The following is a 57,671-nucleotide window of genomic DNA, read 5'->3' as shown; positions in this document are numbered from 1 at the left end:
GAAACTGGGCGGGAACTGCCAGAGGATCGGGCCGAGCTTTTCCTTGAGCTCCAGCACCCCGGAGGCGAAAAAATTGGCCAGCGGCTTGTGGATATCTTTCAGGCGTCTGATATGGGTGATGTAGCGCGGCGCTTTCACGCTGAAGACGAAGTCGGCGGGCGTCTCGCTGTACCACTGGGCATAGCGTTCGGGACGTTGCAGGGCGTAGAACGAACCATTGATCTCAATGCTGTTGACCGCCCGCGAAGCGAATTGCAATTCGCGCTTTTGCACCAGCCCCTTGGGGTAAAAGCCCCCGCGCCAAGGGGTATAACGCCAGCCGGAAATACCGATATGAATCACCGCCATGCCTCCTCCCCGTCGAAAGACCCTCTTGCCGCCCGTGTCTTTTGCTGACTGTGGGGCGGTCAAGAAAGTTTCGATGGGGCTACAGACGGCACATTCTGTTAGAAACACCACAAATCAAATGTGGGGTTAGGTTAGTGTCCGGCGACGACGCGGTTCGAGCTGTTGGCATACACCGGCCCCAACCGGTCCAGCCGCCCACTCCACGCCGTCAGCGCCAGCGCCACCAGCACCACCAGGCCACCGATCCACGCGGTATGGATCAGCCCCATGTGCGCAACGATCAAGCCGCCACCCCACGCGCCACCGGCAATGCCGAGGTTGAAGGCCGCGATGTTCAGACCCGAGGCCACGTCCACCGCATTCGGCGTGTGATGCTCAGCCTGACGCACCACATACACCTGCAATCCCGGCACGTTGCCGAACGCGACCGCACCCCAGACCAGCACGGTGGCAAGGGCCAACCATGGATTGCCGGCGGTGAAGGTCAACACGAACAACACGGCGGCGAGCAGGGCGAAGATAATTTTCAGGGCACTGATCGGGCCGCGTTTGTCCGCCAGTTTGCCGCCCCAGATATTGCCGACGGCCACAGACACACCGTACACCAGCAGCACCAGGCTGACGGTGCCGGCGCTGAAGCCGGAAATGTCCTGAAGGATCGGCGCAAGGAAGGTGAAGGCAATGAACGAGCCGCCGTAACCGACCGCCGTCATCGCATACACCAGCAGCAGACGCGGCTGCTTGAGCACCTGCAATTGCTGCAACAGCGACGCCGGTTTGCTGTGGGCAATGTTCTTCGGCACGTAGAGCAGGCTGCCGATGAACGCAATCACGCCCAGGGCCGACACGGCGAGGAACGTCTCGCGCCAGCCGAAATGCTGGCCGATAAATGTGCCCAACGGCACGCCGGTCACCAATGCCACGGTGAGGCCGGTGAACATGATCGCAATCGCGCTGGCGGCTTTTTCCTTCGGCACCAGGCTGGTGGCGATGGTCGAGCCAATCGAGAAAAACACCCCGTGGGCCAGGCCGGTGACGATCCGCGCCAGCACCAGCGATTCGTAGCTCGGCGCTTTCCAGGCCAGCAGGTTGCCGAGGGTGAACAGCACCATCAGTGACAACAGCAGCAATTTGCGCGGGACTTTGCCGGTCAGGGCGGTCAACACCGGGGCGCCAATGGCGACGCCCAGTGCATAAAGGCTGACCAGCAGCCCGGCGGACGGCAGGCTGACGCCAAGGTCGGCGCCGATGGTGGGTAACAGGCCAACGATGACGAACTCGGTCGTCCCGATGGCAAAGGCGCTGAGGGTCAGCGCCAGCAAGGCAATGGGCATGGCTGCAACTCCGGGTGAGTGATTGATGGAGCGCAGTGTCGGGGTTTGACCGGGGCGGAAAAATACAGGGGTGGGCATTTGATATTTGCGTGCAGGGCAAATATCGACGAAGGAACACACAAACCCAATGTGGGGGCGAGCCTGCTCGCGAAAGCGTTGCTTCAGACACATCAGTGCCGGATGTGCCGCCATTTTCGCGAACAAGTTCGCTTCCACAGGGATCTACCCGTGTCGGTTATCTCAAGGTCAAAAGCGAACTTGCCCGCCATTTGCCGATCAGTTCCTTACAGACCCTGTTGAAGGAGATCGGCGTTTTGCTCAAGTTCAAGACCGCGATACTGCTGGGGGCGCTGCTGATAATGGGCAGCACCGTGTTGCAAGCCGCCACGCTGCCGGGCATTCCCGCAGCGGCCACCGCCCAGGCGCCGGCCAAGCCCGAGCCGCTGGTGCAGGGCGGCCTGCTCGGGGCCATCAGCTCCAGCATCGACGACGTCCAGGACAAGCTGGACCTCAACGACAACCTGGTCGACGCCTGGCGCCTGCGGGCCGACCGGGCCGCCGACGAAGTCGATAAACTGGTCAATCAACCCTCGGCCCGCTCCGGCTGGAGCGTGACCGGCGACTTCCTGATGCTGTCTGGCGTCTGGCTTGGCACCTTCGCCTTGCTCACCGTGCTGGGTGGTCTTGCCGCCGGTCGCCTGATCCAGGGCCGTTGGCTGCGAACCCGCCAGCGCAGCCAGGACCTGCTTGGCTACCTGATGCCGTACGCGCTGCCGGCATTGGCTTCGCTGCCACTGACGCTTTACGTCAGCCACTTTCTCGAAGCCTCGGCGGGCCGCGCACTGGCGCTGTGTTTTGCCTACGCCACCAGCAGCGGCATTTTCTCGACCTCGATGCTGCTGTGCGTGATCGTCATGTTCAACACCGGGCACAAGCGCCCGGCGGTGAAGATCATCCGCGACTACTGCCCAAAACCGCTGTTCCTGATCGGCTTTCTCGCTGCCCTCAGCGATGCCCTGACCAGCCCGCAGATCGCCCGCCAACTGGGCGGCAACATCACCAGTAGCGTGGCGGTGTTCACCGGTCTGTTCGCCTCGATCATTTTCGGTCTGCTGGTGATTCGCCTGCGGCGCCCGGTGGCGCACCTGATCCGCAACCGGCCTTTGGCCCAGCGCCTGAAACAGCCGTCGTTGCAGGAATCGCTGCGGATTTTTTCCGGGCTCTGGTATTGGCCGATCCTGTTGATGGTGATGGTGTCGGCGATCAACCTGATCGGCGTCGGCGAGGACAATCAAAAGGCCCTGCGCTGCGCTTTGCTCACCACCGTGCTACTGATCGCCACGGTGTTTCTCAGCACGATTTTCCAGCACCTGTTCAAGTCCCGCAAAGCCGAAGCGATCCAGCGCAGCAGTGCTTACAAAGAGCGCTTCCTGAGTTTGCTGCATGCGCTGTTGCGGATCGTCATGGCCGTGGCGTTCATCGAAATTCTCGGGCGGATCTGGGGTGTGTCGCTGCTCGAATTCGCCGAGCAAAACTCCATCGGCCGGGCGATCAGTGATTCGCTGAGCCGCATCGGTTTGATCTTCCTGGTGACCTGGCTGTTCTGGGTGGTGCTCGACACCGCTATTCAGGAAGCGCTGAAGCCGCCGGTCAGCAAACGCTCGGCGCGCCAGCCCAGCACCCGGATAAAAACCATCCTGCCACTGCTGCGCAACGCGATCAAAATCATCCTGGTGGTGATCTGCGCAATCACCACCATGGCCAATCTGGGAATCAACGTTGCGCCGCTGCTGGCCGGTGCCGGGGTGGTCGGCCTGGCCATCGGTTTCGGCTCACAGCAATTGGTGCAGGACGTGATTACCGGGCTGTTCATCATCATCGAAGACACCCTGTCGATTGGCGATTGGGTGGTGCTCGATTCCGGCCATGCGGGCACGGTCGAAGGCCTGACCATCCGCACCCTGCGCCTGCGCGACGGCAAGGGTTTTGTGCATTCGGTACCGTTTGGCCAGATCAAGGCGGTGACCAACCAATCGCGGCAATTTGCCTATGCGTTCTTCTCGGTGCAGTTCACCTACGACACCGATGTCGACAAGGCCATCGAACTGATTCGCGAAGCCGGGGATTCGATCCGCGATGACGTTTTCCTCAAGTACAACCTGCAAGGGCCGCTGGATGTGTTTGGGGTGGACAAGATGGACCTTAACGGCGTGACGCTGACGGCGCAGTTCCGCACCGTGTCCGGTGGGCAATATGCGGTGAGCCGGGCGTTCAACCAGCGGCTGAAAAAGCTTGTGGATAACAGCCCATGGGTGCATTTCGCGCAGACTTATCCACAGCAGGTTTTGTTGCCCAAGCGGCAGGTGGATGAGGTGGATGAGGTGGACGATGATGGGCCGGTGCCGGAGCATGGGTCGGTGTTGTTGCCGGATCAGCCGAGAACCCAATGATGAGTGTTGATGCTGATGGCTTCTTCGCGAGCAAGCTCGCTCTCACATTTGATCTCCAGTGTTCACAAATCACTGTGGGAGCGAGCCTGCTCGCGAAGGGGCTGATCCAGACACCATCAATGCCTGATCAGTTTGCTGTGCAATTCAGCACTGGCCAGTTGATCCAACTCCCCCCAAAAAACCTGCTTGCCCGCAATCTCCGCCGCCGCCGGCACGCCATCGCGATACACCAAGCGATTCCCTGCCAGCGCCGGCACTTTCGCCCCGGGCAACAATGTCCCGGCCAGGTTCAGTGGATCCACCCCGCACACCGCCACCAGACTCCCGTCATGCGGCCGCCGTCGCACTTCGCGCAGCAACGGAATCGCCTCGGGCAAGGCAAATTGCTCACCCGCCAAACCACTGACAAACCGCCCGCCACGAATCTCGCCCCGTGCTTCCAGGCGGTGGAACGTGCGCAGCAACTCGCGCCAGCTCGGCAGCCAGTCCGCTTCGCGCTCCAGCAAACGCCAGAACACCACGCCGTAGCGGCGCAGCAAGGTCAGGGCGATGTGTTCCAGGGTGTCGCTCGGTGTCGCTGCCGGGCGCTTGTTTTCCACCACCGCCACCGGTGCGCCACGGCGCAGCAAGGCCCAGCGCCCGGCATCGTCCATGCCGCCGACAAACGCCCCGCGCCCGCGTCGGCTGCTGCGTTGCTGGCGTTTGCTGGCCGGGGTGATCAGTGCACGCAGGCCGGCGAAGCTGTCGGCGTTCACCAGCCCCGCGCCCACCAGTTCCTGCAAGGCGATTTCCAGTTCGGCGCGCAGCAGATGGGCTTCATGGGTCAATTCGTCGAAAAACAACGCCCCGTGTTCGATGAGCGCGGCGTGGACTTTTTGCGTCTTGGGCGACAGCTCGCTGACCGGGGTCTGTTCGCTAAGGCTGCTCCACAACCGGACCTGACTGCGGGGCAACAATAGAATCGGCGTGCTGCCTGTGGCGGCGCCTTTATTGCCGGTGCTCTGGCGCGTCCACACCAGTTTGCCGCTGCGGCACAGCTCATCCAGCCAACTCGCCGAATAGCCCTTGAGCCGCGTCGGCAGCAGGTCGCTGTCCCAGGCCGAAGCGGCGGCGGGGTAGCCTTCGAACTGGGCGACGATGGCCGGCAACACGGCGCTGCCCTGACCCTGAGTGGCTGTGGACAAATGCTGCCAGTCGAACAGAAAGCGCATGAAATCCTGCAACGCGACCGGTTCGATTTCCCGCCGCAGACGCTTGACCGTGTAGCGATGAATCCGCGCCAGCAGGTGCCGTTCGCACCATTCCTCAACGCTGGCACCGGGCGTGAACTGGCCGCGCAGCACATAGCCCTCGCGCTCCAGATGCGCCAATGCCTGAGTGACATCGGCTACCGGCAGACCCAGCGGTTCGGCAATCGCGTTGAGCGGCAGCGGCCCAAACGCGCTGAGCCGCGCACGAATCACCTCCAGCCCGGCTTCATCCGGTACCCAGGCTTCATCGAAGCCGGGCAGCGCTTGCAGCGCTGGCAGCAACGTCGCCTGTGGATAAAGGGCGCGCAGGCAGGTCAGCCGTTCCAGCGCCAGCCACAGCGATTGTTCGGCATTGATCTGCAAACGGCTGGCGCGGCCGCCGTCGGCCAAAGCATGGAGCCAGTCGAGCCAGTGCGGATTGGCCTGGGCTTCTGCATCAGTGATGCACGCCAGGCTCATCAGCGCCTCGTGCATTTCATCGACGCTGGTCGGCGCTGGCCAGGCTTCGTCGCGTACCGCGTGAATGGCTTCGGCATCCAGCGCGCCGAGGTCGTCGGTGGACTGCGGGTCGCTCCAACGGCGATTGAGCACCGCCTGGGTACGGCGTTCTTCCAGCGGCGCGTCATCGAGAAAGGTGTAGGGCCGGGCGCTGAGAATTTCTGCCGCCAAGGGCGAGGGCGCCGGCAGGTCGCGGCTGATCAGGCGCACCTCGCCATTTTCCATGCGCCGTAACAGCGCCAGCCAGCCCTCGGCGTCCATGGCTTCGTGCAGACAGTCGTCGAGGGTCTGTTCCACCAGCGGATGCTCGGGCACTTCCCGTTCGCCGGCGAGGTTTTCCACGCAGGCGATCTGATCAGGAAACACGCTGGCAATCAGGTCTTCGCTTTTCATGCGCTGGATCTGCGGCGCGACTTTACGGCCCCCGGTATAACGCGGCAACGCCAGCGCCACCCCGGCATTCCAGCGCCAGCGCACGCCAAACAGAGGCGCCTCGAGCACCGCCTGAATCAGCATGTGCTCGGCGCTGTTGCTGTGCAGGTAGCGCCAGACCTCGTCCAGTTCGAAGCTGTGGCTGGTGGACAGCGACAACACGATCGCGTCTTCGCTGGCGGCCGCCTGCAATTCGAAATTGAAGGTGCGACAGAAGCGCTTGCGCAGGGCCAAACCCCAGGCACGGTTGATGCGGCTGCCGAACGGTGTGTGGATGATCAGTTGCGTGCCGCCGGACTCGTCGAAAAACCGCTCCATCAGCAGCGTGTCTTGCGACGGCAGGGCGCCCAGGGTCAGGCGGGCACGGGCCAGGTAATCCACCAGTTGCTCGGCGCTGGCCAGGTTCAGGCCGAGGGTGGCGGTCAGCCAGTCGAGGCTGGGCTGCAAGTTGCCGGGCGTGGCGCCGAGCAGGTCGTCGAGTTGTGCTTGCAGCCGCGCCACGGCAAACGACAACTCGGCGCTGCGCCCCGGTGCTTCGCCGAGCCAGAACGGGATGGTCGGCGGCTGGCCCTGAGCGTCCTCGACCCGCACCTTGCCGCTGTCGACCCGCAGGATGCGGTACGAGGTATTGCCCAGTTGGAACACGTCCCCGGCGATGCTTTCCACGGCGAAGTCTTCGTTGACGCTGCCGATGTTCAGCCCTTGCGGCTCCAGCAATACGCTGTAGTCGGCGTTGTCCGGGATCGTGCCGCCGCTGGTCACGGCGGTCAGTTTGCTGCCTCGGCGCCCACGCAGGGTGCGGGTCACGGCGTCGCGGTGCAGGTAGGCGCTACGGATGCCCTGGCGACCGTTATAGCCCTCGGCGAGCATCTGCAGCAGCGCCTGATAGTGTTTTTCGTCGAGTGCGGCGTAGGGTGAGGCTCGGCGAAATATCTCCAGCAGCGCCTGCTCCTGCCATTCCTGGCAGCTGACTTCGGCAATGATCTGCTGCGCCAGCACGTCCAGCGGCGCTACGGGGATCAGCAAGGTGTCGAGTTCCCCCCGGCGCACGCAGTCGAGCAGGGCGGCGCATTCGATCAGGTCATCACGGGTGGTGGCGAACAGGCGGCCCTTGGGCGTGCCGCCGACCTGGTGCCCGGAGCGGCCGACCCGTTGCAGAAAGCCGGCAATCGAGCGTGGCGAGGCAATCTGGCACACCAGGTCGACATCGCCGATATCGATCCCCAGCTCCAGCGAGGCGGTAGCAATCAGCACCTGCAACTCGCCGCGCTTGAGCCGCTGTTCGGCGTCCAGGCGAAACTCCTTGGCCAGGCTGCCGTGGTGCGCGGCCACCGCGTCCTTGCCCAGGCGTTCGCTCAGGTGCCGGCTCAGGCGTTCGGCCAGACGGCGGGTGTTGACGAAAATCAGCGTGGTGCGGTGTTCACGGGCGAGGGCGGCGAGGCGGTCGTAGACCAATTCCCAGACATCGTTGGCCATCACCGCCGACAACGGCACCGGCGGCACTTCGATGCCCAGGTCCCGTGGCCGGGCGTGGCCGATGTCGATGATCTCGCAGGGGCGGTCGCGGCCCACCAGAAAACGCGACACTGCTTCGATGGGTTTTTGCGTGGCGGACAGGCCGATGCGCATCAGCGGTTCTGCGCACAACGCCTGCAACCGCTCCAGGCTCAGGGCCAGGTGGCTGCCGCGCTTGCTGGCGGCGATGGCGTGGATTTCGTCGACGATCACCGTGCGCGTGGTCTTGAGCATCTGCCGCCCGGAATCGGAGCCGAGCAGCACGTATAGGGATTCCGGGGTGGTCACCAGAATATGCGGCGCCGTCTTGCGCATCGCCGAGCGGTCTTTTTGCGGGGTATCGCCGGTGCGCACGGCGGTGCTGATCTGCAATTCGGGCAGGCCCATGAGGCGCAACTGTTCGGTGATGCCGGCCAGCGGGTTTTGCAGGTTGATCTGGATGTCGTTGGACAGCGCCTTGAGCGGCGAGACGTAGACCACCAGCGTTTCGTTCGGTAGATGGCCGCCATTGTCCAGGCCACGGTGGACCAGATCGTCGATCACGGCGAGGAATGCGGTCAGGGTTTTGCCGGAGCCAGTGGGCGCGGCGATCAGGGTCGACCGATGCTGGCGGATCAACGGCCACGCCCGGGCTTGGGCGGCGGTGACCGTCGGGAAGGTGTTGCTGAACCAGGCGCTGACGGCAGGGTGGAAGCCAGCCAGGGCAGCGTCCATGGGGATGGGCAGATTCATGGAGTAATTTATGCGGGCGGGGTGGGGAAGATGCAAGTACCGCTTGGGAGCTGCGTCGATCCTTATGGCCCTATCGCGAGCAAGCTCGCTCCCACATTGGATTTGTGTATGCCGCAGATCCCTTATGGGAGCGGGCTTGCTCGCGAAGAGGCCGGTACAGACAATGCAAGTCTCTGGTATTCCCCCATTGGACGTGAGCACGCCGCAGATCCCTTGTGGGAGCGAGCCTGCTCGCGAAGAGGCCAGTAGCAGCAACACAAATCCCCGGTATCTACACTTTACGGATGACGGTTGCGCACTAAACCCGCAAAATGCAACGATTCCGGCATCTATCGACGACATCGCCAGTGTGCGCTGTCGATACAGCCATCGTTCCAATCAGACTGGGCCTGCTGACTCTATGCGAATGCGCCTTATGTTACTGGGCGGCGGAAATGCCCTTGGGCAGGCGCTGATTCGCCTCGGTGCGGAGGAAGACATCGGCTTCCTCGCCCCCCGCCCGCCGCAAGACGGCTGGGACGCCGCGAGCCTGACGCAACTGCTCGACGACACCCGCCCGGACGCGCTGATCAACCTTGCCTACTATTTCGACTGGTTTCAGGCGGAGACGGTCAGCGAGTCGCGCCTGGCAAGCCAGGAGCGCGCGGTCGAGCGTCTGGCCGAACTGTGCCAGCATCACAACATCGTCCTGCTGCAGCCTTCCAGCTACCGCGTGTTCGATGGCTCGCGGGCCACCGCCTACAGCGAAAAAGACGAGCCGGTGCCGCTGGGTCTACGCGGTCAGGCCTTGTGGCGGATCGAGCAAAGCGTGCGCGCCACTTGTCCGCAGCATGTGTTGTTGCGCTTCGGCTGGTTGCTCGATGACAGCCCCGACGGCACGCTTGGGCGTTTCCTTGCCCGCGCCGAAACGCCTGAAGAACTGCTGATGGCTGATGATCGACGCGGCAACCCGACGCCGGTGGACGACGCGGCGCGGGTGATCATTTCGGTGCTCAAGCAACTCGATTGCGCGGCGCCGCTGTGGGGCACTTATCACTATGCCGGGCACGAGGCGACCACGCCGCTGGCTCTCGGGCAGGCGATTCTCACCGAGGCACGCAATCTGCACGAGCTGGCCATCGAAGCGCCGACCGCCCAGGCGCACGCCGCGCGGCCCGACGCTGGCGAAGAGCCGCAACACGCGGTGCTGGCCTGCAAGAAAATTCTGCACACTTTCGGGATCAAGCCCCGCGCCTGGCGCGCCGCGCTCCCGGGCTTACTGGATAGGTTTTATCGTCATGGCTGAAGGCCCTGTTTTCATCACCGGCGGTGCCGGTTTCATTGGCTCGCACCTGACGGATGCGTTGCTTGCCGCGGGCCACTCGGTGCGCATTCTTGATGATCTGTCCACCGGCAAACGCAGCAACCTGCCGCTGGACAACCCCAAGGTCGAACTGATTGTCGGCGACGTCGCCGATGCCGCGCTGGTAGCCCGTTCGATGATCGGTTGCAGCGCCGTGGCGCATATGGCCGCCGTGGCCTCGGTGCAGGCGTCGGTGGACGACCCGGTCAAGACGCACCAAAGCAACTTCATCGGTTCGCTGAATGTCTGCGAAGCCATGCGCCAGGCCGGCGTGAAGCGCGTGTTGTTCGCCTCCAGCGCCGCGGTGTATGGCAACAATGGCGAAGGCGAGTCCATCGACGAAGACACGCCCAAGGCACCATTGACGCCCTATGCGTCGGACAAACTGGCTGGCGAGTACTACTTTGATTTCTACCGCCGCCAGCATGGGCTGGAGCCGGTGGTTTTCCGCTTTTTCAACATCTTCGGCCCGCGCCAGGATCCGTCCTCGCCGTACTCCGGGGTCATCAGTATTTTCAGCGAGCGCGCACAAAATGGCCTGCCGATCACCGTGTTTGGTGACGGCGAGCAGACCCGCGATTTTGTCTACGTTGAAGATCTGGTCGACTTGCTGGTGCAAGCCATCGAGAAACCCGAGGTGGAAGTCGGCGCGGTGAATGTCGGCTGGAATCAGGCCACGACGCTCAAGCAAATGCTCGAAGCGTTGGGCGAAGTGGTCGGCGAGTTGCCGCCCGTGAGTTATGGTCCGGCGCGCTCCGGCGACATTCGCCATTCACGGGCCAACAACCGGCGTTTGCTGGAGCGCTTCACCTACCCGGCGCAGACGCCGATGCGGGTCGGCCTGGCGCGGTTGCTGGGTCGCTGAGTTTTTCGCAGCTACAAGAAAGGCGCCTGTTGCGGCGCCTTTTTTGTGGCTGGCATTCTAGCGTTGGCCGACCCGGTCCCCTGTGGCAAGGGAGCTTGCTCCCGCTCGACTGCGCAGCAGTCGCAACCCAGTCAAAGTGGTGTGCCAGATGAATCGCGGTGGCAGGTTTTGGGTCTGCTTCGCAGCCCAGCGGGAGCAAGCTCCCTTGCCACACATGCCAGTCAGGTTTTTCTTAGAACTTGTAACCCAGACCCACCATGTACACGAATGGATCCACGCCCACATCCACCTTGGCCCGGGTGCCCGGTGCCACGGCATCGTTTTCCACGGTGGCGCGAGTGTCGATGTCGATGTAGCGCATCTGGGCGTTGAGCATGATGTTGTCGGTCAGCATGTAGTCTGCACCGACCTGGAAGGCCAGCCCCCAGGAATTTTTCGCCTTGAAGTTGCTGAACCCGGCGGATTTGGCTTCGCTGCTGAGGTTCTCGTCGTAGATCCAGGTGTAGTTGATACCGGCACCGACATACGGCTGGAACGGGGATTTGTTGTCGAGCGGGTAGTACACGACGCTCAGGGTCGGCGGCAGGTGCTTCAAGGTGCCGAGCTTGCCGTTGGCCGCGCCCAGGCCGGTGCCTTTGAGGTTCACGTCATGCTCGAACGGCGAGGCCGCCAGCAACTCGATCCCGATGTTGTTGGTGAGCATGTAGGCGAAGTTCAGGCCCAGCTGTGTGTCGTTGTCCATGGTGGCCTTGCCACCCAGGTTGGTGCCGGCCAACGGGCCTTGATCAACCTTGACACTGGAGCTGCTGGCTTTCGGGGCGACGGTGATCGCACCGGCACGAACAATGATGTCGCCGGCGTCGAAGGCATGGGCGAGCGGGGCTGCGAGCGCGAGGGCAAACAACGAAGCGCTGAGCAAGGACTTGTGCATGGGGGCTCCAAAAGGACATTAAAAATAGTTGATGTCCTAATGGTAAGTAGCCAACTGATACGGTCTTTTGATTCAGCTCAATGAAACAGTGATGGTCCTTGTTTTTGTGGAACTTTGGTGGCCCTTCGCGAGCAGGCTCGCTCCCACAGGGGAGTTGTGTTGAGGCACAGATCCAGTGTGGGAGCGAGCCTGCTCGCGAAGGCAATCAATCAGACGACACAGCATTCCCGGTTTCACTCCGGCAATTCATACACATAAATCTTGTCGGCATTCATCTGATACCCGGCATCCGCCAGCTCGCTGGTGGACGCCTTGACCTGCATCGCGCCCTCGATCCAGTACGGCTGATACAGCTCGTCCAGCTTCACCCCGACCTTGCTTTTGACGTACACGATCTGGTTCGACGGCGGTGGCGGCACATGGATGCAGGCGCCGAAATACGGCACCAGCAGAAACTCCGTGGTCCGGCCTTCCTCGCTCACTTCCAGTGGCACGATGTAACCCGGCAGGCGGATATGGCGCCCATCGAGGCTCTTCACCACCGGCGCATTGGGCAGATCCTGTTTGGCTGCCGGCGCGGATTCCATCACGCTGCCCATCTGCGACAAGTCGTGCAGCGGCTTCATGTTCGGCACTTCCGGCGGGGCGTTTGGCGGAATCATTTCCTGCCAGGTCAATTCCGCAGGCTCGGCGGCCCACAGCGGCAGGGCGACCAGCATCAACAGCGCAAGCAGGGCGCGGGGCATGTTCAAGGTCCTCATAGTCGGATCGACAGGCCATCGGCCAGCGACTGACGATACGCGCGCCAGGCCGGCACGCTGCCCATCAACAGGGCGGCGATCAGGATGCCACCGAGCAGCGTCCATTCATACTCGCTGGGCCAGGCCAGCGGCAGGTACAGGCCGTAATTGGCTTGCACATACCCTTGGGCTGCGGCGATGCACACGTACAGCAGCGCCACGCCGGCAATCACCCCGGACAGCGCCAGGGCAAACGCCTCCAGCACCAGCAGGCTTGCGATGTGCCAAGGTCGGGCGCCCACCGAACGCAGGATCGCCATCTCCCGGCGCCGTTCGTTGAGGCTGGTGAGAATCGCCGTGAGCATGCCGATCAACCCGGTCAGCACCACGAACAGCGACACCACGAACAAGGCTTTTTCCGCCGTGCTCATCAAGCTCCACAGCTCTTGCAATGCCACGCCGGGCAGGATCGCCAGCATCGGTTCGCCACGGAATTCGTTGATTTCACGTTGCAGCGCAAAGGTCGAAATCTTGCTGTTGAGGCCCAGCATGAACGCGGTGATCGCTTGCGGCGTCAGGTCCATGTTGCGTGCCTGATCGGCGCTGATCCGTGCGTTGCCTTGCGCGGGCACGCCGTTGTGCCAGTCGATGTGAATCGCTTCCATGCCGCCCAGGCTGATGTGCAGCGTGCGGTCCACCGGGGTGCCGGTACGTTTGAGAATGCCGACTACGGTGAACGGTTTGTCGTCGTGCTTGACCAGGCTGATCACCGCCACGCCGTGGGCCAGCACCAGTTTGTCGCCGAGTTTGTAATGCAGTGCATCCGCCACTTCAGCGCCGAGCACCACTTCAAACGGGTCGGTGGCAAACGGCCGGCCATACGCCAGTTCCAGGTGTTTCTGGTGGCCGTACTGGTAATGCTCGAAATACGCCTCGGTGGTGCCCATGACGCGGTAGCCGCGATGGGAGTCGCCAAGGGACATCGGGATCGCCCACTTCACTTTCGGGTTGTTGGCGAAGTGTTCGAAGCTGTCCCAACGGATATTGTTGGTGGCGTTGCCGATGCGGAACACCGAGTACAGCAGCAGGTTTACCGAACCGGAACGGGCGCCGACGATCAGGTCGGTGCCGCTGATGGTGCTGGCGAAACTGGCCTTGGCTTCGGTGCGCACGCGCTCGACGGCCAGCAGCAGGCAGACCGACAGGGCAATGGCGAAAGCGGTGAGGATTGCGGTGAAGCGGCGGTTTGCCAGGCTGGCCATGGCTAGACGAAACAAATACATCTCAGACCTCGGACAGGGTGGCGGCGCGATTGAGTTCGGCCAGCGACAAGTGGCGATCGAACAGCGGCGCCAGGCTCTGGTCGTGGCTGACGAACAGCAGGCTCGACCCGGCTTCGCGGCATTCGGCGAACAACAGGCGAATGAAGTTTTCTCGAGCGTCGTAATCCAGTGCCGAGGTCGGTTCGTCGGCGATCACCAGTTCCGGCTGACCGATCAACGCCCGAGCGGCAGCAACCCGTTGCTGTTGGCCAATGGACAGCGAATCGGCGCGGCGGCCGAGAATGCTTTCATCCTTCAAACCGAGGTGGGCGAGCAGGGTGGCGGCGGCCTGGTCGACGCTGCCGTGGCGCTGTTTCGCCCGCTCGGCGCGCAACGTGGAGAAGTGGCAAGGCAACTCGACGTTCTCGCGTACCGAGAGAAACGGCAGCAAGTTGAACTGCTGAAAAATGTAGCCAGTGTGATCGACGCGAAACCGATCCCGTGCCCCGGCGCCGAGTTCGGTCAGCTCCTGGCCGAGCAGGCGAATGCTGCCGTGATCGGGCTTCTGCACACCGCCCAGCAGGCCGAGCAGGGTGGTCTTGCCGCTGCCGCTGGGGCCTTTGAGGAACAGGGTTTCACCCGGTTCCAGCCGAAACGCCGGGATGTCCAGCAACAAGGGATGACCGGGCCAGCTGAAGCCCAGGTCGGACAGTTCGATGAGTGCTTGGGTCATGGCGCCGATTTCATTGGTTTATCTCAATTTCACATCCAACACATTTCTCCTGTGGGAGCGGGCTTGCCCGCGATGGCGATCGAACAGACAACAAGTTTATTGAATGTGCCGGCCTCATCGCGGGCAAGCCCGCTCCCACACTGGGGATTTGTGGTGGAATCAGAACTTCAGTGAAGCAGCCTTGGCCGTCACTTCAACCCCTTGCTGGCCGCTTGGGCCGATCAGTTGTACCTGAATTTTCTGGGTCGCCGGGAACGTATTGAAGATGTTCGCCAGGTCCAGGGTCTTCAGCGCGCCCGGTGCGGCGCAGGTGAACTGGTAGTGGGCGTTGATTTCACTGTGTTCGTGGTGGTGCTCGTGGCCGTCGGCATCTTTGACGTCTTCGTCGTGGTCTTCGTCTTCATCGACGTCAACCGGCGGTTGGTCACCGAACAACGGGCTTTCCAGTTCCTGGGCCGCCACCACGCATCCGGCGGCTTTTGGCAGGTTGAACAGCACCAGCGGGTTTTCAAGCTGGGTGCGGGCGGTGACGATTTTGGCCTTGTCGGCATCAGTGCTGGCGACGTGTTCGAAACCCACCAGGTTCATCGCCGGGCTGTCGAGTTCCAGCTCCAGCGTCTGCCCATCCAGCGCTGCGTTCAAGCGGCCAACGCCATGCTCGTGGGCACCGAGGCTGGCGTGTTCATGTTCTTCGGCGGCGTGAGCAACGGCCAGCGGCAACAGGGCAAACGGCAGAGCGAGCAGCAGACGGCGCATGGCGGGTCTCCGGAAGTAAAGTGAATAATTTGTTATGTAATCTTATAACGAAAGTGCGCTGAGTTTGACCGCCCGCTTGGCGTTGCACAAGCCCCCGTGGGAGCATGCAAGTCAGAAATGTGCAGGAGCAGACTCATGTTGCGAATACGCGGAAGCATCGGCGACTGGCCGGTGGATTTGACCCTGGAGATGGACGACGGTGATTGGGCGCGGCTGGGCGCGCAATTGCAGGTCAGCAAGGCCGAAGAAGTCAGTGCCGCACCGGCCAAACCGGTGAATCAGGACGATGCGCTGTGGCAGATCGCCAAAGACTTGCTGCGCAAGGCCGGGCAATTGAGCGGCCCGGATTTGCTGGAGCAACTGGAAGGACTGACCGGCAGCGCGGCGTCCGGCAAGCACTTGTTGGTGCGCTTGCGCCATTGTGCGCAGGTGAAGGTGTTGAGCGGTGGCGATACACCGCTCTACAACTGGATAGAAAAACCTTAGTACAGCGCGGCAAACAACTTGCGGCGGTACGTGGTCACCAGCGGGTGGTCGTTGCCCAGCAGTTCGAACACTTGCAGCAAGGTCTTGTGCGGCAGGCCTTCGCTGTAGCTGCGGTTGCGGATGAACAGTTTGAGCAGGGCATCGAGTGCTGCGTCGTATTGCTGGCGGGCCAGTTGCTGGATTGCCAGTTGGTAGACGGCTTCATCGTCCTGCGGGTTTTTTGCCAGACGCGCTTTCAGGTCGGCTGCGTCAGGTAAGTCCTTGGCCTGGCCGAGGAACTGGATCTGCGCCTTGGCACCGGCCAACGCGGCCTTGTGTTCATCGCTTTTCACCGCGTCGAGTACGGTCTGTGCTTCAGCCAGCTCGCCACGTTCGGTGAGGCAGCGGGCATAGAGGATCAGTGCGCCGGCGTTGGTATTGTCCTCGCCCAACAGCACTTTGAGCACGGCTTCGGCATCGGCGAAGCGGCTGTCATCGAACAGCGCCTGGGCTTGCTCGAACGGATCGGCTGCGGCCGGTGGCGGCATTTGTACGTGTGGCTCCAGCATCGCCCGTACGGCCGATTCCGGTTGTGCACCGGCAAAGCCGTCTACCGGTTGGCCGTCCTTGAACAGCACCACGGTCGGCAGGCTGCGAATGCCGAAACGGGCGACGATGTCCGGTTCCAGATCGCAATTGACCTTGGCCAGCAGCAACTCGCCCTGATAGCCCTCGGCAATGGTTTGCAGCATTGGCATCAGCACTTTGCAGGGCGCACACCATTCGGCCCAGAAATCCACCAGCACCGGTTTGTGGAAAGAGTTCTCGATCACCGACTGGTCGAAATCGGCAGTCGTGGCGTCGAAGATGTACGGCGTTTCCTGACTCATGGGGGATCTCGTAAAAGCGTGAATAAGGCAACTATACGGCTTGGTGGGGGCTGGCCGGAAGCGGGGTGGTTGTTGGAGAGGTATTGACTGACAGGACGCTATCGCGAGCAAGCTCGATCCCACAGTGGAATTGTGGCGAACGAGGATTTTGTGATCGACACAAAACAACTGTGAGAGCGAGCCTGCTCGCGAAGCTTTTAGCCACGTCGCGCATGGTAAAGGCTCACATGCCGAAACTCTTCGGGCTCGGCCAGATCGGGCAAGGTCATCGCCTCCAGCACCTCGAGGCGCCGATACAGCGGATGACGGAAATCACGCACCCGCGAATCCGCCACCAAGGCTTCCCGGCCACGGCTGAGAAACGCGTCGAGCAGCGGCAGATTCGCCCGGTCATACAACACGTCCGCCACCAGGATCAGATCAAAGCGATCCGCCTCGGCGAAAAAGTCCGTCGAGTAGCTGAGCTGCACATCATTGAGTTCGGCATTCGCCCGACACGCCGCAATCGCCAACGGGTCCAGATCGCAGGCCACCACTTCCAGCGCGCCGGCCTTCACGGCGGCAATCCCGGCAACCCCGGAGCCGGCGCCGAAATCCAGCACGCGCTTGCCCTTGACCCACTCGGGGAACTCGGCCAGATAGCGTGCCACCGCCAGGCCGCTGGCCCAGCAGAAACTCCAGTAGGGCGGTTCATGCAGGATTCGCCGGGTTTCTTCCGGGCTGAAAGCGCGGTCCATGTTGTCGCCGTCGATCAGCCACAGCTTCAACTCGGTGTCCGGCAGGGCGACGGCAACCAGTTGCGCGTCGCCCAGCAACTCACTCAAGGCCTGTTGCAGGTCGAGCGGTGCAGTCATGGGGCGGTGACGAATTGCAGCTGGCCCAGTGCCTGGGTGGTGCCTTGGCTGATGCGTTGCGATGGCAGGTGCAGAATCAGTTGCCCGGACTGTGTGACGCGGCCACGCAGTTCAACACGGGCGCCAGCGGGGAACGCATCGGGGTTGAAGCGCAGACGGAACGGCAACACCTGGTTGGTGCCGATCAGCGTGGAACTGGCCAGCAGCTGTTGCGGACGGGATTTTTCGTCGATCACCAGCAGCGCCAGTTCGATTTCAGCACCGGCGGGGGCACCTTGCAGGCTGCCGCTCAGCTCACGCTGGTAAGCCGGCAGCGGGCCGAGGTCGGCGGATTCGCGGGCTTTTTTCTGGGCTTCCTGCGGCGCCGGGCCGGGTGTTGGCGGCTGGGGCTTGGGCACATTGCTGCCACAGGCCACCAGCAGGCTGAAAATACTGAGCAACACGAGTGGTTTCAGGGACATTTGCGGCTCCAGCAAGGTGAAATCCATGTAGTGCGTCTGTATACCCTAAACCCTATGGCTTGTCTTGCCACCGGGATGCGCTACCATGGCCCTCCCTTTTTTTGTTGCCTGCCACCATGCACTGTCCCTTCTGCGGTGCCAACGACACCAAGGTCATCGACTCGCGTCTGGTCGCCGAGGGCGAACAGGTGCGCCGCCGGCGTGAATGCCTGGCCTGCGGCGAGCGTTTCACGACGTTCGAGACGGCTGAACTGGTGTTGCCGCGCCTGATCAAAACCGACGGCAGCCGTCAGCCGTTCGACGAAGAAAAACTGCGTGCCGGCATGCAGCGCGCGCTGGAGAAGCGCCCGGTGAGTGTCGAGCGCCTGGAATCGTCGCTGGTCCACATCAAACACAAGCTGCGCGCCACCGGCGAGCGCGAGGTCAAGTCCCTCGTGGTCGGCGAACTGGTGATGGCCGAGCTGCAAAAGCTCGACGAAGTCGCCTACATCCGTTTCGCATCGGTGTATCGCCGCTTCCAGGACCTCAATGAGTTCCGCGAAGAGATCGACCGCCTGGCCCGTGAACCGGTGAAAGAATGACCACCTCCCCGGAACACGCCATCCTCGACGCCCATTACATGGCCCGCGCCCTCGAACTGGCGCGCAAGGGCCATTACACGACGCACCCCAACCCACGGGTCGGCTGTGTGATCGTGCGCGACGGGCAGATTGTCGGCGAAGGCTGGCATGTGCGCGCCGGCGAACCCCACGCCGAAGTTCATGCCCTGCGCGCAGCCGGGGAGCTGGCCCGGGGCGCCACGGCTTATGTGACCCTCGAACCTTGCAGCCACCATGGCCGCACACCGCCCTGCGCCGACGCGCTGGTCAATGCCGGTGTGGCGCGGGTGGTTGCAGCCATGCAGGACCCGAACCCGGAAGTTGCCGGTCGTGGTCTGCAGCGCCTGGCCCAGGCAGGCATCGCCACCGACAGCGGTGTGCTGGAAGGCGAGGCGCGCAAACTCAATGAAGGCTTCTTGAAGCGCATGGAACACGGCTTGCCGTTCGTGCGGGTCAAGTTGGCCATGAGCCTCGATGGCCGCACGGCGATGGAAAACGGCGAAAGCCAGTGGATCACTGGCCCTGCGGCGCGTTCGGCGGTCCAACGCCTGCGGGCCCAGGCCAGTGTGGTGCTGACCGGCGCCGACACGGTGCTGGCCGATGGCGCCCGATTGACCGTGCGTGCCGCCGAACTGGGGCTGGATGCCGAGCAAACGGCGCTGGCCATGAGCCGTCCACCGCTTCGCGTGTTGATTGATGGCCGTCTGCGCGTGCCATTGAATGCGCCATTCTTCAAGGCCGGCCCGGCGCTGGTTGCCACCTGCATGGCCATCGAAGAGCAATACGCCAACGGCCCGGAATGCCTGATCGTCGCGGGAGAGGATGGCCTGGTCGATCTGCACAAACTGCTGGTCGAACTCGCTGCGCGCGGGGTCAATGAAGTGTTGGTCGAGGCCGGTCCGCGGCTGGCCGGCGCCTTCGCTCAGCAAGGGCTGGTGGATGAGTTCCAGATTTTCATTGCCGGCAAGTTTCTGGGCTCTTCGGCCCGCCCATTACTGGACTGGCCATTGGCGCACATGAAAGACGCGCCCGAGCTGAAAATCACCGAAATTCGCGCCGTGGGCGATGACTGGCGAGTCATTGCCATCCCTGTCCCGGCAGCGAGCGTATAATTCCCGGCCTGAGCCAAGACGGCCTGTTCTCGAGGAGGACTCCATGTTTACCGGCATTATCGAATCCATCGGCAGTATTCGTGCATTGACCCCAAAAGGCGGAGATGTGCGGGTCTACGTAGAAACCGGCAAGCTCGATCTGAGCGACGTCAAACTGGGCGACAGCATCGCGGTCAACGGCGTCTGCCTGACGGCGGTCGAGCTGCCAGGCAATGGCTTTGCAGCGGACGTCAGTCGTGAAACCCTCGACTGCACCGCCATGAATGACCTGAAAAGCGGCAGCCCGGTCAATCTGGAAAAAGCCCTGACCCCGACCACTCGCCTGGGCGGGCACCTGGTCAGCGGTCACGTCGATGGCGTCGGCGAAGTGGTTGCCCGCACCGAGAACGCCCGTGCGGTGGAATTTCGCATCCGCGCACCAAAAGAACTGGCCAAATACATCGCCCACAAAGGCTCGATCACCGTCGACGGCACCAGCCTGACCGTGAACGCAGTCGATGGCGCCGAGTTCATGCTGACCATCATTCCGCACACGCTGAGCGAAACCATCATGGCGTCGTACCAGCCAGGTCGGCGGGTGAATCTGGAAGTCGACTTGCTTGCCCGTTACCTGGAACGCCTGCTGCTGGGCGACAAGGCCGCAGAGCCCTCAAAGTCCGGGAACATCACTGAAAGCTTTCTGGCCGCCAACGGCTACCTAAAATCCTGACTCAAGGGGGTGCCTTGTGGCGCTCAATAGCATCGAAGAACTGGTTGAAGACATCCGCCAAGGCAAGATGGTCATCCTCATGGATGACGAAGACCGCGAGAACGAAGGCGACCTGATCATGGCCGCCGAGTGCTGCCAGGCCGAGCACATCAACTTCATGGCCAAGCACGCCCGTGGCCTGATCTGCATGCCGATGAGCCGCGAGCGCTGCGAACTGCTGAAGCTGCCACTGATGGCGCCACGCAACGGTTCCGGTTTCGGCACCAAGTTCACCGTGTCCATCGAAGCCGCTACCGGCGTGACCACCGGTATCTCCGCCGCCGACCGTGCGCGCACCGTGCAGGCAGCTGCCGCGAAAGACGCCAAGGCCGAAGACATCGTCAGCCCTGGCCACATTTTCCCGCTGATGGCTCAGGCCGGTGGCACCCTGGCGCGCGCCGGCCACACTGAAGCCGCCTGCGACCTGGCGCGCATGGCCGGTTTCGAGCCCAGCGGCGTGATCTGCGAAGTGATGAACGACGACGGCACCATGTCCCGTCGCGCGGAACTTGAAGCTTTCGCTGCCGAACACAACATCAAGATCGGCACCATCGCCGACCTGATTCACTACCGGATGATCCACGAACGTACCGTTCAGCGGATTGCCGAGCAGCCGCTGGACAGCGAACTGGGCCAATTCAACCTGGTGACCTATCGTGATTCGGTGGAAGGCGACGTGCACATGGCACTGACCCTGGGCACCGTGTGCGCCGACGAACCGACCCTGGTTCGCGTGCACAACATGGACCCGCTGCGCGACCTGCTGATGGTCAAGCAACCGGGCCGCTGGAGCCTGCGCGCCGCCATGGCCGCGGTCGCAGAGGCCGGCAGCGGCGTGGTGCTGTTGCTCGGTCACCCGCTCGATGGCGACGTGTTGCTGGCGCACATCCGCGAAACCGCCGACCACACTGCCGTGAAAAAACCGACCACCTACAGCATTGTCGGTGCCGGTTCGCAGATCCTTCGCGACCTGGGCGTACGCAAAATGCGCCTGATGAGTGCGCCAATGAAATTTAATGCGATATCCGGTTTCGATCTGGAAGTTGTAGAATACGTGCCCTCCGAATAATGACCGGCTGTTTGCGGCCCTGAATTCGCGGCTAACAAATCACTGAGGGACGCGTACTGAACGCGTCCCGGCTCTTTAAGAGATCTAACGAATGACCCTGAAGACCATCGAAGGTACCTTCATCGCCCCCAAAGGCCGCTACGCTCTGGTAGTGGGCCGTTTCAACAGCTTCGTTGTTGAAAGTCTGGTCAGCGGTGCAGTTGATGCCCTGGTTCGCCACGGTGTGAGCGAAAGCGACATCACCATCATCCGTGCCCCTGGCGCCTTCGAAATCCCGCTGGTTGCGCAGAAAGTCGCTCAGAAGGGCGAGTACGCGGCAATCATCGCCCTGGGCGCGGTCATTCGTGGCGGTACTCCGCACTTCGAATACGTGGCTGGCGAATGCACCAAGGGCCTGGCCCAGGTGTCCATGGAGTTCGGCGTACCGGTCGCTTTCGGCGTCCTGACCGTTGATTCCATCGAGCAAGCCATCGAACGTTCCGGCACCAAGGCCGGTAACAAAGGTGCTGAAGCTGCCCTGTCCGCTCTGGAAATGGTCAGCCTGCTGGCGCAGTTGGAGGCCAAGTGATTAGCGACGAAAGTGATCGTTTCAACCCGCGCGATCCAAAGCCTGCGGATGCCGGCAAGCCATCGAAAAGCGTCAAGCGTCGCGAAGCCCGTCAGCTCGCGACTCAGGCGCTGTACCAATGGCACATGGCCAAGCAATCGCTGAACGAAATCGAAGCGCAGTTCCGGGTCGATAACGATTTCAGTGATGTCGATGCCGCGTACTTCCACGACATCCTGCACGGCGTTCCGGCGCACCGCACCGAGATCGATACGGCCCTGGCTCCCTGCCTGGACATCACGATCGAAGAGCTGGACCCGGTTGAACTGGCCGTTCTGCGCCTGTCGACCTGGGAGCTGATCAAGCGTGTCGACGTGCCGTACCGCGTTGTGATCAACGAAGGTATCGAGCTGGCGAAAGTCTTCGGTTCCACCGACGGCCACAAGTTCGTCAACGGTGTCCTCGACAAGCTGGCCCCACGCCTGCGTGAAGCTGAAGTGAAGGCGTTCAAGCGCTGATCCCTTGATCAGTGCTTGCAAGTGCCATGGGCGAGTTTGAGCTGATCCGCCATTTCTTCGCCGCCGCGCCTTGTGCGCAGGGCGGCGAGGGCGTTGCCCTTGGGATCGGTGATGACTGTGCCTTGCTGACTGTTCCCCCCGGGGAGCAGCTGGCGATTTCCACCGATACGCTGGTGGCCGGTGTGCATTTCGCCGACCCCTGCGATCCGTTTCTGCTCGGTCAGCGCTCGCTGGCCGTGGCGGTCAGCGATCTGGCTGCCATGGGCGCCACGCCCATTGCCTTTACCCTTGCCCTGACCTTGCCGACGGTGACCGCCGATTGGCTGGATGCCTATGCCCGTGGTTTGAACGTCATGGCGCAGCGCTGTGGCGTGGTGCTGGTGGGCGGCGACACGACTCGTGGGCCGCTGAGCCTGACCATGACCGTGTTTGGTCGTGTCCCGGCCGGTCAGGCACTGACTCGCGGCGGCGCACGGCCCGGTGACTTGTTGTGTGTGGGCGGCGAGCTGGGCAATGCCGCGGGCGCCTTGCCGCTGGTGCTGGGTCAGCGCACCGCTGAAGCAATCATCGCCGATCCGCTGCTGGCCCATTACTGGTCGCCGCAACCACAGCTGGCCTTGGGCCTGGCATTACGCGGCAGGGCCACCTCGGCGCTGGACATCTCCGATGGCCTGCTCGCCGACTGCGGGCACATTGCGCTCGCATCGAAGGTCGGCATTCAGGTAGAGCGGAGTAAGCTACCGATATCGACGGCGTTGCTCGCGTTCCTTGGCCAGTCTGGCGCTGAAGAGGCGGCCCTGAGCGGTGGCGACGATTACGTGCTGGCCTTCACCTTGCCGCCCGTCGAATTGCCGCCGCTGCTGGCTGACGGTTGGCCGATCCACGTAGTGGGGCAGGTCGTGGCGGGGCAGGGCGTTGTGCTGCTGGATGCGAACGGACAAGACATCACCCCGCAAACCCGGGGTTATCAACATTTTCGGGAGACACCGTGACAGATCATCCCAAACAGGTCCCGGCGGAATTCGTACCGCCGTCGGTCTGGCGCAATCCGTGGCATTTCCTGGCGTTCGGCTTTGGCTCGGGCACCTTGCCAAAGGCACCGGGCACCTGGGGTTCGTTAGTTGCGCTACCCTTTATCCCGTTGTGGCAGATGTTGCCCGACTGGGGCTACTGGCTGATGCTGGGCATCACCATGCTGTTCGGCTTCTGGCTGTGCGGCAAAGTGGCCGACGATTTGCGGGTGCACGATCACGAAGGCATCGTCTGGGACGAGATGGTCGGGATGTGGATCACGCTGTGGCTGGTGCCGGAAGGCTGGTACTGGCTGCTGATCGGGTTCCTGATGTTCCGCTTCTTCGACATTCTCAAGCCCTGGCCGATCCGCTGGATTGACCGGCACGTCCATGGCGGCGTCGGCATCATGCTCGACGATGTATTGGCAGGCGTGTTCGCGTGGCTGGCGATGCAGGGGCTGGTGCACTTTTTCGCCTGACGGATCAAAGGGGAATCAGGGATGAAGCGCTACTGGCTGGTCATGGTGTTTGCACTGTTCTGCTCGCTTGCCCGCGCGCAGGACGCGGCGACGCTGCCGTCGGTGATTCACCTGGCCAGCGAAGAGTGGGAAGACTATACCGCCGCCGATGGCCATGGCCTGGCCTGGGACCTGCTGCGCGAAATCTTCGAGCCGGCGGGCGTCACACTCGACATCCGCACCGTGCCGTACACCCGGTCTGTCGGGCTGGTGCAGTTGCAGGAAGTCGATGCATTGGTCGGCTCCTATCGCGACGAAGCCGACAAGGTGCTGTACCCGCACTGGAATTTCGACTCCGATCATATCTACGCACTGGGCCTGGCCAGCAATCCGGCGCCGACCCTGGCGACCCTGGGCAAATACCGCCTGGCCTGGGTGCGCGGTTATCGCTACGAAAACTACTTGCCCAACATTCATCGCTTCAACCAGATCGAGCGCCGCACCGGCATCCTGTCAATGCTCAAGCAGGGGCGTGCGGACTTCTACATCGATGCGTTGACGGAAATCGACGAGGTACTCAAGAACGCCACGGATCAAACGCAGTACAGAAGTACGCACCTGGCGGAGTTGCCGCTGTTCCTGGGGTTTGCTGATACGCCGGATGCTCGCTTGCTGATGGCCCTGTACGACCAGCGCATGGAGGTGCTGGTCAAGAGCGGAAAGTTGAAGCCGATCTTCGAGCGTTGGAAACAGCCTTATCCGTTTGATGCCAATTGAACACGAATTTCTGACTGAAACTGAGCCCCTGTGGGAGCGAGCCTGCTCGCGAAAGCGGTGTGTCATTCAATATATCTGTAACTGACAGTCCGCCTTCGCGAGCAAGCTCGCTCCCACAGGGGGGGCACCGGTGGCAAGGTGTGATCAAACTTTTTGATCGTTATGCCCCATAATTCAGCCTAAGCGTCTGTCGGAACCTGCTGTTACAATGCCGCCTCTGCGAATCTCCAGCACATATTGATCAGGAGCACACCGGTGCCTGTCGTTTTTGTCGCCGCTTCCAAGCTGCCAACGCCTTTTGCGCAATTCACCATGCACGGCTTTCTCGATGAAGAAAACGGGCGCGAGCACGTGGTGCTGAGCCTGGGCGAGTTCGACGACGGAGCCCCGGTGCTCGGCCGGCTGCACTCCGAATGCCTGACCGGCGATGCCTTGTTCAGCCAACGCTGCGACTGTGGCTCGCAACTCGAAGCCGCCTTGAAGGCCATTGCCCGTGAAGGCCGTGGCGTATTGCTGTACTTGCGTCAGGAAGGCCGTGGCATTGGCCTGCTGAACAAGATCCGTGCCTATGAATTGCAGGACGGCGGCGCCGACACCGTTGAAGCCAACGAGCGTCTGGGCTTTGCCGCCGATCAGCGCGACTACGCCATGTGCCTGCCGATGCTTGAGCATCTGGGCGTGAAATCCCTGCGCCTGATGACCAACAACCCGCGCAAGGTCAAGGCCCTGACCGACATGGGCATCGTGGTCGCCGAGCGCGTGCCGCTGCACACCGGCCACAACCCGCACAACAAACTCTACCTGGCCACCAAGGCCAGCAAGCTCGACCACATGATGGGCAACGAGCATCAAGGCGAGGCAGACCGGGCGTGACGCGCGGTCAGGTGCGGCGGCGACTGTCCGTCAACTGGTGGCAATACCTGGCGCTGGCCCTGCTGCCGCTGTTCGTGATCAACGGTGTATTTGGCCAGAGCGAGGCGATCCTGCCGGTGCTGGCGATGCCGTTGTTCATTGCCGGTGTGGCGTCGATGTTTGTCAGTCTGAAGTTTTTCGGTGGCTACAAACACGCGCTGATTGCCACCCAGAAAGCCCTCGACACCCCTGAAGAGCCTGCCGCCTGGGTCACTCTGGCGGCCAAGCGTCGCACCGCTTTCCTGGCTGCCGGTTTGCCAGCGTGGATCGGCGCACTGGCGGTATTCGTCGGCCTCGAAGCGGTGCCGCTGGTATTGCTGGCATTGTCCACCGCGGTGCTGTTCTACCTCTATCGTATTCCGCGTCAACTCGGCTGATGCTGCGTAACGGGCTGGCGATCGTGCTGCTGGCCGTCTGTGGCTCCGCGCTCGCAGCCCCCGCGCGGGTCGTCAGCCTCGCGCCATCCCTCTCTGAAATTGTCGTTGAACTGGACTCCGCCGACTTGCTGGTGGGTGTGCTGGACGCCGGTGAGCGCCCGGCGCCAATCAAGGACGTTGCGTCCGTTGGCAGTTACGGCCAACTGGACATGGAGCGGTTGCTCAGCCTCAAACCCGATTTGCTGTTGCTCTGGCCCGGCAGTGTAGGGCCGGCGCAGCGTGAACAGCTCAAGCGCTTGAACATCCCGACCTACGTCGCCGAACCCCATGACCTGCGGCAACTCACCACGCAGGTTGAAGCCATTGCCACGCAGCTCGGGCGACCGCAGCGGGGCGTGAAGCTGGCGGCGGATCTGCGGCAGAAACTTGATGCCTTGCGCGAGCGCTATCGGCGGGAGACGCCGTTGCGGGTGTTTTATCAGGTCTGGGATCGGCCGCTGTACACCGTTGGTGGCGGCCAGATCATCAGCGATGCGCTGCAGGTGTGCGGGGCGCGCAATGTGTTTGCCGACCTGACGTTGCCGGCGCCGCAGGTCAGCGTCGAGGCGGTGTTGCAGCGTGATCCCGAGGTGATACTGGCCGCTGATCAGGCGCAGCTAGATGCGTGGAAAGCGTGGCCGCAGGTGGCGGCGGTTGCTCACAAGCAGTTGCTGATGGTGACGGATAAAGGACTGGAGCGGCCGAGTGGGCAGATGATTGAGGCGACTGCCAAACTCTGCCAGGTGATTGCTCCAGAGCGTTGAGATTGAGGTGCGGCCTTCGCGAGCAAGCTCGCTCCCACACTGGCTGTGTGAACGACACAAACCCCATGTGGGAGCGAGCCTGCTCGCGAAGAGGCCAGTCCAGACACTACGCATTCAGGCTCAGAGCTCCGGCGTCCAGGTCACCCCAAACATCCACGCCCGACCCTCCTCGCGATACCCATACTGACCCCCGTCATAACTGTACAACGCCCGGCTATAGCCCTTGTCCAGCAGGTTATCGACTTTGAGTTCCAGCTTCACCTCCCGAGTCATCGCCCAACTGCTGCGCAGCCCCAGCAACGCATAACCGCCCAACGGCTGACGATTATCTTCATCGTCATAACTGCTGCTGACCGCCTGCCAACTGGCACCCAGGCCCAACCGGTCAAACTGACGATCCAGATCCAGACTCAACGTCCGCCGCGCCCGACGCGCCAGGGTATGGCCCGTGTCGCGATCTCGCGGGTCGATGATCGCCACGCCAAGATTGCTCTGCCAGCCAAACAATTCCTGCTTCAGTGCCGCTTCGAAACCATTAATCCGCGCCGAGGCGACGTTCTGCGGGCGATTGTTGCTGCCGAAGATGATCGCGTCTTTGAGGTCGGTGCGGTACAGCGAGGTTTCGAGGCGACTGCTGTCGGTCAGCTGACTGCGCCATTGCAGCTCATAGCTTTTCGACGTCTCGGGTTTCAGGTCCGGGTTACTGAAGTCCGGGTAGTACAAATCGTTGAACGTCGGTGCGCGAAAGCCCTCGCTGTAGGTCAGCAGCACGTCGTTGTCCGGGTTCAGCGGCACAGTGAAGGTGCCGCTCCAGCTGTTCTGGGCGCCGAATTGCTGATTCTGGTCGCGGCGCAGGCCCAGCTCCGTGGAGAAACTGTCTGCCTGATAACGATGCTGAATGAACGCGGCGCGGTTCCAGCGGCTGTCCTCGTCGTACGCGGTGCTGCTGTTGACCCGGTCCTCGTACCAGTCGCCGCCGAGGATCAGGCTGTTGCGCTCGTCGAGTTTCAGGTCGTTCTGCCAGTTCACCGAATCGCGGTATGTGTTGAAAACACTGCGCTCATCACTGAGCGTGTCGAGGGTCTTCTCGCGGTTTTCGCTGTGGCCGAATTCGACGCGGGTTTTCCAGGCGTCGTTGACCCGTGCATCGACGTAGCTGCTGACACTGCTGACGTCGAAATCGCTGTAGGGCTGCTGCTGGAGCGATTTGAAGGTGGTCGTGTCGAAGCGGCCGAATGGATTATCGAACTCGCTCTTGCCACGGTTATCCAGCACGTTGGCGCCGATTTCGATGTCATCGGTCAGCGCGTGGCTCAGGCTCAGGCTGAACGACTGATTACGGTATTCATCGTGATCGCCGTCGCTGGGGTACGACTCGTGGGTGCGATTGATCCCGGCGGTTTCATCGAGGCTGGCGCCGAGGTTGAATCGGGTTTTTTCATCACCACCGGACAGGCCGAGGCTGCGCTCCCAGGTCTGGTTGCTGCCAAAACCCACGTGCAGTCGCGGTTGCAGGCCTTGTTCATTGCCGCGACGGGTGAATATCTGAATCACCCCGCCAATCGCATCGCTGCCATAAATCACCGAACGGGAGCCGCGCAGCACTTCCACGCGCTCAACCTGTTCAATGTTGATGTGTTGCAGATTGCTGTCACCGGAAGTCGAACTGCCGATGCGCTGGCCGTCCACCAGTACCAGGGTCTGGGCCGACTTGGTGCCGCGTATGTAAATCCCCGGCGAACTGCCGCGCCCTCCGGTTTGCGAGACTTGCACGCCAGGAACGCGGCGCAGCAGGTCGGTGACGCTGTCCGGTTGCAGGCGGTCGATGTCTTCGCGGGTGAACACAGTGTTGGCGGCGCTGCTGTCGTTACGCGCTTCGACCTGGCGGTTGGCGCTGATCAGTATGTCCGGGAGCTTGAGGGCTTGATCGCGTTCGAAGGTGTCGGCCAAGAGCTGGCCTGCCGGCAGGAGCGTCAGCGTTAGAGCGAGGCGGGTGAGGTTCATGGGGCAGTCCATTGGCGCGTTGCAGCAAACAAGATTTTGCCGGGTTCAGAGACCAATGTGGGAGCGAGCTTGCTCGCAATGGCGGTGGGTCAGTCAACATTTAGGTCGACTGGCAGACCGCCATCGCGAGCAAGCTCGCTCCCACAGGGTTATGTGTACACCCAAAGATTTAGAGGTTCAGCAATTGCAGGCGCTCACGCACCGCCGCCTCAATCCCCGTCTCATCCAGCCCACACTCGGCCAGCATCTGTGCAGGCTTGGCGTGCTCGACATAGCTGTCTGGCAAGCCCAGGTGCAGCATCGATTTGAGGATGTTTTCCCGAGCCAGGAACTCGCTGACCGCGCCACCGGCGCCGCCCATGATCGCGTTCTCTTCGACGGTCACCAACAATTCATGGCTACTGGCGATTTCGCGGACCAGTGCTTCGTCCAGCGGTTTGACGAAACGCATGTCGACCACCGTCGCATCCAGCTTCTCGGCGACTTTCAGTGCTTCGGCCAGTTGCACGCCGAACACCAGCAGGGCGACTTTGCTGCCTTGACGACGGACCACGCCTTTGCCGATTTCAATCGGTTGCAGGTCTTTCTCGATGGTCGCATTAGGGCCGTTGCCACGCGGATAGCGCACTGCCGCCGGGCCGTTGTACAGATGGCCGGTGGTGAGCATTTTGCGCAGTTCGTTTTCGTCGCTCGGGGTCATCACCAGCATGCCGGGGATGCAGCGCAGGAACGACAGGTCGAAACTGCCAGCGTGGGTCGGGCCGTCTTCGCCTACCAGGCCAGCGCGGTCGATGGCGAACAGCACGTCGAGGTTCTGCACCGCGACGTCATGCACCAACTGATCGTAGCCGCGTTGCAGGAAGGTCGAATAAATCGCCACCACCGGCTTCGCGCCTTCGCAGGCCATGCCGGCCGCGAATGTCACCGCGTGCTGCTCGGCAATTGCCACGTCGAAATAGCGCAGCGGGAAGCGCTCGCTGAACGCCACCAGGTCCGAGCCTTCTTTCATCGCCGGGGTGATGCCGACCAGGCGCGGGTCAGCGGCGGCCATGTCGCACAGCCACTCGCCAAACACGCCGGAGTATTTCGGTCCGCTGGCCTTTTTCGGCGCAGCAGCCGGGGCGTCCAGGGGGTCGAGCTTGGTGATGGCGTGGTAACCGATCGGATCGACTTCCGCCGGGGCGAAGCCTTTGCCTTTTTTGGTGACAATGTGCAGGAACTGCGGGCCTTTGAGATCGCGCATGTTGCGCAGCGTGGCGATCAGGGTCGGCAAGTCATGCCCGTCGATAGGGCCGATGTAGTTCCAGCCCAGCTCTTCGAACAGAGTGCCCGGGACCAGCATGCCTTTTGCGTATTCTTCGGTACGACGGGCGATTTCCCAGGCGCCGGGCAGGCGCGACAGTACTTTTTTGCTGCCTTCACGCATGCTCGCGTAAGTGCGGCTGGAAAGGATTTTCGCCAGGTAGTTCGACAACCCGCCGACGTTGCGCGAGATCGACATGTCGTTGTCGTTGAGGATCACCAGCATGTTGGCGTTCACTTCCGGCGCGTGGTTCAACGCCTCGAACGCCATGCCGGCAGTCAACGCGCCGTCGCCGATCACCGCAATGGCCTTGCGGTCACTGTTTTGCAGACGGGCGGCAATCGCCATGCCCAGCGCTGCACTGATCGAGGTGCTGGAGTGACCGACGCCGAAGGTGTCGTACTCGCTCTCGGAGCGACGCGGGAAGGCGGCAATGCCGTCCTTCTGGCGCAGGGTGCTCATGCGCTCGCGACGGCCGGTGAGGATTTTATGCGGATACGCCTGATGACCCACGTCCCACACCAGCCGGTCGTCCGGGGTGTCGAAGACGTAATGCAGCGCGATGGTCAGCTCGATGACGCCCAGGCCAGCCCCGAAATGCCCGCCGGTCTGACCGACCGTGTAGAGCAATTCCAGGCGCAACTCATCGGCCAGGGTTTCCAGCTCGGCTTCGCCTAACCGGCGCAGCCCGTCCGGCGTGTTGGCACGGTCGAGCAGGGGCGTGGTCGGGCGCTTGCGGGGAATCTCATGAAACGTCGTGGGCATCAGGCGAATCGTTATAGGTATAGAAGAGGCGGCAGTTTACCTGATGCATCGGTCCCTGCCCACGCGTTGGTCTTTTTTGACCCTACGCTGTCAGTGGCGGCGCTCGACGATATAGCGGGCCAGGTCGCGTAACGGCTCGGCGGCCGCGTCAAACGGTCGCAGCGCGTGCAGCGCCTGATCGCGCAGTTCCAGGGCATAGGCCTTGGCCGCGTCGAGGCCGAGCAGGGCCGGGTAGGTCGGCTTGTCGCGTGCGATATCGGCGCCCTGGCGTTTGCCCAGGGTTTCGGTGTCACTTTCGACGTCGAGAATGTCGTCCTGCACCTGAAATGCGAGGCCGATGGCCTGTGCATAAGTCTGCAGGGCCATGAGTTCGTCCTTCTCGGCACGGCCGCTGGCCAGGGCGCCAAGCTTGACGCTGACCTCGATCAACGCGCCGGTCTTGTGCCGGTGCATGGTTTCGAGGGCTTTCTGATCGAGTTTCAGACCCACCGAGCCAAGATCGATGGCCTGACCTCCCACCATACCCGCCGGGCCTGCAGCCAGTGCCAGAGCGCTGACCATCTGCAGGCGGATTTCGGCGTCTGAAGCAGTCAGGCGCGGGTCGAGCAGGGCGCTGAAGGCCAGGCTCTGCAAGCCATCGCCGGCAAGAATCGCGCAGGCTTCGTCGAATTTCTTGTGGGTGGTCGGCTGGCCACGACGCAGGTCGTCGTCGTCCATGGCCGGCAAATCGTCGTGCACCAGCGAATAGGCGTGAATCAGCTCTACGGCACAGGCCGCGCCGTTGGCATCTTCGGCCTTGCCGCCCAGCGCTTCGCACGCGGCATAGGCCAGCAACGGGCGCACGCGTTTGCCGCCGTTCATCACGCTGTAGCGCATGGCTTCGTACAGCCGCGCCAGCTCAGGGCTCGGTGCGTTGAACAGGGTTTCCAGCGCCGCGTTGACGCGGGCCTGGCTGGTTGCCGAATACGCGCCAATCATTCTGGCTGATCCGCGTCAAAGGGTTCCTCGGCCAGCTCGCCATCACGTTCGAGCAGCACTTGAACCTTCTGTTCGGCCTGAGCCAGCGCCGCCTGGCAATCGCGGGTCAGACCGATGCCTTGCTCGAAAGCGGTCAGCGAGTCTTCCAGCGACAGTTCGCCGTTCTCCAGTCGCTCCACCAGCGTTTGCAGGTCGGCGAGGGATTGTTCGAAATCCAGTGCAGCTTTTTTGCGGGCCATGGCGGCGATTTCCGGTTGACGTTAAACCGGCGCGACACTAGCAGACATGGGGGTTATGGGCAAATGAGCGGGGCTTTCGGCCGGTCATTTGGGGGCTGAGTGCAGCCTTTGTGGGGCGAGACTTATCTGTGGCGAGGGGCTTGCCCCCGTCAGGTTGCGAAGCGACCCCAAATCCAGACGCCGCGTTTCTTCTGATTTACCGCTTTCAGCGATTTGCGACTGTTGAGCAGCCGAATGCGGGGCAAGCTCCCTAGCCACTTAAAAATGCCGATTTGTAAGGCCGGGGGATTATTCGGCTCATTCCGTGAGCCGAATACGCCTCTTATTCGGCTCACACCCCAAAAACACCGTGATTCCTGCCGCAAATCCAGATGTAACTGATTGTGAAAAATCAGCCGAATCGCTAATCTTCGCGCCTTCTACGACCCGCCAGTCACGGGTCTTTTCTGACGAAACGCAGTTTTTTGATCTGTCACGCGCCGAGGATCGGGCGCAAGGTTTCGTTGTGCATGGCAGGAGGCGTTACATGCGTTGTTTTCTTTCACTGCTGATGATGCTGGTTGGCGCTCAGATGGCCTGGGCCGAGCCCACGGCCGAGTTGTCGGAACCGGTGGGTGGCTGGCGTTATAACGGCCTGCTCGATCGCAGTGAAAACCCCCAAGTCGCCTACCCGACACCGCCCATCGACCGGGGCGTACAGCGCAATCGCACGATGATCCAGGGCCAGCTCAAGGCCATCGGCACCCAGCGTGGGCCGCACACACTGGCCGTCAACGGCAATCCGCTGAATCTTTACACCGACGACGAAGGGCGTTTCGCCCGGCCTTATGCCTTCGGCGCCGGGTCCAACAGCGTCGAAGTGCGCAGCGCCGAGGGCAAATCCCTCAAGCGCGTTCAATTCTATGAAGCCAATAACCTGCGCACCCCGGCGCGGATTCGCATCGTGCTCGGTTGGGACGATCCCAAGGCCGAACTCGACCTGCACATCATTACCCCGGACGGCCAACACGCGTTCTTCGCCCACACGGCGCTGACCAATGGCGGCGGTCTGGACCCGGACGGCGTCGATGGGCCTGGGCCGGAAATGTTCACCATGACCGCGCCGTTGCATGGCACCTATCTGGTTTATGTGAACTATTGGGGCAACTTCGGCAGCGAAGGCTATAACTTCGATGAGACCAGCAACCAGAACGAGGTGATTACCTCGCAAATCAACCTGGTGCTCAACGAAAACACCGTCGACGAAAAACGCGAGACGTTCATCGTACCCCTGCGGGCCATCGGTGATCTGTTGCTGGTCAAGACTTTCAACTATTAAGCATCCCGCACCACGGATGAACTGGGTTTTGTGAACATGAGCGATAGCACTATTTTACCGGCCGTATCCCCGCCGCCTGCTGAAGCACCGGCTGCCAAACCTTCCCGACGCTGGCCGGCGGTGCTGATCGGGCTGTGCCTGGTGGCCGGCGTGGCGGGCGGGCTGGGCTGGTTCATGCACAAACCCAAGGTGCCGATGGCCGCATTGGCCAGTGACAAACTGGGCATGAGTCGCCCGGACGGTCTGCTGGAAACCAGTTCCCTGAGCCAGTTGCCCAAGGATTTGCTGGCGGTGCCGTTCCTCAAGGAAACCCTGACCGAAGATTTCGTCTTCTATTACGAAACCCACGTCGACCGCCTCGGCCTGATCGGCAGTCTGCGGCGGATCGTCTACGAACATGACCTGAAATTGCAGGACAGCCTGATCGAACAGCTCTTCGATCAACCGGCCGACGTGGCGCTGTGGCGTGGGGCGGACGGTCGTCTGAAAGACTTCTTGCTGGTGATGGATCGCGGCGGCCTGGCCAAGGTGCTGGAGCCACTGGCGAAAGTGGCGCTGGATGACTCGCAGCTGACCCAGGTCGGCTCGGTGAAAGTCGGTGCCGATGAGGTGGCGCTTTATCAACTGACCTACAACGCCACCAAGGCGCTGCTGTTCGCCTCCCATGGCGACAAACTCGTCGTGCTGTCCAACCCGGCCAAACTCTACGATCCGGACAATGGCGGCGCCGAAGAGTCAGGCAGTGTCTCGACCAAGGCCATCGCCGCGTTGCTCAACGGCGACAAACTGTTCCCCGAAGCCTTCGGCCTGCAACCGCGAGCGCCTGAGGTCAAACAACGCCTGTCAGTCAATTCCAGCGTATTGGCCATGGGCTATCAGCGCTTCATCCCGAATTTCGCCGGGCTGCGTTTCGACATGGACGACAAGGGCTGGCACAGCTACCTGGCCATGGACGAACTGGATAACCAGCCGGACTTCGATTTCAAGCCGATCTGGCAAGCCATGCCCATGGGGGCCAGTGCCTGCGTGGCCCTGCCGCTGGCCGCCGAACAGCAGCAACCGTTGCTGGTAAAACTCGGTGCCGACGAGGCCGTGGCCAAAGCCCTGACCGAGCACGTGGCCGGCGCGGCGGGCCTGTGCTGGTACGCCGATTCGCGGCTGTACACGCCGCTGCTGGTGGCCAGCCTGAACGACAAGGACAGCGCCAAACTTGACGGTGACCTGGGCAATCTGTTCGGCTCGATGGTTGGCGCCTATGAAGGCAATGTCGCAGAGCACGCGTTCCCGGTGGTCGAGAAGCAGGAAGGGCAGACTCACCAGTGGCAGCGTCAGGTCAGCTCCAACTTCGGCCCGTACAAGGCCAAGGATGCCGAGAATCCGGATGCGATCACCGGCAAGGCGTTCATGAAAGTCAGCCTGGCACGGCACGGTTCGACGCTGCTGTTTTCCCTCGACGACAAGCTGGTGGATAAAGCCCTCGGCACCCTCGATAAACGCTTCCCGCCACTGGCTGATGTACTGCCCAAAGACTTGCTGATGCCGGTCTATTTCGGCCCGGATTCAATGGCGCAACTGATGCAACAGGAAACCCTCGACAGCCTGCCGCAGGACATGGAACCGGTGTTCTACAACGCCGCGCAAACCTATCTGATCCCCAAACTGCGCACGCTCGGCGGCTACGGCAAATACGCCCTGACCTTGCCCAAAGGCAGTGAGCCCGATGGCCACTGGCAGTGGCTGCCGCTGGAATGGAAAGCCCTGTGACCGCACTTATCCGAGGCCTCGGTCTGCTGGCGATGCTGCTCGCCAGCCGGGTGTTCGCCAGCGAGACGCCGCCGCTGGATGTGCAGCAATCCCAAGTGTTTCGCGCCTGGTTCGTGCGCATCGCTCAGGAACAACTGAGCCAGGGCCCGAGCCCGCGCTGGTATCAGCAGGACTGCGCCGGGCTGGTGCGCTTTGCCGCCAATGAAGCGCTGAAAGTCCATGACGACAAATGGCTGCGCAGCAATGGCCTGTCCAACCGCTACCTGCCGCCGGAGCTGCAACTGAGCGATGCCCAGCGCGGCCTCGCCCAGCAATGGCAGCAGGGCGGCGGCAAGGTCGGGCCATACGTCAATGCGATCAAGCTGATCCAGTTCAACAGCCACCTGATTGGCCGCGATCTGGCGCAGGCGCGGCCCGGCGACCTGATGTTTTTCGATCAGGGCGACGACCAGCACCTGATGATCTGGATGGGCCGCTACATCGCCTATCACACCGGCACCACCACCCCCACTGATAACGGCATGCGTTCGGCAAGCCTGCAGCAACTCATGACATGGAAGGACACCCGATGGATACCCGACGCAGCCAACCCCAACTTCATCGGCGTCTATCGACTGAACTTTCTCTCCCAATGATCGGTGCCCGCATGTTGCGTATCTGTTCAAAACTGCCGTTATTGCTGGCATTGGTCCTGCCGTTGACCACGGTCAACGCCGAAGACAGCGTCGAGCCAAGCGGCTACACGCCGGTGGCCGGCGAAAGCTTTTTCCTGCTGGCGGACAGCAGCTTTGCCAGCGACGAACAGGCAATGGTGCGCCTCGAAGCGCCTGGCCGTGACTATCGCCGGTTTCGCATGGAGCCCTATGGCGGCGCCGACATTCGCGTGTATCGCATCGACAAGCCGCTGGATTTCCTCAAGCGTCAGAAGAACCTGCACCGCGTGGTCAGCGACGGCCAGTTCAAGGGCGAAGGCCTGTCCAACACCCTGGCGTACTTGTGGGACAACTGGTATCGCAAATCCCGTCGGGTGATGCAGCGCGCGTTCTCCTTCGAGTCGCGGCAACAGGTCACCGAAGAGGTGCCGGAACTGAAGATGGGCACCGCGATTGCCGCGCCGACGCCTTATGACGCGCAGCCGCAATTCGCCCTGATCCCGGGCCTGCCGGTGGTCAGCCAGTTCCGTTATCCGTTGTGGCAAGCCAAACCGATCCAGCCGCCTGCGGGCGTGAACCTGGCCGGTTCCTCCAGTGAATTCATCAGCGTTGCACCGGGCAACGTCTACATCCCGTTGGGCAACCTGAAGCCGGGTCTGTACCTGGTCGAAGCGCTGATCGGCAAGTACCGCGCCACCACCATGGTCTTTGTGTCCAACACCGTGGCCGTGAGCAAGATTGCCGGCGACGAGCTGGTGGTGTGGGCCGCTCGCAAACACGAAGGCAGCTCGGTGCCCAAGGTCAATGTGCTGTGGACCGATGGCCTGGGCGTGATGAGCAGCGGCGCCACCGATACCGACGGCTTGCTGCGTTTGAAACACGTCAGCCCCGAGCGTTCGTTCGTGATCGGCGAGGATGAAGAGGGCGGGGTTTTCGTCTCGGAAAACTTCTATTACGACAGCGAAATCTATGACACCAAACTCTACGCCTTCACCGACCGGCCGCTGTACCGGCCGGGGGATTGGGTGTCGCTGAAAATCGTCGGGCGCGAGTTCAGGAACGCCCGCGATTCCGTGGCGCCGAGCGCTGCCGACGTCAACGTGACGGTGCTCGATGCCACCGGCACCGCGCTGCAATCGCTGGACCTGAAACTGGATTCCAAAGCCGGCACTCAGGGCCGCTTCCAGTTGCCGGACAACGCGGTTGCGGGCGGCTATGAGTTGCGTTTCACGTATAAGGATCAGGCCTACAGCAGCGCCTTCCGCGTCGCTGAGTACATCAAGCCGCACTTCGAAATCTCGCTGAACCTGGCCAAGCAGGATTACCGCACGGGCGAGCCGGTAAAAGGCAGCCTGGTGCTGCTGTACCCGGACGGCAAACCGGTGGCCAACGCCAAGTTGACCCTCAGCCTGCGCGCCCAGCAACTGTCGATGGTCGATAACGAGCTGCAATACCTGGGGCAATTCCCGGTCGAGCTGACCAGCACCGAACTGACCACCGACGCCAAGGGCAACGCGGCGCTCGACCTGCCGGCCGCCGACAAGCCGAGCCGCTACATGCTCACCGTGTTCGCCAGCGATGGCGCGGCGTACCGGGTCAAGACCACCAAGGAAATCCTGATCGACCGTGGCGCCGCCAGCTTCCGCTTGGGCGCACCGCAGCGTTTCAGTGCGGTGGGCGACAAAGTGCTGTTCAGCTACGCCAACGAAGGCGGCAGTGAGCAGAACAAAGCGGTCACTCCTGCCAGCTACAGCTGGGTGCGTCTGGAAGACCAGACCACCGGCGAAGGCAAACTCTCCGCCAAGGATAAAAACTTCACCCTGGCGTTCGACCGTCCAGGCACTTACAACGTGTCGCTCAAGGATGACCATGGCCGCGTGGTCGGCGCCACCGGCCATTCGGTGACCGGTGATGGTGTCAAAGCGGTGCCGGGCACCGTGGAAATCGTCCTCGACAAGCCTGGGTACAAGGCCGGCGACGAAGCACTGGCGTTGATCACCTTTGCGGAACCGGTCAGCGATGCGCTGCTGTCACTGGAGCGCGACAAGGTCGAGGCCACCGCGCTGCTGTCCAAGGGCGGCGACTGGCTGAAGATGGAAAAACTCAGCGAGACTCAATACCGCGCGCGCATCCCGGTGAAGGACAACTTTGCGCCGAACCTGACGTTCTCCGTGCTGTACACCAAGGGGGGCCAGTACAGCTTCCAGAACGCCGGGATCAAGGTGATTGCGCCGCAGATCGACGTCGCCATCGCCACCGACAAAGAGACGTATCAGCCGGGCGATACCGTGTCCGTGGACCTGACCACGCAATTCGCCGGCAAACCGATTCCGGCACACCTGACGGTCAGTGTGGTCGACGAAATGGTCTATGCGTTGCAGCCGGAAGTTGCGCCGACCATCGACCAGTTCTTCTATCACCCGCGCCGCAACAACGTGCGCACCAGCGCCAGCCTGTCGTTCATCAGCTACGACGTGGCGTTGCCGGGCAGCCCCGGTGCGCCGGGCAAAGCCAATCGCAGTGAGCGCGGGGTGAAAGTACTGGAGCGGCCGCGTCGCGAAGACGTCGATACCGCCGCCTGGCAGCCGGAACTGATCACCGACGCCAACGGCAAAACCCGTTTCACCTTCAAGATGCCGGACTCGCTGACCCGCTGGCGCATCACTGCCCGCGCTATTGCCGATGACGGTCAGGTCGGGCAGAAGAAACAGTTCGTGCGTTCGGAAAAACCGCTGTACCTGAAGTGGAGCGGCCCGAGCAAATTCCGCAACGGCGACAAACCCGCCCTCGGCGTATTCGCCTTCAGCCAGGCGGAAAAACCGGTCAAGGCCGAGCTGGTGATCCATTACGGCGGCGCCGATCAGCGGCTGCCGGTGACACTGAACAACGGCATCAACTACATCGCACTGCCGGCGTTTGCGCTGGCTAATGGCGAGTGGACCGCCGAACTGGTGCAGGACGGTAAAACCGTCGACGCCCTGGCCGTGCGCCTGACGGCGACCGGTAACGGTTGGCAAGTGACGCAAAGCCAAAGCCTGGACGCGGCCAGTGGTGATACGCCGCTGACCCTGCCGGCGGATGCCACGGATATTCGCCTGCGCCTGGATGACAGCCCGCAAGCGCTGTTCCGTTCGGCCCTCGACGATCTGCTGAGCTACCCGTACGGCGGCGTCGAGCAAACCGCCAGTCGTTTGTTGCCGCTGAGCATCGCCTATCCGTCCCTGGCGTCGAGCCCGCAGATCCGCGACCGCTTGCGCCTGATCATGCAGAACAGCCGCCTGCGACTGGTGCAGATGGCTGGGCCGTCGGCGAGTTTCACCTGGTGGGGCCAGGACGGCGAGCCGGACGCGTTCCTCACCGCTTATGCCTACTACGCCGACTGGTACGCCAGCAAAGCGCTGGAACTGACCCTGCCGCCGGAGCACTGGCAGCGGGTGCTGGAGGTGTATGCCAAGCAGGCGCCGAACACGCCGCTGTTGCAGCGCGCGCTGATTCTGTCGTTCGCCAAACAGATGCAACTGCCGATCAACACCTTGCTCAGCGGGCTGATGGATGATCTGGCGAAGGCCGGTGACGGCACGGCGGCGAACCTGATGGACGACGGTGAAGACAGCATCGTGATGAGCGACCCGGATTCGGCGCTCGGACTGGCAGCCGCCCGGACGTTGACCGCGTCGCTGGCGCGTCAGGCCAAAGTGACGCTGCCGGACGCGTTCAATCGCCAGGTCGCGGACGCACAGCAACGTATGGCGGTCAGTTCCCAGCCGTTCGCCGAAGCCTTGAACCTGTCGCTGCAACCGTTCGATCAGGCGCACGCGACAGCGTTGTTGCAGCGCTTGCTGCCACAGCAGTCGACCCTCGAACGCGCCCTGGCGCTGAGCTGGTTGCAACGCAGCATCGAGCAGGCTTCGCCCACCATCGCCCTGGCGCCGGGCGAAGGCTGGAAGAAACAGTACGGTGATACCGGTGAGATGTATTGGACGTGGCAGGGTGCTACGCCGGTACCGGCCGTGCTGTCGTTGACCGGGGCGCAGGAGCGTCCGTTGCGTGCCGCGCTGAGTTTCCAGACCGCGCAGCCGCCGGTTACGCCGATGGCGGTGACCATCACTCGTCGCTTGTCGCGGCTGGTGCCGGGCGACGAAGCGTTCGAATTCAAACTCGAAGCGGTTGGCGACAAACCGTTGTCCAGCGACAGCCTGTACCTGGACGAAGTGATCGTCACCAGCAAGGCGGCGAAACCGCTGCGCTACGGCATGCTGGAAGTGCCGCTGCCACCGGGTGCCGATGTCGAGCGCACCACCTGGGGCATCAAGCTGATGGGCAAGGCCGGCACCGAACCGACGGCGCTGGAGAAAGCGCGCTTCGAACCGGGACAAATGGCCTATGCCATTCCGGTCGATGCGCTGAGCGGGGAACTGCGCCTGCGTCATCTGGTGCGTTTCTCGCAAAAAGGCCAGTTCAACCTGCCGCCAGTGCGCTTCACGCAGATTTACGCGCCGCAAAATCAGGCTCAGGAACTGAAACCGGCCCTCGGCCAGATCACGGTCAACTGACATGATCCGGCCTCTGGTCTGGCTGCTGTTGTGTTTGCTCCCTGCGCTGGCGACAGCGCAGGACGAACCGCTGCGCCTGGGCTTCAAGGGGGAACTGCTGTCGCTGAACCGCACGCAACTGATCTCCCGCGAGCCGTTGCCCGCCGATGTACAGACGCCGCTGGGCAGCGTGTGGAAGTTGTTTGTCTACAGCTGGCTGGTAGACACCGGCGCCCATGAATCGCCTTATGAATGTCGCGGGCAGTCAAAAGAAGAAGTTTATTGCTGCACGGCAGGCGGCAAGATCGAGCGTGATCAGGCGTTGGTGAAGTCTTGCGGCTTGTATTTCGAGCCTGCGCGACTGGGCATCACCGCCTCGGATTGGCGCTCGTACTGGCAGGCGCGCCAGGCGCCGCAGTGGTTGCTGGATTTGCCGGCGTTGCAGCCTGCCACGCGGGTTCCGGTGGCTCAATTGCTGCGTGCATTGGCCATGCTGCCCGCGCAGGATCAGGCGCGGCGTGTGTTGCTGGACGTGGTGCTGAATGCGGCGGACGGCAATGTCGTTGGTGAACTTGGCAGCCGGTTGCGGGTGAAAACCTGGAGCTGGCTCGGGGAACAGGATCCCGCGTCGCGCCAGGGCGGCTTTGCCGGCTGGACGGCGGACGGCACGCCGATCTGGGCCGGTGGGCGGGGAACCAGTCAGATGGTTTTGCGCAACTATGGTCAGGTGTTGTCGGCGGTGCTGCCGGTCGAGTGGCCGGCAGAAGCGGGGCGCTGTGTCGAAGTCGGGTTGTTTTCCCGTTATCCGATCGGGCGCGTGTTGGCGGGTGATCGGGTGGTGGGAGCCGGGCCGTTGCAAGGCGATTATCGCGTCGAGTTCAGCAACGGCAATCAGCTCGATATCCACAGCGACGGCGAACTGTTTTGGCTCGACGGCAAGTTGGTCGCCCGTCTCGATCGCGAAGAATATGTCGCCCGCGTGCTCCAGCGTGAAGCCAAGCCCGAACCCGTCGAGGCGGCCAAAGCGCTGGCTGTGGCGATCCGCACGTACTTGCTGCAAAACGCCACTCGCCATGGCGAGTGCCTGAGTATCGACGACAGCAGCAGCCGTCAGCGCGTCGCACCGCGTCCGGCATCCGCCGAATCACGCAGCATCGCCGCCTGGACCAGCGATCTGGTCTTGGCCGGCAGCACCGTCACTTATCACTCCGACCAACCCGGCCCGGACAAACTGGCCTGGCAACAAGCCGTCGAACAAGCCAACGCCGGCCAGCGCTACGACGCCATCCTGCTGCACGCCTATCCACGCGCTAGCCTCAGCCGCTGGGACAACCCCGTCGCCTCCTGCGAAGCACTGCCTGCCGCGCAAGACTGGCTGCAAAACCAGCGTCGCGGCTGGCGGCAACGTCTTGAGCGCGAAGTCGGCTATAACGAACTCAGCACCTTCGCCGTCTGCCGGCTCGCCTTCGGTCGCCCCTACGTCGACCGCGAACGCCAGCGCATCTATGTGCGCGGTGTGCTGTCGCTGCAAGACCGCCTCGACCTGACCCATGAATACCTGCACCTGGCCTTTGACGCACACCCCAACGGCCAGGATGAAAACTACATCGAAGGGCTCGCCCGCCACCTTTTACTGGAATAGGCCATGAAACTCAGTTATCCACAGGTCTTCCTGTTCCTCTGTGCTTTTTGTGCAGGGTCGGCGACGTTCGCCGCCGATGCCACCGTCAAGCTCGACACCCCCGTCGGCGGCTGGCGCACCGGGGCGGTCGAAGGCGAGGGCGAAAATTACCGCCAGACCGTCAACTACCCCGCGTCATCGGTCAACACCCCGGCGGGCCAGGCCAACACCGCACGCATCAGCGGCCAGATCAAAGCCACCCCCAAGACCAACGACCCCGGTCGATTGATCGTCAACGGCATCAGCATGCCCCTGAAAATCGACCCCGCGGGCCACTTCGACCGCCCATATTCATTTCCCAACGGCAGCAACAGCGTCGAAGTCCGCAGCCCCGACGGCCAACAACGCCACCGCACCCAATTCCTCCACAGCAGCGGCGGCGCCACCCCGGCCAAACTGCGCGTACTGCTGTCCTGGGACACCGACAACACCGATCTGGATCTGCACCTGATAACCCCCGATGGTGCACACATCTGGTACGGCGACCGCGTCGCGCCCAACGGTGCGGCACTCGATGTCGATGTCACCACGGGGTATGGCCCGGAAATATTCTCCATGCCGGCACCGATCAAGGGGCAGTACTTGATCTATGTGAACTACTTTGGCGGCGGGTACAGGAGTGATGAGGATGGACAGCAAGACGCGGTGCAACCGCTGACCACGGCGCAGGTGACGGTGATTACGGAAGAGGGAACGCCGAATGAGAAGATGGAGACGTTCGTGGTGCCGATGCGGGCGGTGGGGGAGTTGACGTTGGTTAGGGGGTTTAGTTATCCCTGAGACGCAGAGAGTGACAGCGGCGCCGTCACAATTTTGTTGGCATGTGTCGCAGCAATTCTGCGACAAATCAAATCAGTCAGCAGGCTGCTGACCAATTCGCTCTTGTGCATCCTGGTAGGCGGCCTCTCGTACGCGCTTTCCAATGGCCACAACGAACACCACCACCTCTTGATCCAGAACCTGATAAATCAATCGATAACCGGCGCTACAGAGTTTCAGTTTGTAGCAGTCAGGTAAGTGAAGAAGGCGGTTGGCTTCAATGCGGGGATTTTTCGAGTACTTCAACGAGCTTTTTCTTGAACTGCTGGCGCAACGTGTCGCCCAGCTTGCTTCAGTGCACGTCGGTCAACTTCGAGGCTTTAGGTCATCCAGGCTTACCTTGACCCGCTGGGGCGCGGCAAGACGTTCGGTGACCACTGCAATGAGTGCTTCATCCTCTTCGCTGAGTAGCGCCGCCTTGAAAGGCAGCTTGCCGCGTTCGGCGACGTATTGAAGGGTTTGGCGCAGGAGCTCGGAAGGGGTCACCCCGAGCTTTTCCAGCTCTGCGAATGAGCGCTGTTTCAACTCATCGTCAATGCGGATGTTGATGGAAGCCATGGCGATACACCTGTAATGACGTTTGTCATTACGGCAGCAATTGTTGCCCTTACGCAACAACCCCTGATCGGTGTTTTCAGACGACGGGTGTACTTTCTTCCAGGGATTAAAAAGCCGGCTTGTGGCCGGCTTCTCGGGGACTGGCTTGGTTTATTTTTGGTAAACCGCGCCAGCCTTCAAAACGTACACCCGGATCTTGCGTCCGGCTGTGGGACTTGGCGAGAAAGTGTTCTGCCTTGTCGGTGCGTATCTGAGCCGCGGGGCGGGTCGATGCGCGAATGTGGGGCGCAGCATACTGATTTTTTTGAGGAATTCCCAGTGGGAAGTGCGGGGTGGAGGGTTGGGGGTGGGGTTTTTGTCCCTGCATTCCGGGGCTGCGTTGAGTCTGTGGCCTGCACTGTGTCCATTGTGGGAGCGGAGCGAGCTTGCTCGCGATGGCGGCGGGTCAGTCAACGTTGATGTTGAATGTAATGGCCTCTTCGCGGGCAAGCCCGCTCCCACAGGGGATTGGAGCATGGCATTGGATTTTGTCGTTGCGTATCACGACAAAAACGGCACCTGCGGTCTGCGTTTGTTCAGGGTTGACCACCAGAACACCCAGCCCAATACCTGGATGCTCTGTTCTTCAATCTGTTCGGCCCTGAATATTTCATCGGGGTATTCGGCTTTATTGTGGCTGCGCAATCGCAGTGCATTGCCGGGCATGCGGTGCAGGTATTTTATTCGCAGCATCCCGTCATGTTCGATGGCGTAAATCTCGCCATCGATAATTTGCGTAAGTCCGCGATCGATCGCCAGGGTTGAGCCGTCTTCAATTCTTTCGGACATGCTGTTGCCAATCATATGGATGCAGATGGCGTCGGCGGGTTTGATTTCCAGGGATTCCAGGTGGCTGCGGGGCAGGCGGATGGAGTGTTCGGGGTCTTTTACGACGTGGGTTTTGTTGGTGCCGGGGATTGCTGTTTCCTTGTAGCACGGCAGTTCAACGTCGATGGCTTCGATGACGGTGTAGACGCCGCGGATGGCCTGAGCGTCGAAGGTGTTGCCTGCCTGGTCGAGTACCCGCAGGGTAGAGGCGTCTTTCGGGCCCTCGCCGGTCTTCAGCCAGTGGCTGTTGACGGACAGTATTCTGGCCACTTCTTCCATGCGGTAGGCGGGCACACCACGGGTGTACCAGTTGTGGATATTTTGAGCTTCCGTGCTCCAGAAAACGGCGAATTCCGTTGTTGTGATATTCGCTTTTTTCAGGAGTGCTTTGAACCGAGGGCCGCTAGTGTTCTTTTTCATAAACAGGAGTTTAGCGGCGTGGAATAAGGCTTTGAATAAACCCAGTGTTCAAAATGGACAGGAATTTTAAGACCAGATGTAAGACGTTATTGTGGGAAATTAAACAAGAAAAAACAAAATTCGTTTTTTATTAAACGGATTGTGTATGGCGGGTATTTATCAAGCGTCCATAAAAAACCCCGGATCAACCGGGGTTCTTCTTGAGGCGTGTTGCCAGAGGCTTATCGCCGCTGCTTAGCCTTTGTAGGCAGCAACCGACTTCATGATCTCGGCGCGGGCCGCTTCTGCGTCGCCCCAACCTTCGATCTTCACCCATTTGCCTTTTTCGAGGTCTTTGTAGTTCTCGAAGAAGTGCTTGATCTGTTCCAGCAGCAGCGGCGGCAGATCGGTATATTCCTTCACGTCGACGTACAGCTGGGACAGCTTGTCGTGTGGGACTGCGATGACTTTGGCATCGCCGCCGCCGTCGTCGGTCATGTTCAGGATGCCGACCGGACGGGCGCGGATGACCGAACCTGGAGCAACCGGGTAAGGGGTCACGACCAGCACGTCGAGGGGATCACCGTCGTCAGCCAGAGTGTTCGGGATGAAACCGTAGTTGGCCGGGTAGAACATCGGGGTGGCCATGAAACGGTCAACGAACAGGCAGTCGCTGTCTTTGTCGATTTCGTATTTGATCGGCGCGTGGTTGGCCGGAATCTCGATCGCGACGTAGATGTCGTTCGGCAGGTCTTTGCCAGCCGGAATCTTGCTGTAGCTCATTGGGCGGTGCCCCCGTTAGTTGACCAAAAACACTTGGCCGGATTGACCAAAAAGTGGCGGCGATTATAGGCATATTCTGCCGTCGATGCCACGTATCAAGGGTCGTGTAGACCTTAGTCCTGAGCCTGATAGACCGGGTCGTGCGCCTGAAGTTGCTTAAGTCGCGCCAACGGATCCTGGCGGTAGAACAGCTTCAGCTGCGCATAGACCTGTGGATAACTCTCGTGCAGCAAATCCGGGGCGCTGAAGAAGTATTCACTGGTGACGGCGAAGAATTCTGCCGGGTTTTCGGCGGCGTACGGATCGATGGCGGTCTCGACGTGCGGGTGGCGGTCCAGCTGCTGGTTGAGGTCATCGTAGGCCTGTTGCATGACGTTGGCCCAGTCGCTGACGCGCATGTCCGGGTGCAGCGGCGGCAGGCCGTTGGCGTCGCCGTTGAGCATGTCGAGCTTGTGCGCCAGTTCGTGGATGACCAGGTTATAGCCTTCCCAGCCACCGCTGGCCATTATGCCGGGCCAGGCGAGGATGATCGGGCCTTGCTGCCAGGCCTCTCCGCTGTGTTCGCCGTCCCACTCGTGTTCGACGCCGCTGGCGTCACGATGGCGCTGGGGACTGAGGAAGTCGTCGGGGTACAGGACGATTTCATGGAAGCCCTGATACCAGTTCAGGTCGCCCAGGTTCAGCAACGGCAGTTGCGCCTGGGCCGCGAGCAGCAGACGTTGCTCCTGGTGGAGTTCAACGCCGGGCAAGGCGGTCAGGTGTTTGTCTTGCAGGAACAGCACGCTGGCTTCGCGTAGCCACTGATCCTCGGTGGCGCTGATGCCGTCGAGGAAACTCAGGTGGTGGCGCACCCGTTGCCACATGTCATCGGCAATCGGGTGCCTGGCCAGCGTGCGCCGGCGACGCCAGGCGCTCAGGGACCACATCGCGATTCAGCGGGTTTCGGCTTTGGAGCTCGACCCGCCGAAGCGGCTGCGTACGACACCGATGATCATCGGCACCAGCGACAGCAGGATGATACCCACCACCAGCAGCGACAGGTTTTTCTTGATGAACGGTACGTTGCCGAAGAAGTAACCCAGAGTGACCAGGCCGCCGACCCACAAAATGGTGCCCAGAACGCTGAAACCGAAGAAGCGCGGGTAAGGCATCCGTGCAACACCAGCGACGAACGGTGCGAAGGTGCGGATGATCGGCAGGAAGCGCGCCAGGGTCACGGTTTTGCCGCCGTGCTTGTCGTAGAAGTCGTGGGTCTGTTGCAGGTAGTCGCGGCGGAAGATTTTCGAGTTCGGATTGCTGAAGAGTTTCTCGCCCGCCGTTCGTCCGATTATGTAGTTGGTGCTGTCGCCAAGAATGGCCGCCAGCATCAACAGGCCGCCAAGCAGTACCGGGTCCATGCCGCCACCGGCCGCTACGGCACCGGCAATGAACAGCAGGGAATCGCCGGGCAGGAATGGCATAACCACCAGACCGGTTTCGCAGAAAATCACCAGAAACAGGATGGCGTAGATCCATGGCCCGTAGTTGTTCACCAGCATGTCGAGGTAGACGTCGAGATGCAGGATAAGGTCGATCGGGTTGAAATCCATGGAGAGCACCTGTGGTATCGGCTCGGCTCAGCGGGCCTGTGCGTATGACTTCATGTAAGGCTACACGCGGGTGTAGTTTTTCTTACAAGCCGGAAAGATCGGGATTATACGGGGTGAGAGGTGAAAAGCGCGTCGAGATTGTAGCGGGGGATGTCGTGGGGGGACGGGTGGCCCGGTGCCGAACCATGTGGGAGCGAGCTTGCTCGCGAAGGCATCGCCTCGGTATTACAAATACACCGAGGTGTCTGTATCGCGAGCAGGCTCGCTCCCACCGTGTTTGATGCGGGTCAGAGCTCCTCGCTGATCGGCAACACGTAGTTCCTGAACTCGGTGTCTTCCTTGAATCCTATTGACTGATAAGTCTTCTGTGCCACTTCGTTGTTGCTGCTGGTGGAAACGCGCATGCGTACGGCATTGGTTTGCTTGGCCATCTTTTTCGCGGTGCGCATCAGGTTGTCGGCCACCAGTTGCCGGCGGGCGTCTTCGGCGACGTAGATGTCATTGAGGATCCACACACGTTTAAGCGAAAGCGAGGAAAAGCTCGGGTATAGCTGACAGAAACCCAGCAGTTTGTTGCTGTCGTCATCGGCCAGCGCCAGGTAGATCACCGACTCCTTGCGACGCAGGCGTTTTTCAAGGAATGCCCGGGACGAGTCGGGATATGGCAGGGAGCCATAAAACTCGCGGTATTTGACGAACAATGGAGTCAGGAGGTCCAGGTGTTCGAGGGTCGCTTGAATAATGCGCATCGATAGGTCTCGTCTTCAAGTGGCTGTCTTCACGTGCTCTGACGGCAATTGGTTACTCGGGCAGCCGTGCTTCGATCCTGCCTGAAACTTGATTGGAAACGCAATGCGGAAACGGTTCAGGCATCCGGCGGACCGAGTAGGAAATTTCCTTTCATATCCGTACCTGCTTCCGATTCCAACGTCTGAATCTGCGCTTCGTCCTTGAGATTCACCCCTGACAGCTGTCGCCGACAGGCCTCGCGCATCAAATACAGCAAACGGTGTGCCGCCATGCCATAACTCAGGCCTTCGAGGCGCACGTTGGAGATGCAGTTGCGATAGGCATCGGTCAGGCCCACCTTAGGATTGTAGGTGAAATATAATCCCAGGCTGTCTGGTGAGCTGAGTCCCGGACGTTCGCCGATCAGGATCACCACCATCTTCGCGCCCAACAGTTCGCCAATCTCGTCGGCCACCGCCACCCGGCCCTGTTCCACCAGCACCACGGGTGAAACCGACCAGCCTTCGGTCGCGATTTGCTCTTCCATGCGTGTTAGAAACGGCAGCGTATGGCGATGAACGGCCAAGGCCGACAGACCGTCGGCCACCACAATTGCCAGATCCACGCCGCCCGGATGGGCCTGCGCACGGTCGCGCAGGGTTTGCGCCGAGGCATCACTCAACTTTCGCCCCAGATCCGGGCGTTGCAGGTAGCTGTTCCGGTCGGTGGCTGCGCTATGCAGCAGCAGGCTGTCGCGGCCACGTTCGGCCAGTTGTGCACTGAGCCCGGCATGATCGAACGGCAGGTGCACCGCATCTCGCGCCTGGGCATGGGCGTACTGGAAATCCAGCTGCGCGCTGGTCGGCAGGCTGGTGCCGGTGCGGCCCAGGGCAATGCGCGCCGGGGTCAGGCGGCGCAGTTGCAGCCATGGGTTTTCCGGGTCAACGGGTGGTTTATCCATTTCAACACTCATCCCAGTTGCGCCAGGGCGTGGCGGAAGGCCGGCGGCAGGCTGTTGCCGAAGTGAATTTTGCCGTCTGCCTGGGTGAAGATGCCCATTTTTGCCAGCCACTGCTCAAACTCCGGTGCCGGTTTCAAACCCAGTGTCTGCCGGGCGTAGAGGGCGTCGTGGAACGAGGTGGTCTGGTAGTTGAGCATGATGTCGTCGGAGCCGGGAATGCCCATGATGAAGTTGATCCCGGCCACGCCCAGCAGGGTCAGCAGGGTGTCCATGTCGTCCTGGTCGGCTTCGGCGTGATTGGTGTAGCAGATGTCGCAGCCCATCGGTACGCCCAGCAACTTGCCGCAGAAGTGGTCTTCAAGGCCGGCGCGGATGATCTGTTTGCCGTTGTAGAGATATTCCGGGCCGATGAAGCCGACCACGGTGTTCACCAGAAACGGCTTGAAATGCCGCGCCACAGCATAGGCCCGGGTTTCGCAAGTCTGTTGATCGACACCGTGGTGGGCGTTGGCCGACAGGGCGCTGCCCTGACCGGTTTCGAAATACATCAGGTTCTGGCCAAGGGTGCCGCGGTTCAGGCTCAATCCGGCGTCATAGCCCTCCTGCAACACATTCAGGTTGATTCCGAAACTGGCGTTGGCTGCTTCGGTGCCGGCAATTGACTGGAACACCAGGTCCAGCGGCACGCCGCGATTGACGGCCTCGATGGAGGTGGTGACGTGAGTCAGCACGCAGGCCTGGGTCGGGATGTCGTAGCGCTGGATGATCGCGTCGAGCATCTCCAGCATGGCGCAGATCGAGGCAATGCTGTCGGTGGCCGGGTTGATGCCGATCATTGCGTCGCCATTGCCGTACAGCAGCCCGTCGAGAATGCTCGCGGCGATGCCGGCCGGTTCGTCGGTGGGGTGGTTGGGTTGCAGGCGAGTCGATAGCCGGCCGCGCAGGCCCAACGTGCCGCGAAATTTTGTGACGACGCGGATTTTCTGCGCCACCAGCACCAGGTCCTGCACGCGCATGATCTTCGACACGGCGGCGACCATTTCCGGGGTCAGGCCGGGGGCGAGGGCGCGCAGGCTCTGTTCGTCGGCAGCATCGCTGAGCAGCCAGTCGCGAAAGCCACCGACGGTGAGATGGCTGACCACGGCGAAGGCTTGTTTGTCGTGGGTGTCGATGATCAGGCGGGTGACTTCATCGCTCTCGTAGGGGATCAACACTTCCTGCAGGAAATGGCTCAGCGGGATGTTGGCGAGGGCCATCTGCGCGGCCACGCGTTCGCCGTCGTTGAGGGCGGCGACGCCCGCCAGAAAATCCCCTGAGCGCGCCGGGCTGGCCTTGGCCATGACGTCCTTGAGGCTCTCGAAACGGTAATTCTGGGCGCCGACGGTATGGGCGAATGCGGCCATGGGACGGGGTCCTCCTGAATCTGTAGATAACTCAAATACACCACCGAACCCTTGTGGAAGCGAGCCTGCTCGCGAATGCAGCCTGTCAGTCGACACTTTTGCTGAATGACACACCGCATTCGCGAGCAGGCTCGCCCCTACAGGGATTTGTATGCACTTCGATGTGGCAGGCGCCAGGCGATAAGCCCGGCGCTGGTGCAACTAGATACCTGTGAGCATAGCGTCCGCCGGTGCATCGGAGCGTTGCTTGGCGGTCAGTTGGAAGTAGATGAAGCCAGCTACCATGAAACCCAGGAACACCAGGCCGATCACGGTGTTGAACCACGCCATCGCCACCAGGCACACCACCGCCAGAAACAGCGCGATGCCCGGCACGATCGGATAGCCCGGCGCGCGAAAGGTGCGTTCCAGGTTCGGCTCGGTTTTACGCAGTTTGAACAGGCTCAGCATACTGATGATGTACATCACGATGGCGCCGAATACCGACATGGTGATCATCGCCGCCGTCAGCGTCATGCCTTGCAGGTTAACCAGCCCGTCGCTGTAAATCGCCGCGATACCGATCACGCCACCGGCCAGGATTGCCCGGTGCGGCGTCTGGAAGCGCGACAGTTTGGCCAGCGAACGCGGCAGGTAACCGGCCCGAGCGAGGGCGAAGAACTGCCGTGAGTAGCCGAGGATGATCCCGTGGAAGCTCGCCACCAACCCGAACAGGCCGATCCAGACCAGCATGTGCATCCAGTTGGAGTTGTTGCCCACCACGGTTTTCATCGCTTGCGGCAACGGGTCGTTGATGTTGGCCAGCAATCGCCAGTCGCCGACACCGCCGGCCAGGATCATCACGCCAATGGCCAGGAACACCAGGGTCAGGATGCCGCTGACATAGGCCTTGGGAATCGTGCGTTTCGGGTCCTTGGCCTCTTCGGCCGCCATGGCCGCGCCTTCAATGGCAAGGAAGAACCAGATCGCAAAGGGGATCGCCGCAAAGATGCCGGGAATCGAGGCGATGGTGAACTCGTTGGAGCCCGACCAGCCGTTAAGCACGAAGTTGCTGAAGCTGAAGCCCGGCGCGACTACGCCCATGAATACCAACAGCTCGGCGACTGCCAGCACGGTAACCACCAGTTCAAAGGTTGCCGCGATGCTGACGCCGAGGATGTTCAGGGTCATGAACACGAAATACGCGCCAACCGCCGCGATCTTCGGGTCCAGATCCGGGTATTGCACGTTGAGGTAGGCGCCGATGGCCATGGCAATCGCCGGTGGCGCAAAGACGAATTCGATTAGGGTGGCGATGCCGGCGATCAGTCCGCCTTTCTCGCCGAAGGCCCGGCGGCTGTACGCAAACGGGCCGCCAGCATGGGGAATCGCGGTGGTCAGTTCGGTGAAGCTGAAGATGAAGCAGGTGTACATCGTCGCCACCATCAACGCGGTGACGAGAAAGCCCAGTGTGCCCGCGGTGCCCCAGCCGTAACTCCAGCCGAAGTACTCGCCGGAAATCACCAGGCCGACGGCAATGCCCCAGAGGTGCAGGGTGCCGAGTGTGGGTTTGAGCTGTGTCGTAGACGTCATAAGTCCTCGCTGTCTTTTTTATTGTTCGATCTGTTGGACTTTCGGGTGTGGATTTTCTTGTGTTGCGGGCACGCAAAGCCCGTGCCAGAGCGGCAGGAGCGATGATTTGATGTTGTCGTCCAGGACACTTTCGCGAGCAAGCCCGCTCCCACATGGGTGATGGGGTGTGCCTGTGATTTCAGGCACACCGAAAATCTACTGTGGGAGCGAGCCTGCTCGCGAAAGCCGTTACGTGGTTATGCGTCGGGTTAGAAGAAGCCCAACGGATTGATGTCGTAGCTCACCAGCAGGTTTTTGGTCTGCTGATAGTGGTCGAGCATCATCTTGTGGGTTTCACGGCCGACGCCGGACTTCTTGTAACCGCCGAACGCGGCATGCGCCGGGTACAGGTGGTAGCAGTTGGTCCACACACGACCGGCCTTGATCGCACGGCCCACGCGGTAGGCGCGGTTGATGTCGCGGGTCCAGAGGCCGGCACCCAGGCCGAACTCGGTGTCGTTGGCGATGGCCAGGGCTTCGGCTTCGTCCTTGAAGGTGGTGATGCTCACCACCGGGCCAAAGATTTCTTCCTGGAACACGCGCATTTTGTTGGTGCCCTTGAGCAGGGTCGGCTGGATGTAATACCCGGTCGCCAGGTTGCCCTCGAGTTTTTCCACCTTGCCGCCCGTCAGCAGCTCGGCGCCTTCGCCCTTGGCAATTTCCAGGTACGAAAGGATTTTGTCGAACTGCTGCTCGGACGCCTGGGCGCCGACCATGGTGTCGGTGTCCAGCGGGTCGCCACGTTTGATCGACAGGACTTTTTTCATCACCACTTTCATGAAGTCGTCGTAGATCGATTCTTGAACCAGTGCCCGCGATGGGCAGGTGCACACTTCGCCCTGGTTGAAGAATGCCAGTACGAGGCCTTCGGCGGCTTTTTCGATGAAGGTCGGTTCGGCTTGCATGATGTCGGCGAAGAAGATGTTCGGCGACTTGCCACCCAGCTCCACGGTGGACGGAATGATGTTTTCGGCGGCGCATTTCATGATGTGCGAGCCGACCGGGGTCGAGCCGGTGAAGGCGATCTTGGCAATACGCTTGCTGGTGGCCAGGGCCTCGCCAGCTTCTTTACCGAAGCCTTGCACCACGTTCAGCACGCCGGGTGGCAGCAGGTCGCCGATCAGTTCCATCAGCACGGTGATGCCCAGCGGGGTTTGCTCGGCAGGCTTGAGCACCACGCAGTTGCCGGCGGCCAGGGCCGGGGCGAGTTTCCAGGCGGCCATCAGGATCGGGAAGTTCCACGGGATGATCTGCCCGACCACGCCCAGCGGTTCATGGATGTGATAGGCCACGGTGTTGCCGTCGATCTCGGCGGCGCTGCCTTCCTGCGCGCGGATGCAACCGGCGAAGTAGCGGAAGTGATCGGCAGCCAGCGGAATATCGGCGTTGAGGGTCTCGCGTACGGCCTTGCCGTTGTCCCAGGATTCGGTGATCGCCAGCACTTCGAGGTTCTGCTCGATGCGGTCGGCAATTTTCAGCAGCACCAGCGAGCGCGCCTGGACGGACGTGGCACCCCAGGCATCGGCAGCGGCGTGGGCAGCGTCCAGGGCTTTGTCGATGTCTTCGGCGGTTGAGCGCGGGAATTCGGCAATCGGTTGGCCATTCACTGGCGAGGTATTGGTGAAGTACTGACCTTTGACAGGCGCGACGAACTCGCCGCCGATGTAGTTACCGTATTTGCTCTTGAACGAAACGATAGCGCCTTCAGTACCGGGGTGAGCGTAACGCATGATGGTTTTCTCCTTGGCTTTTGTGCTTATAAGGGAGGGCGCATGTGCGCTTGTTATAAGCGTAGAGCAAAGGTTGGGCCACTGCCTTGCAAGTCAGGAAAATCAAGGCCTTGCGCGGTTTGTCTCGGACGGGCGGGCGGCGGCTGTGACGGTTTTGGTACAGCCTGGGTGACAGTTTGTACCGCTTGTGGCACAGGCTGTGACCGGGTGGTCTTGCCAGCATTGCAAAGCGATGGAGGCTGGAGGATGCTGGACCTCAAGTGGCTGCATATCTTGCTCGTTGAGGGACCTTTTTTGGTGAGGGGGCAAGCCTCCTCACCACAGGATTGTGGCTGGCTGTACACCTCTCGGGGAGAATAATAAGAAATGCACGACAACCATTTAAGTCGCCATGCCCAACAAGTCCTGACCGTTACCCAGGGCAAATCACACTTGCACGGCCCCGGCAGCGATCCTTCCATTGCCCGTTCCTGGCTGCGCTGCCTTGAGGATTATCACCTCGACCCGGCCCTGACCATGGCGCCGACGGTGCTCGAACATGGCCGCGTGCTGGAAAGCCGCGAGCGTTTGCAGCAAGTGCTGCACATCGCCGGCAACGAGATGACCAGCCTGCATCAGCAACTCTCCGGCGCCGGTCACGCGGTGCTGCTGACCGATGCGCGTGGGGTGATCCTCAACTGCGTCACCGCGCCCGCCGAGCGCAAGATTTTCGAGCGCGCCGGGCTGTGGCTCGGGGCGGACTGGAGCGAGGCCTGCGAAGGCACCAACGGTATCGGCACTTGTCTGGTCGAGCGTCAGTCGCTGACCATCCACCAGGACGAACATTTTCGTGGTCGCCACACTGGCCTGACCTGCTCGGCAAGCCCGGTGTTCGACCCGCATGGCGAATTGCTGGCGGTGCTCGATGTGTCCTCGGCCCGGCACGACGTCTCGCGCCAGAGCCAGTTTCATACGATGGCGCTGGTCAATCTCTCGGCGAAGATGATCGAGAGCTGCTATTTCCTGCGTTACTTCGACAATCAATGGCTGCTGCGTTTTCACCTGCAGGCCGAGTCGGTCGGGCTGTTCAGCGAAGGGTTGCTGGCGTTCGACGGGGAAGGGCGGATCAGCGCGGTCAATCAGAGTGCGCTGAACCTGTTGGGGCATGGTCGTGGCGGACTGCTCGGCCAGCCGGTCGAGGCGTTCTTCGATTGCTCGCTGGATGAATTGCTCAGTCGTGCCAGCATCAATGCCAGCGCCAGTTGGCCGCTGCGAACCCGCGACGGACGCAACCTGTTTGCCCTGTTGCGTGGGCAACCGCGCAGTGTGCCAATGCCGGTTGTACACAAACCGGCGGCTGCCGAACCTGCGCGTCTGTCCGGCATTTGCCTGGGTGATGCCGGCTTGCAGGACGACTTTCGTAAATCCCTGCGGGTGTTCGAACGCGACGTACCGCTGTTGATCAACGGCGAAACCGGTTCCGGTAAAGAGGCCTTTGCCAAAGCCGTGCATCAGGCCAGTCAGCGCAGTAATAAAGCCTTTGTCGCACTCAATTGCGCGGCCATCCCCGAAAGCCTGATCGAGAGCGAACTGTTCGGTTATCGCGGCGGCAGTTTTACCGGGGCGCGCAAGGAGGGCATGCGTGGCAAGTTGCAGCAGGCCGATGGCGGTACGTTGTTCCTCGATGAAATTGGCGACATGCCGCTGGCGTTGCAGACCCGGCTATTAAGGGTGCTGGAAGACCGTCAGGTGGTGCCGATCGGCGGGGAACCGGAGTCGGTCGACGTGCGAATCATCAGCGCCACTCACCGTAATTTGCTGGAGCGGGTGCAGGACGGCAGCTTTCGCGAGGATCTGTATTACCGGCTCAACGGGCTGGAAGTGGCATTGCCGGCATTGCGCGAGCGTTCGGATAAATCCCAGTTGCTCGACTTTCTGCTGGCTGAGGAGGCGGGTGGCGAGGTGCTGCTGATCGACGAAGCGGCGCGGCAAGCACTGCTCGGTTTTGCCTGGCCGGGCAATGTGCGGCAGTTGCGTAATGTGCTGCGCACGTTGGCGGCGTTGTGTGAGGGTGGACGGATCGGCATGGAGGATTTGCCGGTAATGATTCGTCAGGCCCGGCCGGTGATTGCGCCAATGATTGAAGACCCGTCGGCTTATCCACTGGAAGACGCCGAGCGGCTGGCGCTGCTCAATGCGCTGGAGCAGATGCGCTGGCACATGACGCACACCGCGCAGCAGCTGGGTGTCAGTCGCAATACCCTCTATAGAAAACTGCGTAAACACGGGATCGAACGCTAAACGCGATTGTGGCGAGGGGGCTTGCCCCCGTTGGAGCGCGCAGCGGTCCCAAAACCTGAGCTCGCGATGTGTCTGTTACAGCGCGGTAGCAGGCTTTGGGGCCGCTACGCAGCCCAACGGGGGCAAGCCCCCTCGCCACAGTTGTCTGTGCATCACTCAGCTAAAGAGTGCGAATTTCCCCACCCTACGCTAACCTGCGGCCATGTTTTACGAGGTCGACTATGCACATTCATATTCTGGGTATCTGTGGCACTTTCATGGGTTCGATGGCGGTTCTGGCCAAAGAGCTGGGCCATCACGTGACGGGCTCCGATGCCAACGTCTATCCACCCATGAGCACACAGCTTGAGGCTCAGGGCATTCAGTTGACCCAAGGCTACGATCCCGCCCAACTCGATCCGGCGCCGGATCTGGTGGTGATCGGCAACGCCATGTCCCGTGGCAATCCGGCTGTTGAATACGTCTTGAACAAAGGCCTGCCTTACGTCTCCGGTCCGCAATGGTTGGCCGATCATGTGTTGCAAGGTCGTTGGGTATTGGCGGTCGCCGGCACCCATGGCAAAACCACCACCAGCAGCATGCTTGCCTGGGTACTGGAGCACGCCGGCATGAGCCCGGGGTTCCTGATCGGCGGTGTGCCGCAGAATTTCTCGGTGTCGGCACGTCTGGGCGAGACGCCATTCTTCGTCATCGAAGCCGACGAGTACGACAGCGCCTTCTTCGACAAGCGCTCCAAGTTCGTTCACTACCGTCCGCGCACGGCGATCCTCAACAATCTTGAGTTCGATCATGCCGACATTTTCCCCGATCTGCCGGCAATCGAGCGGCAATTCCATCATTTGGTCCGCACCATTGCGAGCGAAGGGCTGGTGATCCATCCGACCACCGAGCCTGCGCTGCAACGCGTGATCGAGATGGGCTGCTGGACGCCGGTGCAGACCACCGGCGCTGGCGGCCAGTGGCAGGTCAAACTGTTGAGCGAAGACGGTTCGAAATTCGAAGTGATGTTCGAAGGCGCCGCGCAAGGCGTGGTCGAGTGGGACATGACCGGCCAGCACAACGTCGCCAATGCCCTGGCTACCCTGGCCGCTGCTCGCCATGTGGGCGTGGTGCCTTCCATGGGTATTGCAGCGTTGAGCGCATTCAAAAGCGTCAAGCGCCGCATGGAAGTGGTCGCGCAGGTCAACGGTGTAACCATCTACGACGACTTCGCTCACCACCCGACCGCCATCGCCACCACTCTCGACGGCTTGCGCAAACGCATTGGCGATGCGCCATTGATCGCGATCATCGAACCGCGCTCCAACTCGATGAAGCTCGGCGCGCACCGTGACGGCTTGCCGGAAAGTGTCAATGATGCCGATCAGGTGGTCTGGTACGCGCCAGCCAATCTGGGCTGGGACCTGCCGGCCACCGTTGCGTTGTGCACCGTGCCGTCGATTGTCTGCGACTCGCTGGACGGCATCATTGAGCACGTGAAACACCAGGTTAAGCCCGGCACTCATGTGGTCATCATGAGTAACGGCGGCTTCGGCGGCCTGCATGGCAAGCTCGCCGAGGCGCTGAAATGAGCAACGGGCCGGACCGCATCACCTTGGCGATGACGGGCGCATCGGGCGCCCAGTATGGCTTGCGCCTGCTCGATTGCCTGGTGCGTGAAGATCGCGAGGTGCACTTCCTGATCTCCAAGGCTGCGCAACTGGTGATGGCCACCGAGACCGACGTCACGCTGCCGCCCAAACCGCAAACCATGCAGGCCTTCCTGACCGAATACACCGGGGCTGCCGCCGGGCAGATTCGTGTGTACGGCAAGGAAGACTGGATGTCACCCGTGGCCTCGGGCTCTGGCGCACCTGCGGCAATGGTGGTGGTGCCGTGTTCCACCGGCACCTTGTCGGCCATTGCCACGGGCGC

Annotated in this window: 50 protein-coding genes and 1 pseudogene (2 of these 51 only partly in view); 25 read left to right on the top strand and 26 right to left on the bottom strand. The window is 61.7% G+C overall.

What is annotated here, in order from left to right:
- Both POF45_RS12525 and POF45_RS12520 read right to left on the bottom strand, forming a co-directional pair.
- On the bottom strand, positions 1–348 hold the 5' portion of the coding sequence (locus POF45_RS12525) for a DUF72 domain-containing protein (RefSeq protein WP_282315789.1). The gene continues 579 nt to the left of window position 1, outside the view; 348 of the gene's 927 nt are visible here — the first part of the coding sequence; the start codon lies at positions 346–348; the stop codon falls past the left edge of the window.
- A gap of 131 nt (positions 349–479) precedes the next feature.
- Positions 480–1,682, bottom strand: coding sequence for an MFS transporter (locus tag POF45_RS12520; RefSeq protein WP_259496937.1), 1,203 nt, complete (start codon positions 1,680–1,682; stop codon positions 480–482).
- A 314-nt stretch (positions 1,683–1,996) separates the two neighbouring features.
- On the opposite strand from POF45_RS12520, the gene POF45_RS12515 reads away from it, so the two are divergent.
- Entirely contained in the window at positions 1,997–4,132 is a 2,136-nt protein-coding gene (locus tag POF45_RS12515) for a mechanosensitive ion channel family protein (protein WP_259496935.1), read from the top strand.
- A gap of 116 nt (positions 4,133–4,248) precedes the next feature.
- Here POF45_RS12515 and POF45_RS12510 read toward each other — a convergent pair whose 3' ends face one another.
- Positions 4,249–8,559, bottom strand: a complete 4,311-nt coding sequence (locus POF45_RS12510; protein WP_282315788.1) for a DEAD/DEAH box helicase — start codon at positions 8,557–8,559, stop codon at positions 4,249–4,251.
- Positions 8,560–8,959: 400 nt separating this feature from the next.
- Here POF45_RS12510 and POF45_RS12505 point away from each other — a divergent pair, with 400 nt between their 5' ends.
- Both POF45_RS12505 and POF45_RS12500 read left to right on the top strand, forming a co-directional pair.
- Positions 8,960–9,844, top strand: a complete 885-nt coding sequence (locus POF45_RS12505) for an NAD(P)-dependent oxidoreductase (RefSeq protein ID WP_259496933.1) — start codon at positions 8,960–8,962, stop codon at positions 9,842–9,844.
- Positions 9,837–10,766: an NAD-dependent epimerase/dehydratase family protein gene (locus POF45_RS12500; protein ID WP_259496932.1), complete on the top strand. Its 930-nt coding sequence runs from the start codon at positions 9,837–9,839 to the stop codon at positions 10,764–10,766. Before POF45_RS12505 ends, POF45_RS12500 begins: the two co-directional genes overlap by 8 nt.
- Positions 10,767–10,998: 232 nt before the next feature.
- Here the strand turns inward: POF45_RS12500 and POF45_RS12495 are convergent, their stop codons facing one another.
- The 5 genes from POF45_RS12495 to POF45_RS12475 all read right to left on the bottom strand — a co-directional run bounded on the left by POF45_RS12495 (position 10,999) and on the right by POF45_RS12475 (position 15,188).
- Entirely contained in the window at positions 10,999–11,697 is a 699-nt protein-coding gene (locus tag POF45_RS12495) for an OmpW/AlkL family protein (RefSeq protein ID WP_259496931.1), read from the bottom strand.
- A 233-nt stretch (positions 11,698–11,930) separates the two neighbouring features.
- Positions 11,931–12,443 carry a DUF3299 domain-containing protein gene (locus tag POF45_RS12490; protein WP_409077906.1) on the bottom strand — a complete coding sequence of 171 codons (513 nt, stop codon included), beginning with the start codon at positions 12,441–12,443 and terminating at the stop codon, positions 11,931–11,933.
- 11 nt (positions 12,444–12,454) lie between these two features.
- On the bottom strand, positions 12,455–13,720 hold the full coding sequence (locus tag POF45_RS12485; RefSeq protein ID WP_259496929.1) for an ABC transporter permease: 1,266 nt from the start codon (positions 13,718–13,720) through the stop codon (positions 12,455–12,457).
- Position 13,721: 1 nt separating this feature from the next.
- On the bottom strand, positions 13,722–14,432 hold the full coding sequence (locus POF45_RS12480; RefSeq protein ID WP_282315787.1) for an ABC transporter ATP-binding protein: 711 nt from the start codon (positions 14,430–14,432) through the stop codon (positions 13,722–13,724).
- A gap of 159 nt (positions 14,433–14,591) precedes the next feature.
- Positions 14,592–15,188, bottom strand: coding sequence for a DUF2796 domain-containing protein (locus tag POF45_RS12475; protein ID WP_259496927.1), 597 nt, complete (start codon positions 15,186–15,188; stop codon positions 14,592–14,594).
- 135 nt (positions 15,189–15,323) lie between these two features.
- Here POF45_RS12475 and POF45_RS12470 point away from each other — a divergent pair, with 135 nt between their 5' ends.
- Complete coding sequence (locus POF45_RS12470; RefSeq protein ID WP_282315786.1) at positions 15,324–15,674, top strand: hypothetical protein; 351 nt, start codon at positions 15,324–15,326, stop codon at positions 15,672–15,674.
- On the opposite strand, the gene trxA is transcribed toward POF45_RS12470, so the two are convergent.
- The 3 genes from trxA to POF45_RS12455 form a co-directional block, all read right to left on the bottom strand.
- Positions 15,671–16,543: a thioredoxin gene (gene trxA / locus POF45_RS12465; protein WP_259496925.1), complete on the bottom strand. Its 873-nt coding sequence runs from the start codon at positions 16,541–16,543 to the stop codon at positions 15,671–15,673. The genes POF45_RS12470 and trxA overlap by 4 nt on opposite strands.
- 197 nt (positions 16,544–16,740) lie before the next feature.
- The gene (locus tag POF45_RS12460) at positions 16,741–17,397 is read right to left on the bottom strand and encodes a class I SAM-dependent methyltransferase (protein ID WP_282315785.1); all 657 of its coding nucleotides are present in this window, start codon (positions 17,395–17,397) and stop codon (positions 16,741–16,743) included.
- Positions 17,394–17,858 (bottom strand): YbaY family lipoprotein, encoded by a 465-nt coding sequence (locus POF45_RS12455; protein WP_282315784.1) that lies wholly within the window; start codon positions 17,856–17,858, stop codon positions 17,394–17,396. Before POF45_RS12455 ends, POF45_RS12460 begins: the two co-directional genes overlap by 4 nt.
- Before the next feature lie 116 nt (positions 17,859–17,974).
- On the opposite strand from POF45_RS12455, the gene nrdR reads away from it, so the two are divergent.
- From nrdR to POF45_RS12395, 12 genes are all read left to right on the top strand, one after another.
- The gene (gene nrdR, locus POF45_RS12450; RefSeq protein WP_003228656.1) at positions 17,975–18,439 is read left to right on the top strand and encodes a transcriptional regulator NrdR; all 465 of its coding nucleotides are present in this window, start codon (positions 17,975–17,977) and stop codon (positions 18,437–18,439) included.
- Positions 18,436–19,569, top strand: a complete 1,134-nt coding sequence (gene ribD / locus POF45_RS12445) for a bifunctional diaminohydroxyphosphoribosylaminopyrimidine deaminase/5-amino-6-(5-phosphoribosylamino)uracil reductase RibD (protein WP_282315783.1) — start codon at positions 18,436–18,438, stop codon at positions 19,567–19,569. The genes nrdR and ribD overlap by 4 nt, the downstream gene beginning before the upstream one ends.
- A 43-nt stretch (positions 19,570–19,612) precedes the next feature.
- Positions 19,613–20,278: a riboflavin synthase gene (locus POF45_RS12440; protein ID WP_259496921.1), complete on the top strand. Its 666-nt coding sequence runs from the start codon at positions 19,613–19,615 to the stop codon at positions 20,276–20,278.
- A 16-nt stretch (positions 20,279–20,294) separates the two neighbouring features.
- Positions 20,295–21,386, top strand: coding sequence for a bifunctional 3,4-dihydroxy-2-butanone-4-phosphate synthase/GTP cyclohydrolase II (gene ribBA / locus POF45_RS12435; RefSeq protein ID WP_282315782.1), 1,092 nt, complete (start codon positions 20,295–20,297; stop codon positions 21,384–21,386).
- A 91-nt stretch (positions 21,387–21,477) separates the two neighbouring features.
- Positions 21,478–21,954: a 6,7-dimethyl-8-ribityllumazine synthase gene (gene ribH, locus POF45_RS12430; RefSeq protein WP_003185938.1), complete on the top strand. Its 477-nt coding sequence runs from the start codon at positions 21,478–21,480 to the stop codon at positions 21,952–21,954.
- On the top strand, positions 21,951–22,451 hold the full coding sequence (nusB, locus tag POF45_RS12425) for a transcription antitermination factor NusB (protein ID WP_007944234.1): 501 nt from the start codon (positions 21,951–21,953) through the stop codon (positions 22,449–22,451). Before ribH ends, nusB begins: the two co-directional genes overlap by 4 nt.
- Before the next feature lie 26 nt (positions 22,452–22,477).
- Positions 22,478–23,443: a thiamine-phosphate kinase gene (gene thiL, locus POF45_RS12420; protein WP_259496919.1), complete on the top strand. Its 966-nt coding sequence runs from the start codon at positions 22,478–22,480 to the stop codon at positions 23,441–23,443.
- Positions 23,440–23,943: a phosphatidylglycerophosphatase A family protein gene (locus POF45_RS12415; protein WP_259496918.1), complete on the top strand. Its 504-nt coding sequence runs from the start codon at positions 23,440–23,442 to the stop codon at positions 23,941–23,943. Before thiL ends, POF45_RS12415 begins: the two co-directional genes overlap by 4 nt.
- Positions 23,944–23,964: 21 nt before the next feature.
- A complete protein-coding gene (locus tag POF45_RS12410; RefSeq protein ID WP_282315781.1) occupies positions 23,965–24,699 on the top strand; it encodes a substrate-binding periplasmic protein in 735 nt (244 codons plus the stop codon).
- Between the two features lie 255 nt (positions 24,700–24,954).
- Entirely contained in the window at positions 24,955–25,572 is a 618-nt protein-coding gene (gene ribA, locus POF45_RS12405) for a GTP cyclohydrolase II (protein ID WP_259496916.1), read from the top strand.
- A complete protein-coding gene (locus tag POF45_RS12400) occupies positions 25,569–25,988 on the top strand; it encodes an MFS transporter (protein ID WP_259496915.1) in 420 nt (139 codons plus the stop codon). Before ribA ends, POF45_RS12400 begins: the two co-directional genes overlap by 4 nt.
- Entirely contained in the window at positions 25,988–26,791 is an 804-nt protein-coding gene (locus POF45_RS12395) for a cobalamin-binding protein (protein ID WP_282315779.1), read from the top strand. Before POF45_RS12400 ends, POF45_RS12395 begins: the two co-directional genes overlap by 1 nt.
- A 120-nt stretch (positions 26,792–26,911) precedes the next feature.
- On the opposite strand, the gene POF45_RS12390 is transcribed toward POF45_RS12395, so the two are convergent.
- The 4 genes from POF45_RS12390 to POF45_RS12375 all read right to left on the bottom strand — a co-directional run bounded on the left by POF45_RS12390 (position 26,912) and on the right by POF45_RS12375 (position 32,080).
- Positions 26,912–28,795: a TonB-dependent receptor domain-containing protein gene (locus POF45_RS12390; protein WP_282315778.1), complete on the bottom strand. Its 1,884-nt coding sequence runs from the start codon at positions 28,793–28,795 to the stop codon at positions 26,912–26,914.
- A 169-nt stretch (positions 28,796–28,964) separates the two neighbouring features.
- A complete protein-coding gene (gene dxs, locus POF45_RS12385) occupies positions 28,965–30,863 on the bottom strand; it encodes a 1-deoxy-D-xylulose-5-phosphate synthase (protein WP_282315777.1) in 1,899 nt (632 codons plus the stop codon).
- Positions 30,864–30,953: 90 nt separating this feature from the next.
- The gene (gene ispA, locus POF45_RS12380; protein WP_282315776.1) at positions 30,954–31,841 is read right to left on the bottom strand and encodes a (2E,6E)-farnesyl diphosphate synthase; all 888 of its coding nucleotides are present in this window, start codon (positions 31,839–31,841) and stop codon (positions 30,954–30,956) included.
- On the bottom strand, positions 31,838–32,080 hold the full coding sequence (locus POF45_RS12375; RefSeq protein WP_007894317.1) for an exodeoxyribonuclease VII small subunit: 243 nt from the start codon (positions 32,078–32,080) through the stop codon (positions 31,838–31,840). Before POF45_RS12375 ends, ispA begins: the two co-directional genes overlap by 4 nt.
- 526 nt (positions 32,081–32,606) lie before the next feature.
- Between POF45_RS12375 and POF45_RS12370 the strand changes: the two genes are divergently transcribed.
- From POF45_RS12370 to POF45_RS12345, 6 genes are read left to right on the top strand one after another with little or no spacing between them, the layout of a single operon-like run.
- Entirely contained in the window at positions 32,607–33,398 is a 792-nt protein-coding gene (locus POF45_RS12370; RefSeq protein WP_282315775.1) for a YfaP family protein, read from the top strand.
- A gap of 36 nt (positions 33,399–33,434) precedes the next feature.
- Positions 33,435–35,162, top strand: coding sequence for a DUF2138 domain-containing protein (locus POF45_RS12365; protein WP_282315774.1), 1,728 nt, complete (start codon positions 33,435–33,437; stop codon positions 35,160–35,162).
- The gene (locus POF45_RS12360; protein WP_409077905.1) at positions 35,147–35,797 is read left to right on the top strand and encodes a DUF1175 domain-containing protein; all 651 of its coding nucleotides are present in this window, start codon (positions 35,147–35,149) and stop codon (positions 35,795–35,797) included. Before POF45_RS12365 ends, POF45_RS12360 begins: the two co-directional genes overlap by 16 nt.
- The gene (locus POF45_RS12355; protein WP_282315773.1) at positions 35,794–40,368 is read left to right on the top strand and encodes an alpha-2-macroglobulin family protein; all 4,575 of its coding nucleotides are present in this window, start codon (positions 35,794–35,796) and stop codon (positions 40,366–40,368) included. The genes POF45_RS12360 and POF45_RS12355 overlap by 4 nt, the downstream gene beginning before the upstream one ends.
- A 1-nt stretch (position 40,369) precedes the next feature.
- Positions 40,370–41,989, top strand: coding sequence for a DUF2300 domain-containing protein (locus POF45_RS12350; protein ID WP_282315772.1), 1,620 nt, complete (start codon positions 40,370–40,372; stop codon positions 41,987–41,989).
- 3 nt (positions 41,990–41,992) lie between these two features.
- On the top strand, positions 41,993–42,808 hold the full coding sequence (locus tag POF45_RS12345) for a YfaP family protein (RefSeq protein ID WP_259496903.1): 816 nt from the start codon (positions 41,993–41,995) through the stop codon (positions 42,806–42,808).
- Positions 42,809–42,880: 72 nt separating this feature from the next.
- On the opposite strand, the pseudogene POF45_RS12340 reads toward POF45_RS12345, so the two are convergent.
- The 11 genes and pseudogenes from POF45_RS12340 to exaC form a co-directional block, all read right to left on the bottom strand.
- Positions 42,881–43,133 (bottom strand): annotated as a pseudogene (locus POF45_RS12340) (type II toxin-antitoxin system RelE family toxin).
- Between the two features lie 20 nt (positions 43,134–43,153).
- A complete protein-coding gene (locus POF45_RS12335; RefSeq protein ID WP_282315770.1) occupies positions 43,154–43,405 on the bottom strand; it encodes a type II toxin-antitoxin system RelB/DinJ family antitoxin in 252 nt (83 codons plus the stop codon).
- 540 nt (positions 43,406–43,945) lie between these two features.
- On the bottom strand, positions 43,946–44,692 hold the full coding sequence (locus POF45_RS12330) for a S24 family peptidase (protein ID WP_259496897.1): 747 nt from the start codon (positions 44,690–44,692) through the stop codon (positions 43,946–43,948).
- 234 nt (positions 44,693–44,926) lie between these two features.
- A complete protein-coding gene (gene ppa, locus POF45_RS12325) occupies positions 44,927–45,454 on the bottom strand; it encodes an inorganic diphosphatase (protein WP_162439598.1) in 528 nt (175 codons plus the stop codon).
- Positions 45,455–45,567: 113 nt separating this feature from the next.
- A complete protein-coding gene (locus POF45_RS12320) occupies positions 45,568–46,380 on the bottom strand; it encodes a M90 family metallopeptidase (RefSeq protein WP_282315767.1) in 813 nt (270 codons plus the stop codon).
- Between the two features lie 6 nt (positions 46,381–46,386).
- Positions 46,387–47,043 (bottom strand): DedA family protein, encoded by a 657-nt coding sequence (locus tag POF45_RS12315; protein WP_259496895.1) that lies wholly within the window; start codon positions 47,041–47,043, stop codon positions 46,387–46,389.
- A gap of 287 nt (positions 47,044–47,330) precedes the next feature.
- A complete protein-coding gene (locus POF45_RS12310) occupies positions 47,331–47,792 on the bottom strand; it encodes a GNAT family N-acetyltransferase (RefSeq protein WP_282315766.1) in 462 nt (153 codons plus the stop codon).
- Positions 47,793–47,908: 116 nt separating this feature from the next.
- Complete coding sequence (gene eutC, locus POF45_RS12305; RefSeq protein WP_282315765.1) at positions 47,909–48,733, bottom strand: ethanolamine ammonia-lyase subunit EutC; 825 nt, start codon at positions 48,731–48,733, stop codon at positions 47,909–47,911.
- 8 nt (positions 48,734–48,741) lie between these two features.
- On the bottom strand, positions 48,742–50,136 hold the full coding sequence (locus tag POF45_RS12300; protein WP_282315763.1) for an ethanolamine ammonia-lyase subunit EutB: 1,395 nt from the start codon (positions 50,134–50,136) through the stop codon (positions 48,742–48,744).
- A 201-nt stretch (positions 50,137–50,337) separates the two neighbouring features.
- Positions 50,338–51,708 (bottom strand): ethanolamine permease, encoded by a 1,371-nt coding sequence (gene eat, locus POF45_RS12295; protein ID WP_259496891.1) that lies wholly within the window; start codon positions 51,706–51,708, stop codon positions 50,338–50,340.
- Between the two features lie 248 nt (positions 51,709–51,956).
- Positions 51,957–53,477, bottom strand: coding sequence for an acetaldehyde dehydrogenase ExaC (gene exaC, locus POF45_RS12290; protein WP_259496889.1), 1,521 nt, complete (start codon positions 53,475–53,477; stop codon positions 51,957–51,959).
- Between the two features lie 366 nt (positions 53,478–53,843).
- On the opposite strand from exaC, the gene POF45_RS12285 reads away from it, so the two are divergent.
- The 3 genes from POF45_RS12285 to ubiX all read left to right on the top strand — a co-directional run.
- Positions 53,844–55,757: a sigma-54-dependent Fis family transcriptional regulator gene (locus POF45_RS12285; protein WP_282315762.1), complete on the top strand. Its 1,914-nt coding sequence runs from the start codon at positions 53,844–53,846 to the stop codon at positions 55,755–55,757.
- A gap of 221 nt (positions 55,758–55,978) precedes the next feature.
- Positions 55,979–57,328, top strand: a complete 1,350-nt coding sequence (gene mpl / locus POF45_RS12280; protein WP_282315761.1) for a UDP-N-acetylmuramate:L-alanyl-gamma-D-glutamyl-meso-diaminopimelate ligase — start codon at positions 55,979–55,981, stop codon at positions 57,326–57,328.
- Positions 57,325–57,671, top strand: partial view of a flavin prenyltransferase UbiX gene (gene ubiX / locus POF45_RS12275; protein WP_259496886.1) — the 5' portion only. 286 nt of this gene lie beyond the right edge of the window; the window shows 347 of its 633 coding nt (coding positions 1–347); it begins with the start codon at positions 57,325–57,327; its stop codon lies off the right edge, out of view. Before mpl ends, ubiX begins: the two co-directional genes overlap by 4 nt.

The organism is Pseudomonas fungipugnans, assembly GCF_029955235.1.
GTDB classification, from domain to species: domain Bacteria; phylum Pseudomonadota; class Gammaproteobacteria; order Pseudomonadales; family Pseudomonadaceae; genus Aquipseudomonas; species Aquipseudomonas fungipugnans.
Note: the sequence above shows the minus strand (reverse complement) of the source record. Positions and strands in the feature narration are given on the sequence as shown.

What these genes read in the sequence shown, in the direction of transcription:
- POF45_RS12395 (WP_282315779.1), top strand. Translation starts at nt 25,988, where the DNA reads ATGCTGCGTAACGGGCTGGCGATCGTGCTGCTGGCCGTCTGTGGCTCC.
- POF45_RS12475 (WP_259496927.1), bottom strand. Translation starts at nt 15,188, where the DNA reads ATGCGCCGTCTGCTGCTCGCTCTGCCGTTTGCCCTGTTGCCGCTGGCC.
- POF45_RS12505 (WP_259496933.1), top strand. Translation starts at nt 8,960, where the DNA reads ATGCGAATGCGCCTTATGTTACTGGGCGGCGGAAATGCCCTTGGGCAG.
- POF45_RS12365 (WP_282315774.1), top strand. Translation starts at nt 33,435, where the DNA reads ATGAGCGATAGCACTATTTTACCGGCCGTATCCCCGCCGCCTGCTGAA.
- POF45_RS12480 (WP_282315787.1), bottom strand. Translation starts at nt 14,432, where the DNA reads ATGACCCAAGCACTCATCGAACTGTCCGACCTGGGCTTCAGCTGGCCC.
- ribD (WP_282315783.1), top strand. Translation starts at nt 18,436, where the DNA reads ATGACCACCTCCCCGGAACACGCCATCCTCGACGCCCATTACATGGCC.
- POF45_RS12285 (WP_282315762.1), top strand. Translation starts at nt 53,844, where the DNA reads ATGCACGACAACCATTTAAGTCGCCATGCCCAACAAGTCCTGACCGTT.
- ribH (WP_003185938.1), top strand. Translation starts at nt 21,478, where the DNA reads ATGACCCTGAAGACCATCGAAGGTACCTTCATCGCCCCCAAAGGCCGC.
- POF45_RS12490 (WP_409077906.1), bottom strand. Translation starts at nt 12,443, where the DNA reads ATGCCCCGCGCCCTGCTTGCGCTGTTGATGCTGGTCGCCCTGCCGCTG.
- POF45_RS12370 (WP_282315775.1), top strand. Translation starts at nt 32,607, where the DNA reads ATGCGTTGTTTTCTTTCACTGCTGATGATGCTGGTTGGCGCTCAGATG.
- eutC (WP_282315765.1), bottom strand. Translation starts at nt 48,733, where the DNA reads ATGGATAAACCACCCGTTGACCCGGAAAACCCATGGCTGCAACTGCGC.
- POF45_RS12345 (WP_259496903.1), top strand. Translation starts at nt 41,993, where the DNA reads ATGAAACTCAGTTATCCACAGGTCTTCCTGTTCCTCTGTGCTTTTTGT.
- POF45_RS12520 (WP_259496937.1), bottom strand. Translation starts at nt 1,682, where the DNA reads ATGCCCATTGCCTTGCTGGCGCTGACCCTCAGCGCCTTTGCCATCGGG.
- nrdR (WP_003228656.1), top strand. Translation starts at nt 17,975, where the DNA reads ATGCACTGTCCCTTCTGCGGTGCCAACGACACCAAGGTCATCGACTCG.
- POF45_RS12375 (WP_007894317.1), bottom strand. Translation starts at nt 32,080, where the DNA reads ATGGCCCGCAAAAAAGCTGCACTGGATTTCGAACAATCCCTCGCCGAC.
- ppa (WP_162439598.1), bottom strand. Translation starts at nt 45,454, where the DNA reads ATGAGCTACAGCAAGATTCCGGCTGGCAAAGACCTGCCGAACGACATC.
- POF45_RS12510 (WP_282315788.1), bottom strand. Translation starts at nt 8,559, where the DNA reads ATGAATCTGCCCATCCCCATGGACGCTGCCCTGGCTGGCTTCCACCCT.
- POF45_RS12315 (WP_259496895.1), bottom strand. Translation starts at nt 47,043, where the DNA reads ATGGATTTCAACCCGATCGACCTTATCCTGCATCTCGACGTCTACCTC.
- mpl (WP_282315761.1), top strand. Translation starts at nt 55,979, where the DNA reads ATGCACATTCATATTCTGGGTATCTGTGGCACTTTCATGGGTTCGATG.
- trxA (WP_259496925.1), bottom strand. Translation starts at nt 16,543, where the DNA reads ATGAGTCAGGAAACGCCGTACATCTTCGACGCCACGACTGCCGATTTC.
- POF45_RS12485 (WP_259496929.1), bottom strand. Translation starts at nt 13,720, where the DNA reads ATGTATTTGTTTCGTCTAGCCATGGCCAGCCTGGCAAACCGCCGCTTC.
- POF45_RS12440 (WP_259496921.1), top strand. Translation starts at nt 19,613, where the DNA reads ATGTTTACCGGCATTATCGAATCCATCGGCAGTATTCGTGCATTGACC.
- POF45_RS12360 (WP_409077905.1), top strand. Translation starts at nt 35,147, where the DNA reads ATGGAAAGCCCTGTGACCGCACTTATCCGAGGCCTCGGTCTGCTGGCG.
- ispA (WP_282315776.1), bottom strand. Translation starts at nt 31,841, where the DNA reads ATGATTGGCGCGTATTCGGCAACCAGCCAGGCCCGCGTCAACGCGGCG.
- POF45_RS12310 (WP_282315766.1), bottom strand. Translation starts at nt 47,792, where the DNA reads ATGCGCATTATTCAAGCGACCCTCGAACACCTGGACCTCCTGACTCCA.
- POF45_RS12410 (WP_282315781.1), top strand. Translation starts at nt 23,965, where the DNA reads ATGAAGCGCTACTGGCTGGTCATGGTGTTTGCACTGTTCTGCTCGCTT.
- thiL (WP_259496919.1), top strand. Translation starts at nt 22,478, where the DNA reads ATGGGCGAGTTTGAGCTGATCCGCCATTTCTTCGCCGCCGCGCCTTGT.
- POF45_RS12335 (WP_282315770.1), bottom strand. Translation starts at nt 43,405, where the DNA reads ATGGCTTCCATCAACATCCGCATTGACGATGAGTTGAAACAGCGCTCA.
- eat (WP_259496891.1), bottom strand. Translation starts at nt 51,708, where the DNA reads ATGACGTCTACGACACAGCTCAAACCCACACTCGGCACCCTGCACCTC.
- POF45_RS12330 (WP_259496897.1), bottom strand. Translation starts at nt 44,692, where the DNA reads ATGAAAAAGAACACTAGCGGCCCTCGGTTCAAAGCACTCCTGAAAAAA.
- POF45_RS12500 (WP_259496932.1), top strand. Translation starts at nt 9,837, where the DNA reads ATGGCTGAAGGCCCTGTTTTCATCACCGGCGGTGCCGGTTTCATTGGC.
- POF45_RS12470 (WP_282315786.1), top strand. Translation starts at nt 15,324, where the DNA reads ATGTTGCGAATACGCGGAAGCATCGGCGACTGGCCGGTGGATTTGACC.
- dxs (WP_282315777.1), bottom strand. Translation starts at nt 30,863, where the DNA reads ATGCCCACGACGTTTCATGAGATTCCCCGCAAGCGCCCGACCACGCCC.
- POF45_RS12495 (WP_259496931.1), bottom strand. Translation starts at nt 11,697, where the DNA reads ATGCACAAGTCCTTGCTCAGCGCTTCGTTGTTTGCCCTCGCGCTCGCA.
- exaC (WP_259496889.1), bottom strand. Translation starts at nt 53,477, where the DNA reads ATGCGTTACGCTCACCCCGGTACTGAAGGCGCTATCGTTTCGTTCAAG.
- POF45_RS12455 (WP_282315784.1), bottom strand. Translation starts at nt 17,858, where the DNA reads ATGTCCCTGAAACCACTCGTGTTGCTCAGTATTTTCAGCCTGCTGGTG.
- POF45_RS12300 (WP_282315763.1), bottom strand. Translation starts at nt 50,136, where the DNA reads ATGGCCGCATTCGCCCATACCGTCGGCGCCCAGAATTACCGTTTCGAG.
- POF45_RS12390 (WP_282315778.1), bottom strand. Translation starts at nt 28,795, where the DNA reads ATGAACCTCACCCGCCTCGCTCTAACGCTGACGCTCCTGCCGGCAGGC.
- POF45_RS12355 (WP_282315773.1), top strand. Translation starts at nt 35,794, where the DNA reads ATGATCGGTGCCCGCATGTTGCGTATCTGTTCAAAACTGCCGTTATTG.
- POF45_RS12350 (WP_282315772.1), top strand. Translation starts at nt 40,370, where the DNA reads ATGATCCGGCCTCTGGTCTGGCTGCTGTTGTGTTTGCTCCCTGCGCTG.
- POF45_RS12460 (WP_282315785.1), bottom strand. Translation starts at nt 17,397, where the DNA reads ATGACTGCACCGCTCGACCTGCAACAGGCCTTGAGTGAGTTGCTGGGC.
- POF45_RS12320 (WP_282315767.1), bottom strand. Translation starts at nt 46,380, where the DNA reads ATGTGGTCCCTGAGCGCCTGGCGTCGCCGGCGCACGCTGGCCAGGCAC.